Origin of the sequence: Streptomyces sp. NPDC056128 (assembly GCF_042263835.1) — a bacterium.
Lineage (GTDB): Bacteria > Actinomycetota > Actinomycetes > Streptomycetales > Streptomycetaceae > Streptomyces.
The window spans coordinates 232,688-288,266 of sequence record NZ_JBHJVQ010000008.1 but is presented as its reverse complement, the minus strand read 5'-3'; the positions used below and the strand labels follow the sequence as shown (position 1 = coordinate 288,266).

General features: G+C 72.5%; 56 protein-coding genes (2 of these 56 cut by a window edge). 14 read left to right on the top strand and 42 right to left on the bottom strand.

The window, feature by feature from the left end; all coding sequences use genetic code 11:
* Positions 1 to 132, top strand: the final stretch of a protein-coding gene (locus tag ACFC1X_RS19140) for an arsenate reductase ArsC (protein WP_376355125.1). It extends 297 nt beyond the left edge of the window; the window shows 132 of its 429 coding nt (coding positions 298-429); its start codon lies beyond the left edge, outside the window; the stop codon is at positions 130 to 132.
* A 129-nt stretch (positions 133 to 261) separates the two neighbouring features.
* Positions 262 to 747 (top strand): cation:proton antiporter regulatory subunit, encoded by a 486-nt coding sequence (locus ACFC1X_RS19135; protein ID WP_376355123.1) that lies wholly within the window; start codon positions 262 to 264, stop codon positions 745 to 747.
* A 33-nt stretch (positions 748 to 780) separates the two neighbouring features.
* Here the strand turns inward: ACFC1X_RS19135 and ACFC1X_RS19130 are convergent, their stop codons facing one another.
* Positions 781 to 2,052 (bottom strand): cation:proton antiporter, encoded by a 1,272-nt coding sequence (locus tag ACFC1X_RS19130; RefSeq protein ID WP_376355121.1) that lies wholly within the window; start codon positions 2,050 to 2,052, stop codon positions 781 to 783.
* A 147-nt stretch (positions 2,053 to 2,199) separates the two neighbouring features.
* Complete coding sequence (locus ACFC1X_RS19125) at positions 2,200 to 2,481, bottom strand: DUF3040 domain-containing protein (protein ID WP_376355119.1); 282 nt, start codon at positions 2,479 to 2,481, stop codon at positions 2,200 to 2,202.
* A 227-nt stretch (positions 2,482 to 2,708) separates the two neighbouring features.
* On the opposite strand from ACFC1X_RS19125, the gene ACFC1X_RS19120 reads away from it, so the two are divergent.
* On the top strand, positions 2,709 to 2,924 hold the full coding sequence (locus ACFC1X_RS19120; protein ID WP_376355117.1) for a helix-turn-helix domain-containing protein: 216 nt from the start codon (positions 2,709 to 2,711) through the stop codon (positions 2,922 to 2,924).
* Between the two features lie 70 nt (positions 2,925 to 2,994).
* Positions 2,995 to 3,303 (top strand): zinc-ribbon domain-containing protein, encoded by a 309-nt coding sequence (locus tag ACFC1X_RS19115; protein WP_365644034.1) that lies wholly within the window; start codon positions 2,995 to 2,997, stop codon positions 3,301 to 3,303.
* A gap of 46 nt (positions 3,304 to 3,349) precedes the next feature.
* Here the strand turns inward: ACFC1X_RS19115 and ACFC1X_RS19110 are convergent, their stop codons facing one another.
* Positions 3,350 to 4,903, bottom strand: coding sequence for a flotillin family protein (locus ACFC1X_RS19110; protein ID WP_376355115.1), 1,554 nt, complete (start codon positions 4,901 to 4,903; stop codon positions 3,350 to 3,352).
* Between the two features lie 83 nt (positions 4,904 to 4,986).
* On the bottom strand, positions 4,987 to 5,496 hold the full coding sequence (locus ACFC1X_RS19105; RefSeq protein WP_376355114.1) for a hypothetical protein: 510 nt from the start codon (positions 5,494 to 5,496) through the stop codon (positions 4,987 to 4,989).
* 233 nt (positions 5,497 to 5,729) lie between these two features.
* Between ACFC1X_RS19105 and ACFC1X_RS19100 the strand changes: the two genes are divergently transcribed.
* A complete protein-coding gene (locus tag ACFC1X_RS19100; protein WP_376355181.1) occupies positions 5,730 to 7,655 on the top strand; it encodes an NAD-binding protein in 1,926 nt (641 codons plus the stop codon).
* 137 nt (positions 7,656 to 7,792) lie between these two features.
* Here ACFC1X_RS19100 and ACFC1X_RS19095 read toward each other — a convergent pair whose 3' ends face one another.
* Positions 7,793 to 9,652, bottom strand: coding sequence for a S9 family peptidase (locus ACFC1X_RS19095; protein ID WP_376355112.1), 1,860 nt, complete (start codon positions 9,650 to 9,652; stop codon positions 7,793 to 7,795).
* 143 nt (positions 9,653 to 9,795) lie between these two features.
* Here ACFC1X_RS19095 and ACFC1X_RS19090 point away from each other — a divergent pair, with 143 nt between their 5' ends.
* Complete coding sequence (locus ACFC1X_RS19090; protein ID WP_376355110.1) at positions 9,796 to 10,647, top strand: SURF1 family protein; 852 nt, start codon at positions 9,796 to 9,798, stop codon at positions 10,645 to 10,647.
* Between the two features lie 11 nt (positions 10,648 to 10,658).
* On the opposite strand, the gene ACFC1X_RS19085 is transcribed toward ACFC1X_RS19090, so the two are convergent.
* The 12 genes from ACFC1X_RS19085 to ACFC1X_RS19030 form a co-directional block, all read right to left on the bottom strand.
* Entirely contained in the window at positions 10,659 to 11,897 is a 1,239-nt protein-coding gene (locus ACFC1X_RS19085) for a hypothetical protein (protein WP_376355108.1), read from the bottom strand.
* Positions 11,894 to 12,469: a SigE family RNA polymerase sigma factor gene (locus tag ACFC1X_RS19080; protein ID WP_376355179.1), complete on the bottom strand. Its 576-nt coding sequence runs from the start codon at positions 12,467 to 12,469 to the stop codon at positions 11,894 to 11,896. Before ACFC1X_RS19080 ends, ACFC1X_RS19085 begins: the two co-directional genes overlap by 4 nt.
* 494 nt (positions 12,470 to 12,963) lie before the next feature.
* Positions 12,964 to 14,031 carry an aspartate-semialdehyde dehydrogenase gene (locus ACFC1X_RS19075; RefSeq protein WP_376355106.1) on the bottom strand — a complete coding sequence of 356 codons (1,068 nt, stop codon included), beginning with the start codon at positions 14,029 to 14,031 and terminating at the stop codon, positions 12,964 to 12,966.
* Positions 14,031 to 15,308, bottom strand: a complete 1,278-nt coding sequence (locus tag ACFC1X_RS19070; RefSeq protein ID WP_122616778.1) for an aspartate kinase — start codon at positions 15,306 to 15,308, stop codon at positions 14,031 to 14,033. The genes ACFC1X_RS19075 and ACFC1X_RS19070 overlap by 1 nt, the downstream gene beginning before the upstream one ends.
* A gap of 182 nt (positions 15,309 to 15,490) precedes the next feature.
* Positions 15,491 to 17,578 (bottom strand): tetratricopeptide repeat protein, encoded by a 2,088-nt coding sequence (locus ACFC1X_RS19065; protein ID WP_376355104.1) that lies wholly within the window; start codon positions 17,576 to 17,578, stop codon positions 15,491 to 15,493.
* A 54-nt stretch (positions 17,579 to 17,632) separates the two neighbouring features.
* Positions 17,633 to 17,881 carry a DUF397 domain-containing protein gene (locus tag ACFC1X_RS19060; protein WP_376355102.1) on the bottom strand — a complete coding sequence of 83 codons (249 nt, stop codon included), beginning with the start codon at positions 17,879 to 17,881 and terminating at the stop codon, positions 17,633 to 17,635.
* The gene (locus tag ACFC1X_RS19055) at positions 17,878 to 18,690 is read right to left on the bottom strand and encodes a DUF5753 domain-containing protein (RefSeq protein ID WP_376355100.1); all 813 of its coding nucleotides are present in this window, start codon (positions 18,688 to 18,690) and stop codon (positions 17,878 to 17,880) included. Before ACFC1X_RS19055 ends, ACFC1X_RS19060 begins: the two co-directional genes overlap by 4 nt.
* Before the next feature lie 69 nt (positions 18,691 to 18,759).
* On the bottom strand, positions 18,760 to 19,155 hold the full coding sequence (locus ACFC1X_RS19050) for a hypothetical protein (protein ID WP_376355098.1): 396 nt from the start codon (positions 19,153 to 19,155) through the stop codon (positions 18,760 to 18,762).
* Positions 19,152 to 21,545, bottom strand: coding sequence for an AAA family ATPase (locus tag ACFC1X_RS19045; RefSeq protein WP_376355096.1), 2,394 nt, complete (start codon positions 21,543 to 21,545; stop codon positions 19,152 to 19,154). Before ACFC1X_RS19045 ends, ACFC1X_RS19050 begins: the two co-directional genes overlap by 4 nt.
* Positions 21,546 to 21,613: 68 nt before the next feature.
* Entirely contained in the window at positions 21,614 to 22,273 is a 660-nt protein-coding gene (locus ACFC1X_RS19040; protein WP_376355094.1) for a DUF5063 domain-containing protein, read from the bottom strand.
* On the bottom strand, positions 22,266 to 22,865 hold the full coding sequence (recR, locus tag ACFC1X_RS19035; RefSeq protein WP_073726473.1) for a recombination mediator RecR: 600 nt from the start codon (positions 22,863 to 22,865) through the stop codon (positions 22,266 to 22,268). Before recR ends, ACFC1X_RS19040 begins: the two co-directional genes overlap by 8 nt.
* Before the next feature lie 73 nt (positions 22,866 to 22,938).
* Positions 22,939 to 23,283, bottom strand: coding sequence for a YbaB/EbfC family nucleoid-associated protein (locus ACFC1X_RS19030; RefSeq protein ID WP_376355092.1), 345 nt, complete (start codon positions 23,281 to 23,283; stop codon positions 22,939 to 22,941).
* Positions 23,284 to 23,520: 237 nt separating this feature from the next.
* On the opposite strand from ACFC1X_RS19030, the gene ACFC1X_RS19025 reads away from it, so the two are divergent.
* On the top strand, positions 23,521 to 24,285 hold the full coding sequence (locus ACFC1X_RS19025; protein ID WP_376355177.1) for an SLATT domain-containing protein: 765 nt from the start codon (positions 23,521 to 23,523) through the stop codon (positions 24,283 to 24,285).
* A gap of 145 nt (positions 24,286 to 24,430) precedes the next feature.
* Here the strand turns inward: ACFC1X_RS19025 and ACFC1X_RS19020 are convergent, their stop codons facing one another.
* A complete protein-coding gene (locus ACFC1X_RS19020) occupies positions 24,431 to 26,212 on the bottom strand; it encodes a serine/threonine-protein kinase (RefSeq protein WP_376355091.1) in 1,782 nt (593 codons plus the stop codon).
* Between the two features lie 182 nt (positions 26,213 to 26,394).
* On the opposite strand from ACFC1X_RS19020, the gene ACFC1X_RS19015 reads away from it, so the two are divergent.
* From ACFC1X_RS19015 to ACFC1X_RS19005, 3 genes are all read left to right on the top strand, one after another.
* Positions 26,395 to 27,750 carry an aspartate aminotransferase family protein gene (locus tag ACFC1X_RS19015; RefSeq protein ID WP_376355089.1) on the top strand — a complete coding sequence of 452 codons (1,356 nt, stop codon included), beginning with the start codon at positions 26,395 to 26,397 and terminating at the stop codon, positions 27,748 to 27,750.
* 156 nt (positions 27,751 to 27,906) lie between these two features.
* Complete coding sequence (locus tag ACFC1X_RS19010) at positions 27,907 to 28,629, top strand: GntR family transcriptional regulator (protein WP_376355087.1); 723 nt, start codon at positions 27,907 to 27,909, stop codon at positions 28,627 to 28,629.
* A gap of 107 nt (positions 28,630 to 28,736) precedes the next feature.
* Positions 28,737 to 29,387, top strand: coding sequence for a hypothetical protein (locus ACFC1X_RS19005; RefSeq protein ID WP_376355085.1), 651 nt, complete (start codon positions 28,737 to 28,739; stop codon positions 29,385 to 29,387).
* 10 nt (positions 29,388 to 29,397) lie between these two features.
* Here the strand turns inward: ACFC1X_RS19005 and ACFC1X_RS19000 are convergent, their stop codons facing one another.
* From ACFC1X_RS19000 to ACFC1X_RS18980, 5 genes are all read right to left on the bottom strand, one after another.
* Complete coding sequence (locus ACFC1X_RS19000) at positions 29,398 to 29,688, bottom strand: hypothetical protein (RefSeq protein WP_376355083.1); 291 nt, start codon at positions 29,686 to 29,688, stop codon at positions 29,398 to 29,400.
* Between the two features lie 47 nt (positions 29,689 to 29,735).
* Positions 29,736 to 30,617, bottom strand: coding sequence for a sigma-70 family RNA polymerase sigma factor (locus tag ACFC1X_RS18995; protein WP_376355082.1), 882 nt, complete (start codon positions 30,615 to 30,617; stop codon positions 29,736 to 29,738).
* 97 nt (positions 30,618 to 30,714) lie between these two features.
* Complete coding sequence (locus ACFC1X_RS18990; RefSeq protein WP_376355080.1) at positions 30,715 to 30,915, bottom strand: hypothetical protein; 201 nt, start codon at positions 30,913 to 30,915, stop codon at positions 30,715 to 30,717.
* A gap of 59 nt (positions 30,916 to 30,974) precedes the next feature.
* Positions 30,975 to 31,496 carry a DUF3515 family protein gene (locus ACFC1X_RS18985; protein ID WP_376355078.1) on the bottom strand — a complete coding sequence of 174 codons (522 nt, stop codon included), beginning with the start codon at positions 31,494 to 31,496 and terminating at the stop codon, positions 30,975 to 30,977.
* A 66-nt stretch (positions 31,497 to 31,562) separates the two neighbouring features.
* Positions 31,563 to 32,846, bottom strand: coding sequence for an adenylosuccinate synthase (locus ACFC1X_RS18980; protein ID WP_376355076.1), 1,284 nt, complete (start codon positions 32,844 to 32,846; stop codon positions 31,563 to 31,565).
* Between the two features lie 185 nt (positions 32,847 to 33,031).
* Here ACFC1X_RS18980 and ACFC1X_RS18975 point away from each other — a divergent pair, with 185 nt between their 5' ends.
* On the top strand, positions 33,032 to 33,943 hold the full coding sequence (locus ACFC1X_RS18975; protein WP_376355074.1) for a diacylglycerol kinase family protein: 912 nt from the start codon (positions 33,032 to 33,034) through the stop codon (positions 33,941 to 33,943).
* A gap of 124 nt (positions 33,944 to 34,067) precedes the next feature.
* On the opposite strand, the gene ACFC1X_RS18970 is transcribed toward ACFC1X_RS18975, so the two are convergent.
* Positions 34,068 to 34,574, bottom strand: a complete 507-nt coding sequence (locus tag ACFC1X_RS18970; protein ID WP_376355072.1) for a GbsR/MarR family transcriptional regulator — start codon at positions 34,572 to 34,574, stop codon at positions 34,068 to 34,070.
* Positions 34,575 to 34,647: 73 nt separating this feature from the next.
* Here ACFC1X_RS18970 and ACFC1X_RS18965 point away from each other — a divergent pair, with 73 nt between their 5' ends.
* From ACFC1X_RS18965 to ACFC1X_RS18955, 3 genes are all read left to right on the top strand, one after another.
* The gene (locus tag ACFC1X_RS18965) at positions 34,648 to 35,562 is read left to right on the top strand and encodes an ATP-binding cassette domain-containing protein (RefSeq protein ID WP_376355070.1); all 915 of its coding nucleotides are present in this window, start codon (positions 34,648 to 34,650) and stop codon (positions 35,560 to 35,562) included.
* The gene (locus ACFC1X_RS18960) at positions 35,559 to 37,196 is read left to right on the top strand and encodes an ABC transporter permease (protein WP_376355068.1); all 1,638 of its coding nucleotides are present in this window, start codon (positions 35,559 to 35,561) and stop codon (positions 37,194 to 37,196) included. The genes ACFC1X_RS18965 and ACFC1X_RS18960 overlap by 4 nt, the downstream gene beginning before the upstream one ends.
* Positions 37,197 to 37,296: 100 nt before the next feature.
* Entirely contained in the window at positions 37,297 to 37,512 is a 216-nt protein-coding gene (locus ACFC1X_RS18955) for a hypothetical protein (protein WP_376355066.1), read from the top strand.
* Here the strand turns inward: ACFC1X_RS18955 and ACFC1X_RS18950 are convergent.
* The 18 genes from ACFC1X_RS18950 to ACFC1X_RS18865 form a co-directional block, all read right to left on the bottom strand.
* A complete protein-coding gene (locus tag ACFC1X_RS18950; RefSeq protein WP_376355064.1) occupies positions 37,495 to 38,718 on the bottom strand; it encodes a cytochrome P450 in 1,224 nt (407 codons plus the stop codon). The genes ACFC1X_RS18955 and ACFC1X_RS18950 overlap by 18 nt on opposite strands.
* A 72-nt stretch (positions 38,719 to 38,790) precedes the next feature.
* Positions 38,791 to 39,465, bottom strand: coding sequence for a response regulator transcription factor (locus tag ACFC1X_RS18945; RefSeq protein WP_122616757.1), 675 nt, complete (start codon positions 39,463 to 39,465; stop codon positions 38,791 to 38,793).
* Positions 39,462 to 40,892 (bottom strand): sensor histidine kinase, encoded by a 1,431-nt coding sequence (locus tag ACFC1X_RS18940; RefSeq protein ID WP_376355175.1) that lies wholly within the window; start codon positions 40,890 to 40,892, stop codon positions 39,462 to 39,464. The genes ACFC1X_RS18945 and ACFC1X_RS18940 overlap by 4 nt, the downstream gene beginning before the upstream one ends.
* A gap of 26 nt (positions 40,893 to 40,918) precedes the next feature.
* The gene (locus ACFC1X_RS18935; RefSeq protein ID WP_307013939.1) at positions 40,919 to 41,605 is read right to left on the bottom strand and encodes a response regulator transcription factor; all 687 of its coding nucleotides are present in this window, start codon (positions 41,603 to 41,605) and stop codon (positions 40,919 to 40,921) included.
* The gene (locus ACFC1X_RS18930) at positions 41,602 to 42,990 is read right to left on the bottom strand and encodes a sensor histidine kinase (RefSeq protein WP_376355062.1); all 1,389 of its coding nucleotides are present in this window, start codon (positions 42,988 to 42,990) and stop codon (positions 41,602 to 41,604) included. Before ACFC1X_RS18930 ends, ACFC1X_RS18935 begins: the two co-directional genes overlap by 4 nt.
* The gene (locus ACFC1X_RS18925; RefSeq protein ID WP_376355060.1) at positions 42,983 to 44,449 is read right to left on the bottom strand and encodes an acyltransferase; all 1,467 of its coding nucleotides are present in this window, start codon (positions 44,447 to 44,449) and stop codon (positions 42,983 to 42,985) included. The genes ACFC1X_RS18930 and ACFC1X_RS18925 overlap by 8 nt, the downstream gene beginning before the upstream one ends.
* Positions 44,442 to 45,431, bottom strand: coding sequence for an alpha/beta hydrolase (locus tag ACFC1X_RS18920; RefSeq protein ID WP_376355058.1), 990 nt, complete (start codon positions 45,429 to 45,431; stop codon positions 44,442 to 44,444). The genes ACFC1X_RS18925 and ACFC1X_RS18920 overlap by 8 nt, the downstream gene beginning before the upstream one ends.
* 153 nt (positions 45,432 to 45,584) lie before the next feature.
* On the bottom strand, positions 45,585 to 46,484 hold the full coding sequence (locus ACFC1X_RS18915) for an alpha/beta hydrolase (RefSeq protein WP_376355057.1): 900 nt from the start codon (positions 46,482 to 46,484) through the stop codon (positions 45,585 to 45,587).
* Positions 46,485 to 46,758: 274 nt separating this feature from the next.
* Positions 46,759 to 47,991: a kynureninase gene (gene kynU / locus ACFC1X_RS18910; protein ID WP_376355055.1), complete on the bottom strand. Its 1,233-nt coding sequence runs from the start codon at positions 47,989 to 47,991 to the stop codon at positions 46,759 to 46,761.
* The gene (locus tag ACFC1X_RS18905; RefSeq protein ID WP_376355053.1) at positions 47,984 to 48,799 is read right to left on the bottom strand and encodes a tryptophan 2,3-dioxygenase family protein; all 816 of its coding nucleotides are present in this window, start codon (positions 48,797 to 48,799) and stop codon (positions 47,984 to 47,986) included. The genes kynU and ACFC1X_RS18905 overlap by 8 nt, the downstream gene beginning before the upstream one ends.
* A gap of 145 nt (positions 48,800 to 48,944) precedes the next feature.
* Complete coding sequence (locus tag ACFC1X_RS18900) at positions 48,945 to 49,358, bottom strand: DUF3151 domain-containing protein (RefSeq protein ID WP_376355052.1); 414 nt, start codon at positions 49,356 to 49,358, stop codon at positions 48,945 to 48,947.
* A gap of 273 nt (positions 49,359 to 49,631) precedes the next feature.
* Positions 49,632 to 51,086 carry an MFS transporter gene (locus ACFC1X_RS18895; protein WP_376355050.1) on the bottom strand — a complete coding sequence of 485 codons (1,455 nt, stop codon included), beginning with the start codon at positions 51,084 to 51,086 and terminating at the stop codon, positions 49,632 to 49,634.
* A 77-nt stretch (positions 51,087 to 51,163) separates the two neighbouring features.
* A complete protein-coding gene (gene fbaA / locus ACFC1X_RS18890; protein ID WP_376355048.1) occupies positions 51,164 to 52,195 on the bottom strand; it encodes a class II fructose-bisphosphate aldolase in 1,032 nt (343 codons plus the stop codon).
* Positions 52,196 to 52,329: 134 nt separating this feature from the next.
* A complete protein-coding gene (gene pyrE, locus ACFC1X_RS18885) occupies positions 52,330 to 52,878 on the bottom strand; it encodes an orotate phosphoribosyltransferase (RefSeq protein ID WP_376355046.1) in 549 nt (182 codons plus the stop codon).
* Between the two features lie 10 nt (positions 52,879 to 52,888).
* Complete coding sequence (locus tag ACFC1X_RS18880) at positions 52,889 to 53,677, bottom strand: aldose 1-epimerase (protein WP_376355044.1); 789 nt, start codon at positions 53,675 to 53,677, stop codon at positions 52,889 to 52,891.
* A gap of 58 nt (positions 53,678 to 53,735) precedes the next feature.
* Positions 53,736 to 54,578: an SRPBCC domain-containing protein gene (locus ACFC1X_RS18875; protein WP_376355042.1), complete on the bottom strand. Its 843-nt coding sequence runs from the start codon at positions 54,576 to 54,578 to the stop codon at positions 53,736 to 53,738.
* Between the two features lie 52 nt (positions 54,579 to 54,630).
* Positions 54,631 to 55,380: a response regulator gene (locus tag ACFC1X_RS18870; RefSeq protein ID WP_376355040.1), complete on the bottom strand. Its 750-nt coding sequence runs from the start codon at positions 55,378 to 55,380 to the stop codon at positions 54,631 to 54,633.
* A protein-coding gene (locus ACFC1X_RS18865; RefSeq protein WP_376355038.1) for a sensor histidine kinase crosses the window boundary here: on the bottom strand, positions 55,377 to 55,579 show its 3' end. It continues 970 nt past the right edge of the window; only the last 203 of its 1,173 coding nucleotides appear in the window; its start codon lies off the right edge, out of view — the gene reads right to left on this strand; the stop codon is at positions 55,377 to 55,379. The genes ACFC1X_RS18870 and ACFC1X_RS18865 overlap by 4 nt, the downstream gene beginning before the upstream one ends.

Sequence of the window (55,579 nt, the reverse complement as noted above, 5' to 3'; positions counted from 1 at the left end):
CGGTATCTCGACTGGCGGCTCGACGATCCGGCCGGGCGGGGCGTCGACGCCGTACGGCCGATCCGCGACGAGATCGAGCTGCGGGTGCGGGGGCTGATCAGTGAGTTGATCAGTGAGTTGAACAGCGGCTGAACCGCGACCGGCCGGCGACCGACATACGGCCGACCAGCGACCGACATGCGACCGACCAGCCGGTGGCCCAGGGGCCTAGGGTGTCCCGGGTTGCCGGAAGATCCGTCGGGACGGACAGGGGAGTCGGGCGTGGGGGCTGCGCGTACGGGCAGGACGCCGTTGCCGGGGATCGGGGTGCGCTACGACCTCGTCACCCGTGAGCGGCGCCGGTTCTCGGTGGTGGCGGAACGGGACGGGGCGCGGACGCTGAGCGGGTACCGCCAGGACGATCCGGACGACCGCGCCTTCTCGGTGCGGCTGAGCGCGGACGAGGCGGCGGCGGTCGTCGACGCGCTGATGCCGGCCCACCACAGCCCGAGCCTGCTGTCGACGACCGAGCTGGGCCTGGTCGCCGAGCGGATCGTGCTGCCGGCGGCCTCGCACTGGAACGGGCGTCTGCTGGGCGACACCCGCACCCGTACCGACACCGGCGTGTCGATCGTGGCCGTGCTGCGGCGGGCCGAGGCGCTTCCCTCCCCGGGGCCGGGCTTCCGCCTGGCCGGCGGTGACACGCTGATCGTGATCGGCACCCGGGAGGGTGTGGACGCCGCCGCGGCGCTGCTCCTGCGGGGGTGAGCCCAGCCCCCCCCCGCCCTTCCCGGGCCGGGCTCACGCCTTGGCGTGTGCCGACTCCGGGGGCGTCGTCGGCTCCGTGTCCGTGTCCGTGTCCGTGCTCGCGTCCGTGAGCGCGTTCGCGTCCGTGTGCGCGTTCACGTCCGTAGTCCTGGTCTTCGCGGCGATGACTCGGCGGGCCAGCGGCTCCGTGAAGCGGGCCGTGAGGGGGCCGAGTACGACGAGGATGAGGACGTACGCCGTCGCCAGCGGGCCGATGCGGGGCTCGACGCCCACCGCGAGTCCCGCGATGACGATCGAGAACTCGCCCCGGGCGACCAGCGTGCCGCCCGCCCGCCAGCGGCCCCCGCCCCGGATGCCGGCCCTGCGTGCCGCGTACCAGCCGGTGGCGACCTTCGTGAGCGCGGTGACGGCGGCCAGGAGCAGGGCGGGGACCAGGACGGGCGGGATGTCGGCCGGGTCGGTGGACAGGCCGAAGAAGACGAAGAACACGGCGGCGAACAGGTCGCGCAGCGGGGTCAGGAGGCTGCTCGCGCCCTCGGCGACCTCGCCGGACAGGGCGATGCCCACGAGGAAGGCGCCGACCGCCGCCGAGACCTGGAGTTCCTGGGCGAGGCCCGCCACGAGCAGGGTCAGGCCGAGGACCACCAGCAGGAGCATCTCCGCGCTGTCCGAGGAGACCGCGCGGCTGATCAGCCGGCCGTGCCGCAGGGCCAGGTAGAGGACCGCGCCGACAGTGCCCAGGGAGATCAGCAGGGTGACGGTGCCGCCGGCCAGGCTGACGCCCGCGAGCAGGGCCGTGAGGATCGGCAGGTAGACGGCCATCGCGAGATCCTCGATGACGAGGATGCCGAGCACGACGGGGGTCTCGCGGTTGCCGAGCCTGCCCAGGTCGCCGAGGACCTTGGCGATGACGCCGGACGAGGAGATCCAGGTGACCCCGGCGAGGGCCACGGCGGCCACCGGGCCCCAGCCCAGGATCAGGGCCGCCACGGCGCCGGGTACGGCGTTGAGGACGAAGTCGACCGCGCCGGAGGGGTATTGGGTCTTGAGGTTGGTGACCAGTTCGGAGGCGCTGTACTCCAGGCCGAGCAGGAGGAGCAGCAGGATGACGCCGATCTCCGCGCCCGTGGCGACGAACTCCTCGCTGGCCTGGAGGGGCAGGATGCCTCCGTGTCCGAAGGCGAGTCCGGCCAGCAGGTAGAGGGGGATGGGCGAGAAGCCCACCCGGCCCGCGAGGCGGCCCAGGAGCCCCAGGGCGAGGATGATCGCTCCCAGTTCGATCAGCATGGCGGTCGTGTGGTGCACGGGCGTCTGTCCTCCGGTCGGATTCGGATCGGTGGCGGCGTCTGTGCGCCTTCTCGGCCGAGGGCGCGCCGGGACACGACGTGGTCCCGGGGGCCGAGGGGTCCAGAAAGAAGCAGAAAGAAGCAGAAAGAAGCAGAGCCGAACGCGTCAGGCGTCGGACACGCTGTCGCGCTCGTACCGGTGCGGGTCGAACAGCTCACCGGCCACACCTGCGAAGACCAGGCCGGCGGCGATGAGCAGTCCGTGGGCCAGCACCAGGCCGGTGGCCAGCGCGCACAGCGCGGCGGCGAGCAGCAGCCAGGCCCGCCGGTACCGGTACTCGCGGGGGCGGCGCGGGCGGCCGTCGGCGAAGGCCCGCGCGAAGTGGGGATCCTCGCGGTGCAGACGGGACGCGATCTCGCTGAGCTGGTAGTCGTCGGGCACGGGCACGTTGCCCCCCTTCGGCGTCGGTTCGGGCCCGGGGCCGGGGAGTTGACTCCAGCCTCGCCCGCGGCGGATGCCGGGCACCATCGGGATTGGTACCCAAATCCAGCGACGTCGGATGTGTAGGGAAACGTGCAGATCTTGTCGCCTCTATCGAATTTCAATAGATCGCGTTTCAATGGATCTCGTGTCAATGTGCTCGCAGCGCAGGCCGAGGGAAGGAGCGCGGACCCGTGCCGATCGTCGTCGACATCGACGTGATGCTGGCGAGGCGCAAGATGTCCGTGGGCGAACTCGCCGAGCGCGTGGGGATCACCCCCGCCAACCTGGCGGTGCTCAAGAACGGCCGCGCGAAGGCGGTGCGCTTCACGACGCTCGCCGCGCTGTGCGACGTACTCGAGTGCCAGCCCGGGGACCTGCTGCGCTGGGAAGCCGCGGACGGCGGATGACCTCCGTAGTCTGGGAGAAGATCTGCGTGTCCCGCGCGCTCGCGGGGGCCGACCCGGGAAGGACCGCATCGTGATCATCTTCGGCACCAAGGGATACCTCTACCAGCTCGCGATACTGACGCTCGTGTGCGGACAGTGCGGAAATCCCTCCGCGCACACGCTCAGGAAGCGCGTCACGAAGTTCACGCTGTTCTTCGTGCCGCTGTTCCCGTTCTCCACGAAGTACGCGACGCAGTGCACCTTCTGCGGCGCCGAGCAGCAGGTGACCAAGGAGCAGGCGGAGCAGCTCCAGTCGCAGGGTGGCGTGGGCGGCCCCGGCGGCGGGCAGGGCGGGCAGCCGTACGGGGCCGCGCCGCAGCAGCCCTACCAGCAGCCCTGACCTGCGCCATTGGGGGACGGTCGGCGGCCGTCCCCCGCCCGCGCGGTCAGCCCGTGATCTCCACCTTGCCGTTGCGGGAGTCGGGGCGGCCCGGGGCTGCCTCCGGTGCGTCCGGGGCGGCCGCGTCGGTGGAGCCCTTCGCGGTGATGCCCTTCAGCAGGGAGGCCAGGTCGACGCCGGTGGTGGAGCCCAGCAGTTCCATGCCCTGCGCGACGTTGTCGGCGACCGTGCGGGACAGGCGGCTCGCGCCGTCCGTGGAGATGACCGTCATCTTGTCCACGGCCGACAGCGGCTCGGACGCCTTCGCCACCACCTGCGGCAACACCTCGACCAGCATCTGGAGCACCGCGGCGTCGCCGTACCGGTCGAAGGCGTCGGCCTTCTTCTGCATCGCCTCGGCCTCGGCCGCGCCCTTGGCGCCGATCGCGGCGGCCTCCGCGTCGCCCTCCAGCCGCACGGCCTCGGCGATCGCCGCACGCCGGGAGCGCTCGGCCTCACCCTGCTTGAGGCCCTCGATGGCCTCCGCCTCGGCCAGCGCGCCACGCCGCTGCTTCTCGCCCTCACCGGTGAGCCGGGCCCGCTCGGCCTCCGCCTGGGCGGCGGCGATCCCGGCGGAACGCTCGGCCTCGGCCTGCTTCACCCGCGCCACCCGGCGGGCCTCCGCCTCCTGCTCGGCGGCGTACCGCTGGGCGTCGGCCGGCTTGCGGACCTCGGTGTCGAGCTGACGGTCCTTCAGCGCGGCCTGCCGCTCGGCGACCTTCTCCTGCTCGGCGAGGATGTCCTGCTGCCGGGCCGCCTCGGCCAGCGGTCCCGCGGCGTTGGCGCGGGCGGACGCCTGGTCGGTCTCGGCCTTGATCTCGGCCTGCTTCAGGTAGAGCGTGCGCTGCGCGACCGCGATCTCCTCCTCGGCCTTCAGCCGCGCCTGCTCGGCCGCCCGCCGGGCAACGGCCTCGGCGATGTCGGCCTCCTGCTTGGCGCGGGCCGCCTCGGGTCGGCCGAGGTCCTCCAGGTAGGAGCCCTCGGTGGTGATGTCCTGGATCTGGAAGGCGTCCAGGACCAGGCCCTGCCCGGACAGGCTCGCCTCCGCCTCCTCGGCGACCTGGCCCGCGAACGCGGCCCGGTCCCGGATGACGTCCTCGACCGACATCCGGCCGACGATCGCGCGCAGCGCGCCGGACAGCACCTCCTGCGTGAAGCCGACGATGCCGTCCTGCTGCATCAGGAACCGCTGCGCGGCGGCCCGGATCGCGTCCTCCGTGCCGCCGACCTTGACGATCGCGACACCTTCCAGGTTGGCCTTCACGCCGCGCAGCGTCACCGCGCCGCGCACGGCGACCGGGATGTGCCGGGAGGACAGGTCGAGCGCGAACCGCTGCTGCACGAACGGCACGACGAACACGCCACCGCCGACCACGACCTTCTGGCCGCTGTTGTCGGTGAACACCCGGCCCGTCTCCGGGTCGGTGGACTTCTTGCCGCGCCGGCCGGTGACGATGAACGCCTCGCTCGGGCCGGCCACTTTGTAGCGGCTGACCACCACGAGCGCGAGCAGCACCAGGAGTACGACGACTCCCAGCACCGCGATGACGACAGGACTCATGACAACGCCCCCGAATCACACAGAAATTGAGACACAGAACAGAGAAATCGGAAGAGGAAGAGACGGAACAGAGATGGGGATGGTCAGCGGTCCACCGGGCGGACCACGACCGACGTCCCCGTCGGCACCGCCTCGACCCACACCTCGGCGCCCCGCGCCACCGGCACCGCGCTGCGCGCCGCGCACTTCAACGGCTGGCCCGCGAGCCGCAGCAGCACCTCGCCGTAGCCCTCCGCAGGGATGGCGGTCACGACCTTGCCGGACGTGCCGAGCAGGTCGTTCGTGCTGGGCGCGACGGCGGTCTGGTCACGCATCAGCGCGCGGCTGAAGCGGTACGTCAGCCAGGCGGCGCCCACTCCCACGACCGCGCCGGCCGCGGCGGCCCCCGCCGGTCCGGTCCAGCCGGTGCCGAGGGCGATGGCGCCACCGAAGCCGGTCATCGCCACGAATCCGGCGACGACCGGCAGCGACAGCCACCCCTCCAGGACGCCGTCCAGCGCTCCGTCGAGCGCGCCTTCCAGCAGTCCGTCGAAGACCAGCGACAGGGCGAGCAGCACAACCCCCGTGATGCCGATTCCGAGAAACCAGGCCATGTGTGCCGTCCCCCTCCCGCCCGTCGCTGAGCTCCGGTGAGAAGAATCCTCACATCCGGCGCCAGGCCGCGTCATTGCCGTGTTCCGGCAATCTTTACGCGTTCTTGATGCCGCCCTCGGCCTCTTCGGGCCCTCCTGGAACCGTGCCCGGCGCCTGTACTGTCCTTCTTCAAATGGGAACTCATACGGGGAGCGTTCCGAATCAGGTTCCGCAGGGCGACGCGTACGCGCACATGGTGGTGTGCGGTGACGACGGGCTGGCGCACCGGCTCGCCGCCGAACTGCGCGGCGTCTACCGCGAACAGGTCACCCTCGTCGTCCCGCCCTCCGGGCGCCGGGTGCGGCAGCCGGTGGTCGGACGGGCCCGGGCGGCCTCAGCGGCGCTCCTGGACATGGTCAACGCGGCCGTCAACCGGAGCGGCAACGGCGACCAGGGCGGCGCCGGCCGCGAGGGCGCGGGCCGTGAAGGCGCGGGCCGCGAACTGGAGGCCACCGAGCCGACCGAGGACGTGCTCGCGGACGCCGGCGTGGAGCGGGCCGGCGCGCTGGCGCTGGTGTACGACGACGACGAGACCAACATCCGCGCGGCCCTGACCGCCCGTCGGCTCAACCCCCGGCTGCGGCTGGTGCTGCGCCTGTACAACCGGCGCCTGGGCCAGCACATAGAGGATCTCCTCGACCAGAGCGCCGCGCTGGCCACCGGTGACGGGCGGTCCTCCCGGCCGGACAGCACCGTCGAGTCCTCCACGACGGTGCTGTCCGACGCCGACACGGCCGCGCCCGCGCTGGCGGCCACCGCGCTCGTCGGCACCAGCAAGATCGTGGAGACGGACGGCCTGCTGCTGCGCGCGGTGGAACGGAACCCGCCCCTCCCCGGCCAGGTCGCCGACCCCGGCCTGTGCACCCTCGCGCTGCTCTCCGCGACGAGCAACGACCCGGCCGGGGCGGACGGTTCGGAGGACAGCGGGGAGGGTCCGCAGCTGCTGCCCGACGCGGCGGCGGTCCAGGCGGCGACCGGACGCGGGACCGTGGCGCTGGAGCAGGTGTCGTACTCCGGACCGTCGCTGCCCGCCGGACGCGCGAGTGTGCCGCCGTTCGCCGAGCTGTTCTCGCGGCGGCTGCGGTGGTCGCTGGCCGGTCTGGCGGCGTGCGTGGTCGCGCTCGCCGTGACGCTGATGGTGGTCACGGGCGACCATCCGCTGCACGCGACGTACGTGACGCTGCTCGACCTGTTCTCCATCAACGAACCCGCCCACAACGCGGACATCGGGCGCCAGATCCTCCAACTCCTCTCCGGTTTTGTGGGGTTGCTGTTGCTTCCGGTGCTGCTGGCGGCCGTACTCGAGGCCCTGGGGACCTTCCGCACCGCTACGGCCTTGCGGAAGCCGCCGCGCGGAATCGGCGGGCACGTCGTCCTGCTGGGTCTCGGCAAGATCGGCACGCGGGTGCTGACGCGGCTGCGGGAGATGGACATCCCGGTGGTGTGCGTCGAGGCCGATCCCGAGGCGCGGGGGATGGCGACCGCCCGGCGGCTGCGGGTGCCTGTGGTGCTCGGGGATGTGACGCAGGAGGGGGTGCTGGAGGCCGCGAAGATCCATCGTGCGCACTCGCTGCTCGCGCTGACCAGTGTGGACACCACCAACCTGGAGGCGGTGCTCTACGGGCGGTCCGTGCGGTCGGGGCTGCGGGTGGTGCTGCGGCTGTACGACGACGACTTCGCGACCGCCGTGTACCGCACTCTGCGTGCCGCCCATCCCGGGGCGCTCACCCGGAGCCGGAGTGTCACGCATCTGGCGGCGCCGTCCTTCGCCGGGGCGATGGTCGGGCGTCAGATTCTGGGGGCGATTCCCGTGGAGCGGCGGGTGCTGCTGTTCGCGGCGGTGGAGGTGGCGGGGCATCCGCAGCTGGAGGGCCGGACGGTGGGGGAGGCGTTTCGGGCGGGGGCGTGGCGGGTGCTGGCGCTGGAGGTGGCGGACGGGTCCGCCTCCGGCGAAGGTGAGGCGGATGAGGATGGCGAGGTGCCTCGGGAGTCTCGGTTGGTGTGGGATCTGCCCGACACGTATGTCCTCCGGGGGGAGGATCGGGTGGTGTTGGCGGCCACGCGGCGGGGGTTGGCGGAGTTGCTGGGGCGGCGTACGCGGGAGCGGTTCCCTGGGTAGCGGGCGGGCGGCGTGGAGGTGGGCGGGGTCGTGAGGGTTCGGCCCCCGCAGCCCCGCCCAAGGGGCTCCGCCCCCTGGACCCCCGGCCTATGCCCACCCACCACCCGTCTCGGTCGGGAAAGAGGTCAGGTCGAGAACTACGCGCCCTTCGGCAAATACCTCTCCGCGAAGTCCAGTTCCAAGCGGACCTGCTTGATGCGTTCGTCGACCACCAGGGAGCCGTGGCCCGCGTCGTAGCGGTAGATCTCGTGGAGGGCGCCGCGGGACTCCAGGCGCTTGACGTAGTTCTCGACCTGGCGGATCGGGCAGCGCGGGTCGTTGACCCCGGCCGAGATGTAGACGGGGGCCTTGACGTCGTCGACGTAGGTCAGCGGGGAGGACGCCTCGAAGCGCTCGGGGACCTCCTCGGGGGTGCCGCCCAGCAGGGTGCGGTCGAGGGCCTTCAGGCCCTCCATCTCGTCGTGGTACGCGGTGACGTAGTCGGCGACCGGGACGGCGGCGATGCCCAGGGTCCACGCCTCGGGCTGCATGCCGATGCCGAGGAGCGTGAGGTACCCGCCCCAGGAGCCCCCGGTGAGGATGAGGCGGCCGGGGTCGGCGAGGCCGGACGTGACCGCCCACTCGCGCACCGCCGCGATGTCCTCCAGCTCGATGAGCCCCACCCGGTGCTTGAGGGCGTCGGTCCAGGCGCGTCCGTACCCGGTGGAGCCTCGGTAGTTGACGCGGATCACCGCGTATCCGTGGTCCACCCAGGCGGCCGGGCCGGCGGCGAAGGAGTCGCTGTCGTGCCAGGTCGGGCCGCCGTGGATGTCGAAGACCGTCGGGAGCGGGCCGGTCGCGCCCGCGGGCTTCTGGACCAGGGCGTGGATGCGGCCGCCGGGGCCCTCCACCCACACGTCCTCCACCGGGACCGAGCGCGGCGACTTCATGCCGGGCGGGTCCAGGACGACGCGGCCGGTGGTGGAGCGGACGGCCGAGGGCTCGGCGGCCGAGGACCACAGGTACTCCACGGTGCCGTCCGGGCGGGCCGTCGCCCCGGAGACGGTGCCCGCGGGGGTCTCGATCTCGGCCAGCTCGCGCTCGGCGAAGTCGTAGCGGAACAGCTCGCTGCGGGCCTCGAAGCCGTGCACGATCAGCAGGGCGCCGCCGTCCGGGAACCACTCGGCGCTGACGTCGCCCGGCAGCTCCAGGGCGAGGTCGGTCTGCTCCCCCGTCGCCACGTCCCACACCAGCGGCTCCCAGCGGCCCCGGCGCTGGTGCCCGATGAGCAGGCGGGTGTCGCCGTCGACCGGCGCGAAGCCCAGGACCTCCAGGCCCAGCTCCTCCTCGCCGCCCTTCGTGTCGTCCAGCTCGGCTACCGTCGTGCCGTCGGGGCGCAGGACGCGCAGCGCCGAGTGCATGGCGTCGCCGTGCTCGGTGTGCTCGATCGCGATCAGCGTGCCGTCGTGCGAGAGGTCGCCGACGCCCGCGGACTCGCGGTGCCGGTAGATCTCCGCCGGGGCGGCGCCGTCCCCGCGCGCGAGGTGGATGGTCGTACCCTCCTCGTCGGTGGAGCGGCCGACCACCGCCGTACGCCCGTCCCGGCCCAGCGCGAGGCCCGCCGGGTAGGAGGGGTCGAGGCCCGGCACGGCCGCCTGGTCCTCCCCGCCCGCGAAGGGCTGGCGGCGCCAGACGCCGAACTCGTCGCCGTCCTTGTCGTCGAACCACCAGATCCAGTCGCCGTCGGGCGAGAGCACGCCGTCCGTCGTGCCGTTGGGCCGGTCGGTGACCTGGCGCTGGTCACCGGACGAGCGGTCCCAGGCGTACAGCTCGTAGGTCCCCGTCGCGTTCGACACGAACAGGGAGCGGTCCGGGGCGTCCTCGGCCCAGTCGGGAAGGGACACCCTGGGCGCCCGGAACCGCTTCTCCCACTCGGGCATCTGCTCGCCCTGCGTCTGCCGCTCGTCCGACTCTTCCGACGACTCGTCCGACCGAACGGACCCGTTGCTCTCAGTCATGGCCCCATACTGCCTCGCTCTGCCGACAACACGCAGACGGGATCCCCAGCCTGTGGACAACCTCGCCCGTCCACCCGCCGGCCCGCACGTTTTCCACAGCCCCGAAGCAGGGGCGCACCGGCCCGCCCCGTACCGTGGAGGGCGTGTACCGGTTTCTGCTGACGCCCCGATGGTGGGGGATCAACGTCTTCGTCGTCCTGGCCATCCCCTTCTGCATCTTCATGGGTTCCTGGCAGCTGGGCCGCTTCGAGGACCGGGTGCAGGACCACGAGACCGCGGACACCCAGTACGAGGAGGCCCGCCGGGACGCGCCCCGCCCGCTGGACGAGCTGCTGCCGCTGGACAAGTCCACGGTCGGCAAGCAGACCACCGTCACCGGCCGGTACGCCGACCAGCTGCTCGTCCCCGAGCGGAAGCTGGACGACCGGGAGGGCTACTACGTCCTCACGCTGCTGCGCACCGACGACGGCCGCGCGCTGCCGGTCGTACGCGGCTGGCTGCCGGGCGCACCCGACCCGGCGAAGGCCCCGGCCCCGCCCGCCGGCGAGGTCACCGTCACGGGAGCGCTCCAGGCCCCGGAGTCACCGGGCAGCAACGGCGTCAGCGGACGCTCGGGATGGCCCGCCGGGCAGACCGGCTCGATCAGCGCGGCGACGCTGCTGAACCTCGTGCCGTACGACGTGTACGACGCGTGGGCCACGCTGAACAAGGGCGACTCCGGGATGCGGGCCGTGCCCGTCAGCGCGCCGCAGAACAGCGGCCTCGACCTGAAGGCGTTCCAGAACCTCGGCTACACCGCCGAGTGGTTCGCGTTCGTGGGCTTCGTGATCTTCATGTGGTTCCGGCTGCTGCGCCGCGAGGTCGAACTCGCCCGGGACACGGAGCTGGGGCTCACGGTGGAGGAGGCGGAGGACGCCGAGGCCGCGGAGGCCGACGCCGAGAACGCCGGGGAAGAGACCGAGCGGGCGGCGCGGCCCAGCCCGTCCAACGCCTGAGCGGGCGCCCCTTACGACTCCGTGCCCGCCAGCACACCCGTCCAGTACACGGTGCCCACGCACGCGTTGGACACCGTGGCCGTGGCCGAACCGGATCCGCCCTCCGGGGTGTAGGTCACCGACACGCTTCCGTCGGCCGGTGCGTCCTCGTTGAGCAGCTGGGTCGTGGGTCCGGCCTCGGCGCCGCTCGTGGAGGTGCCGCCCGCGGCGGTCGTGTCCCCGGTGGGCGAGGGGTCCGGCGAGGGTCCGCCGGTGCTGCCCCCGGTGGTGCCGCCCGTGGTGGGACAGGTCTCCGAGGGCACCCAGGCGAACTGCACCTCGTACCCGGAGGCCGGCGCCAGGGGCAGTGCCGCGGTCTCCAGGGACGGGTCGGGCAGTCCGGCCGCGGCGTCGCCCGCCACATGCCGTGCGGTGCCGATCCTGGAGGCGTCCGCCGCTCCCTGCGAGGCGGTGACCACGTTGCCGGGGCCGGTGACGGTGCAGCCGTCCGAGGAGACGTTGGTGACCCGGAACGAGCCGTAGACCACGCCCGCGGAGTCGGGCTCGGCGATGCTGGCGACGGCCGGTCCGAGCTGCTTCGGCGTGCACGCCGGAACGTCGGCGGCGACGCTCGGCGAGGGTTCGGTCCCGGGTGCGGAGCCCGTGGCCGCGCCGCTCTCCTTGCCGTCGGGCGTCTCCTTGGGGCCGGTGCGGTCCTTGTCCTCGCCGGGGCCCGCGGAACCGGCGATGCCGCTCTGGCCGCCGGCCGGGTCCTTGCCCTGGGAGGCGCCGCCCTGGGCCTGCGAGGCGTGGCCCGCGACGGACGGGTCGGCGCCCGGGCCGGTGGAGTTGGAGACGTGCACGAGGGCGGGGACCGCGGTGCCGAGGAAGAGGGCGGCGGCGGCCACCCCGACGGCGGCCTGGCGCTTGCGGGCCCGCCGGGCGGGTACCGCGCGGCGCAGGTGTTCCAGGGTGCCGTCGCTCGGCTCGACGTCCTGGACGGCCTGCTGCAGCATCCGGCGCAGCGCCGCCTCGTCGGCGTCGGGCCCGTCCTGCCCTCGCGGGTCGGGGCCCTGGTCGGCGGGGCCGTGGTTCACAGTTCCGTTCCCAGCGTCGTGCGTGTGCTTCTGCTGATCCTGCCCGGCGGTCGCGTCCACCGGGTTCGCCGCGGCCGGTCCGTCCGGCGCGTCCGGCGCGGGCCCCTCCCGGGGAACGGACCCTTCCTGCGGCGCGCCCTCTTCCCGCGGAGCGTGCCCGTTGCCGTCACTCATGCCGGTGCCTCCATGGCCACCCTGAGCGCCGCGATGCCGCGTGAACCGTACGCCTTCACCGAGCCGAGGGATATGCCGAGCGTCTCGGCGACCTGTGCCTCGGTCATGTCGGCGAAGTAGCGCAGGACCAGGACCTCGCGCTGGCGGCGCTGGAGTCCCTTCATCGCCTTGATCAGGGAGTCGCGCTCCAACTGGTCGTAGGCGCCCTCCTCCGCGCTCGCCATGTCCGGCATCGGCTTGGAGAGCAGCTTGAGGCCCAGGATGCGGCGGCGCAGCGCCGAGCGCGACAGGTTGACGACGGTCTGGCGCAGATACGCCAGGGTCTTCTCCGGGTCGCGGACGCGTTTGCGCGCGGAGTGCACGCGGATGAAGGCCTCCTGGACGACGTCCTCACAGGAGGCGGTGTCGTCGAGGAGGAGGGCCGCCAGGCCGAGCAGCGACCGGTAGTGCGCCCGGTACGTCTCGGTGAGGTGGTCGACGGTGGTACCCGCCGCCACCGTGTCGTCGGCGTCGTCGCGCTGGTTCGGTATGCGGGCCGGCCGCGCTGCTGGCATCGGCGCGATCACCGGCATGCCACCGGCCGGACCGGCCACACGGGGACGGACTGACCGGCCGGGGGCCCGCACAGCGGGGCCACGGGTCGATGCGGTGAATTCGAGTACCTCTGCCACGCCTGTTGGACACGCCGACCCCCGTGAGGGTTGTACGTGCCGGGCGTCACGTTCCCGTGTCGGTCCTGTCCGTCGGGCAGCCGCCCGGCTGACGGTGCGTCATACGCCCTCATCGTCCGCTCTTCCCCTATGTCCCATATGAACGAGCGTCCCCACGCCCGTCCTCGGCGTCCCCACGCCGACCCACGCGTCTCCGCGCCCCGAAGGGGTGACCGCAAAGACGCTCCCCGCCTTCCGCACGGTTGCGGAGGGCGGGGAGGAAATCCTCTGACGGCACAGGTGCCGGGTACAAGTAGTCCGGACCAACTTCCGGATCACATCTCGTCCACAGATCCTACAAAGGAAACCCGCAGTGGCCAGGGCTTTTCGCCCCTCTGATGGGGACTGATGGGGGTTCAGGCGAACTCGGCGGCCACCAGCTCCGCGATCTGCGCGGTGTTCAGCGCGGCGCCCTTGCGCAGGTTGTCCCCGCAGACGAAGAGTTCCAGCGCGGTCGGGTCGTCCAGCGCCCGCCGTACCCGCCCCACCCAGGTGGGGTCGGTGCCGACCACGTCGGCGGGGGTGGGGAACTCCCCCGCGGCCGGGTTGTCGAAGAGGACGACGCCGGGCGCGGTGGCCAGGATCTCCCGGGCCCGGTCGACGGTGACCTCGCCCTCGAACCGGGCGTGCACGGTCAGGGAGTGAGTGGTGACCACGGGAACCCGGACACACGTCACCGCCACCGGAAGCTGCGGCAGCCCGAGGATCTTGCGGGACTCGTCCCGCACCTTCATCTCCTCCGACGACCAGCCGTCCTCGCGCAGCGACCCGGCCCACGGTACGACGTTCAGCGCGACCGGCTCCGGGAACGGCCCGGTGTCGTCACCGACGGCCCGCCGCACGTCACCGGGGTGCGTCCCCAGCTCGGTACCGGCCACCAGGGACAGCTGCCGGCGCAGCGTGTCCACGCCGTCCCGGCCCGCGCCGCTGACCGCCTGGTACGAGGAGACGACCAGCTCGCGCAGCCCGAACTCGGCGTGCAGCGCGCCCGTCGCCACGATCATGGAGAGGGTCGTGCAGTTCGGGTTGGCGACGATGCCGCGCGGCCGCATCCGCAGCGCGTGCGGGTTGACCTCGGGCACGACGAGCGGCACGTCCGGGTCCATCCGGAACGCGCCGGAGTTGTCGACCACCACCACGCCCTTGGCGGCGGCGACCGGCGCCCACTCCGCGGCGACCTCGTCGGGTACGTCGAACATGGCGACGTCGACGCCGTCGAAGGCCTCCTCGGTGAGCGCGACGACCTCGACCTCCTCACCGCGCACGGCCAGCTTGCGGCCGGCCGAGCGCGGTGAGGCGATCAGGCGGATGTCGCCCCAGACGTCCGCGTGCTGGGACAGGATCGTGAGCATGACCGTACCGACGGCACCGGTCGCTCCCACGACGGCGAGCGTGGGCCGCCCGTCCCGTGCGGTGTCGGACATCAGCGGCCGGTGCCCCCGTAGACGACTGCCTCATCGCTGTCGGAGTCGAGACCGAAGGCGGAGTGCACGGCGCGCACGGCCTCGTTCACGTCGTCCTTGCGGGTGACGACCGAGATGCGGATCTCGGAGGTCGAGATCAGCTCGATGTTCACCCCGGCGTCGGAGAGCGCCGTGAAGAAGTCGGCGGTGACGCCCGGGTGGCTCTTCATACCGGCGCCGACCAGCGAGATCTTGCCGATCTGGTCGTCGTAGCGCAGCGAGTCGAAGCCGATGCCGGCGCGATTCTTCTCCAGCGCGTCGATGGCCTTGCGGCCCTCGGACTTCGGCAGGGTGAAGGAGATGTCCGTCAGGCCCGTGGAGGCGGCGGACACGTTCTGCACGACCATGTCGATGTTGACCTGGGCGTCCGCGATCGCCCGGAAGATCGCGGCGGCCTCGCCCGGCTTGTCCGGCACGCCGACGACCGTGACCTTGGCCTCCGAGGTGTCGTGTGCGACACCGGAGATGAGGGCCTGCTCCACCTGCTTTTCCCCTTGCTTGATCGGCTCGCTGCTGACCCACGTGCCCTGGAGTCCGCTGAAGCTGGACCGGACGTGGATCGGGATGTTGTACCGGCGGGCGTACTCCACGCAGCGGTGGAGGAGCACCTTGGAACCGCTGGCCGCGAGCTCCAGCATGTCCTCGAAGGAGATCCAGTCGATCTTCTTCGCCTTGCTGACCACGCGCGGGTCGGCGGTGAACACGCCGTCGACGTCGGTGTAGATCTCGCAGACGTCCGCGTCGAGCGCGGCGGCGAGGGCCACGGCCGTCGTGTCGGACCCGCCACGCCCGAGCGTGGTGATGTCCTTGCTGTCCTGGCTGACGCCCTGGAAGCCGGCCACGATGGCGACGTTGCCCTCGTCCACCGAGGTCTTGATGCGCCCCGGGGTCACGTCGATGATCCGGGCCTTGTTGTGGACCGAGTCGGTGATGACTCCGGCCTGGCTGCCGGTGAACGACTGGGCCTCGTGGCCCAGGTTTTTGATCGCCATGGCCAGCAGCGCCATGGAGATACGCTCTCCGGCGGTCAGCAGCATGTCGAGTTCACGCCCGGCAGGGATCGGGGAAACCTGCTCGGCGAGATCGATCAGCTCGTCCGTCGTGTCGCCCATCGCGGAAACGACGGCGACCACCTGGTTGCCGTTCTTCTTCGCTTCCACGATCCGCTTGGCGACGCGCTTGATGCCCTCGGCATCGGCTACGGAGGAGCCTCCGTACTTCTGCACGACAAGGCCCACGTGCGCTCCTCGCTCAATCCGTCTCTTTCCGCACGTACGTATATGTACTGCGGTCGGCTCATTTTACCGAGCGTCCCGGTTTCCCCCCTGCGGTATCGCATGGTGAGACCCGGGTACTCGCTCAGGCTGGCTCATGCCCAACCGGAGACGGGTCACTCGGGAAAGTGCGGCGTGTCACACGTTCACAAGGGGTACTGGTTCACTCTGGGGGTGAGGTCGACGGCGAAGCCGATGCGCAGATCGTGAACAAAGGGCACGTCGCCCACTACGTCCCTCCAGTCGGCCAGAAGAGGGGCGACGAGTTCGCGGCCTCGGGCGGTCTCACCGACCGCGGCGAGGAGGAACACCAGCCTGTTCCGCTTGAGCAGCGTCCTCTGGTCGGTATCGCCGAGCACGCGTCGACTCCATGCGACAACCTCCTCCTGGAGAGCGATCGCGCCTGCGATGTCTCCGGCACCGGCAAGGGCTGCGACGAGTGATGAACGGACGTCGTTTGTGAAGGCACCGTCCTCCCCATCGTGGACAGCCACGCGGGCCAGCAGAGTCTCCAGCTCGTCCAGTGCCACTGTCCCCGTTATAACAGCCTCACCCAGCACCAGGGCGCTTTCAGCCCAGCACTCCAAAGCCACGGGGTGCGTGGCGCCCAAAACCCGATCGGCCTTCCTCGCGTTCGTGCGGGCCAACCTCAGTGCGCGCTTACCTTCCCCGGCCTGTATGAGGTGGACGGCCAGGGACGCCCGAGCCTTGAACGTTTCGGGATGTTTACGTCCATATACACGTCTACTGTCAGAGGCGATCCGTTCGCCGAGAGCGACGGCACGCTCCCAGTCCTCGGTCCGTCGACAGTCAATGGCAAGCATCGCGCATGCTCGGAGCGCAAGCTCGCTGCGAGGACCGCAGACCCGGTCCGCCGCCGTAAGGGCTCGTTGGTTCAAGGCTAGCTGGCGCGGCGTTTTGAAGGCAGGCTGCACCGATCCGCCAAGCAGGAACAACTCGGTCGTCCTCACGGTGTCCTTCTCAGGGTCGGCATAATCGGCGAAGGCGTCCAGGTGCGTCAGCCACAGCCGCTCAGCGGTGCCGTACGAGGTATCCGGGTGGTGGATCCGCAGCACCGCAGCGGCAAGCTCCCTGGTCCCGGCGACCACCTTCGGGTGTCGGTGCGGATCGTCTGCGTCCTCCGTCCGTGCCACGGCCTGCACCAGGCGGTGTACAGAGAGGGTCTCACCGCCGTCGTGCAGAGTGACCAGGCTGTGCGCCGCGAGCTTGCCGATCGCCCCCGCCACCTCCACGGGACTGCCGAAGTGTTCCAGGTAGGCGCGGGGAATGTCTTCCGGTGCCCACCAGGCGATGACGCTGAGGATCACCGACGCCAGCGGCGTGTCCACCAGCCGGTCCAGGGACACGCGCCACACCCGGGCGACGGTGCGTGCCGGGTCCGCGTCCTGTGCCGCCGTCGCGAACAGTTCCTCCGGGTAGGCGGCCAGAAGCTCCCGGTATCCGCCGGCCGATACGCCGGCCTCCGCGCAATAGGCCGCCGCCTGCTCGACGGCGAGCGGCAGGCACCCCAGGTCCTGGCAGAGCCGGGCGACCTCCTCGGGATCGTCGCCGGGGCGGACCCGCTGGAACAGCTCGACCGCCTCCGCCTCCGGCAACACGTCCAGCGACAGCGTCTCGGCGACCCCGTGCCACCCCGTGGCCCGGCGCGTCATGATCAGGTACCGCCCGCCCGTCGCCCGCTCCAGCAGGGGCTGGACGTCGGCAGGCGAGGAGACGTTGTCCAGCACCAGCAGCCAGCCCTCGTGCTCCGCCAGCCACCGCAGCGCCCCCTCGCGCAGCGCCTCCCTGGACAGCGCGTCCCGCAGTCCGGGCTGCAGGGCCACGGCCAGGTCGGCGAGGCCCGTGTCGAGGTCGGCGGCGCTCTCCGCGGTGATCCACCAGACCAGCTCGTACGAGTCCCTGTGCCGTGCCGCCCAGCGCGCGGCGAGGGTGGACTTGCCGATGCCGCCCAGCCCGTGCACGGCATGGACGACGACACCGCCCGCGCTCTCGAACGCCGTGTCGAGCAGGCCCAGCTCCCGTTCCCGGCCGACGAACAGGCCGGTCCGGTCAGGCAGCCGGCCCAGGCCCGCGGGCACCTTGTCCGGCAGTACGAACGCCTCCGGCGGCAAGGAGACCGACCGCTCCACGTACGTACCGCTGGCACCGTCTCCGGTGAACGCCTGACGAATGGAGTTGGCCGCGGCTATCGAACGGTCCCCGGATGCGGTCACGTCCTTCGAACACCCCGTCATACGCCCATGATGGCGCGTGAGACCTCCCGCGCGTCAGGGGCGCTCCGCCTCGACTGCGGCGATGAACGCCGACCAGGCGGGGGGCGAGACCTGGAACTCGGGGCCGGACGGGGCGGACTTGGAGTCGCGGACGTGGATGGCGTCGCAGCGCGCGACCTCGACGCAGTTGCCGCCCTCATTGTCGCTATGGCTCGACTTGAACCATTCCAGCGCGACCTCGACGCAGTTGCCGCCCTCGCTGTCGCTATAGCTCGACTTGAACCACTTCAACTGGTCGTTCACGGCTGACCCACCATCCGCTCGATGAGGCGGGCCGTCTCGTCGGGGTCGAGGGCCCGCGTGCGGATCATGCTTAGCCGCTCGGTAACGCGGCTGACAACACCCGGATCGGCCGAAAGTTCGCTGGCGAACGCGCCCTCCATGAAGGCCAGCCGCTCGTGGTCCAGTCCCTCCAGCAGCACCATTGGCCCCATCAGCGCGTCACTGAACGCCCGCTCGAAGGGAAGTACCTGCAACACCACGTTGCGCAGTCGGGACACCTCCAGTAGGCGTTGCAGTTGTGCCTCGTCCACCAACGGGCTCCGCAAGACCGCCTCGTAGAGCACGAAGCTCAGCCCCACCGGTGGCTTCCGGCCGGTGAGGATCGTCTGGCGCTCCATCCGGGCGGCCACCCGCTCCTCCACCGTCTCCTCGTCCAGGGGCGGGATGCGGTTGTCGATGAGCGCCTTCGCGTAGGTCCGCGTCTGCAACAGGCCCGGCACCAGCGCGACTTCGTACGTCCACAGGCTCGTCGCCTCGCGCTCCCGCTCGATGAAGTCCACCGCCCGCGCGGAGTACCGCTCCCTGCGGACGTACTCCTTCGCCGCGCTCAGCATGCCCTGGGCGCCGCAGAGTTCGTCCGCGATGTCGAGGAGGCGAGGAGACGGCATGCGTACGCCGCGTTCCATGGAGGAGATGGTCTCCGGGGCGTAGTTGGCGGCCGCCGCCAGGGCCTCGCGGCTGACGTTGGCGAGGGTGCGCCAGCGTTTGATCTGGTTGCCGCTGTAGCACCAGGCCGCGGGTGGCTGGGAGTTGTTGTTCGGTACCGGCACAGCGCCCACCTCCGACTGGTCGTCGACTACCGAGCGTAGCTCCGTCGTTGACGGCGTGTGACCATGATGTCAGTTTCCGGTGGAGGCCGAGCCGATGTCACCGCCTGCGGCGATCGATCCCCTGCCGGAGGCGTTCACGCCGCCGTTCGGGGGTGTGGGAGAGGGGGGCGGTGCCGGGGAGGGCGGGGGTGGTGCGGTCGTGCCTCCCGTGGACGCCGTGCCGATGTTGCCGCCCGCGGCGATCGCGCCGTCGCCGGAGGCGGTGGTGGATGCGGTGGCTGGGGTGGATCCGCCGCCGAACTGGGCGAACAGGGCGAGGGCCAGGCCGGCGAGGCCGACCACGGCGCCCGTCACGCTGGCGGCTTGGTCCGCCCGGCCCAGGTCGCTGAAGGCGACCACGACGAGCGTGATCGCACCGGCCCCGCACAGGCCGGCTCCGGTCCACATCACGGGTTTCGAGTTCATTCCGTTCCTTCGTCGGTGCCCTCGGGCTGCTCCAGCGCTTTTGTCAGCGCCTCAGCCATGTTGTCGATCTGTATCCGAAGCATGTCGGCAACGCCGTGCAGGTCACCCGATTCGACGGCGCGGCGAAACCAGGCAATCGTCTCGGCTCCGGTGGCCTCGTCCTTGGCCACCAAGGCAGCCATCATCAGCGTCAGGCGCGCTTGAAAGGCCATCGCGGAGTGGGCACCCACGTACAGTTCGGCATCTCTGGCGGCTTCCCGGGAGTGATGCAGCGCGTCGCCGAACCCCCCGGCATCAATCTGCATCTGCGCCAGTCTGAGCCGCGCGTTGATGGTTTCGCCGTGCTCCCGGCCCAGTACCGCCTCACAGTCCTTGAGCTGGCGCAACGCTGCTGGAAGCGAAGCCTCAGCCCACGCCTGCACCGCATCGGGGTCCAGTTCGTCACGCAGCCGCTCGAACTCTGCCCTGATGGTTTCCGCGCCTGCCTCTCCGCTCAAGCGCATGACGGCGAACCCCGGAATCGCGAGACGCCGGCCGACTTCGCTCATCACTTGGGCCGACATCACACGTACTGTGAGCGTCAGCGGATGTCTCTCGCCCAGGGCCCGGACGCAGTCGTTGAGCAGTTCCTCCGCGAGAGGGGCCAGCACATCCATTCCCCCTTTCGCCGCCACCACCATCATCCTGCCGAACCGTGCTTGCAACGTGTCGCGATGGTCGATCCCCAACACCTGCCCGCGCATCTCCACCGCGAGTTCGACGTTCCGCAACGCGCGCTCCAGGTCGCCGTCGTCCATGTAGGAGGCGGTCAGCTCGTAGCGTGCGGTGATCGCCTCCGGATGCCGTTCCCCGAACACCCGGGTACATCGGGCGACGTGGTCCAGAGCATCCTGCAAGGGCAAGGGGACATGGCCGATCAGCCGGTTGCGCACGGTCAGGGACAGCGGGTGGTCGGGGCCGAGAAGTCGAACGCTTCCCGCCTCGCCACGCCTGAGCAACCGTTTGGCCCGGTCTCGCAGCTCCTGGCTGCTGGCGAACTCACCCGCCTTGCTGAACACCCGGGCCAGATCCATGGTGTCCGCGTCCGGTGCCGAGTACGCCGCGAGTGCTTCGGCATGCGGCAGCAGGGTGCGCCAGAACGGCCAGTTGGAGGGGTCGTCCGCTTCCTCGGGCAGCAGCCGCACGAGGCACTTCGCCGCCGTGTCCCGCGCCCCGGCGACCGCCTCCGCGCGGCGGCGCTGGTCCTCCGGGTCCGGTGTGCGGGAGACGGCCTGGACCAGGCGGTGGACGGAGAGTGTGGTCGTGCCGTGCAGGGTGACCATGCTGTGTGCCGACAGGCGGCCGATCGCGCCGCGTACGGCGGGCGGGGTGCCCAGGCCGTCCAGGAGGGAGCGCGGGATGTCGTCGGACGCGAACCACGAGACGGTCAGGAGGATCGTGACCGCCAGCGGATCGTCGGCCAGGCGGTCCAGGGTCACGTGCCAGACCCGGGCCACGGTGCGCTGCATGTCACCGCCTTGGACGGCGGCCGTGTACATGTCGGCCGGGTACTCGGCCAGCAGGGCCAGGTACTCGTCGGCGGCGGTGCCGGTCTCCAGGCAGTAGGCCGCCGCCTGTTCGACCGCGAGCGGCAGGCAGCCCAGCTCGGAACAGACGGCCGGTATGCCGTCCCCCGCGTCGGGGGCGATCCGGCCGAAGAGGTCGGCGGCCTCGTCGGGTTCCAGCGTGTCCAGGGAGATCCGCTCGGCCACGCCGTGCCAGCCCGTGGATCTTCTGCTGGTGATGAGGAAACGGCCGGCCGGCACGGCGGCCAGCAGGGGTTTCACGTCGGCCGGATCAGCCACGTTGTCGAGGACGAGCAGCCAGTCCTCGTGGGTGGTGAGCCACTGGAGGGCCCACTCGCGGAGCTGTCCCTGCTGCATGTAACCCGCGAGGGCGGGCGCGACGGCGGTCGCCAAGGCGCAGAGCCCCGCGTCCAGCGTGGCCGGGCTGTCGCCGGACATCCACCACACCGGCGAATGCCGGGCGTGCTCCGAGGCCCAGTGGGCCGCCAGCGTGGACTTCCCGACACCGCCCAGCCCGTGCACCACGTGCGCGAGGGGACCGTCCCCGGCTTCGGTCGCCGCCCGCAGGAGGGCCAGCTCACGTGTCCTGCCCACGAACAACCGTGGGCGCTCGGGAAGGTTGGTCAGGCCCCGGGGCGCTTCGACGGACGCGGCGAGCTGGACGCCGTCCGGTGCCACGGCGGCCAGGTGCGTGTGGTGCTCGACGACGTTCTGCGTCCCGATCGCGCCGGGCGCCGTGACCGCCGTACCGATGTCCCGGCCCGCGGCGACCGACTCGTCCCCCGACGCGGCCACGTCCGGCCGCCGATCGATCCCACCACTCATACGTCACATCATGACGTCCCCCAGCCCCAACCGTCAGGGGGCTGCGCAGAGTTGGGTGCGGGCCCCCGCTACTTCACCGGCCGCAGTCCCAGCGGTCCCGCGATCTCCTCCACCATGACCTTGCCGGCCTCCGTTTCCAGGGTGTCGTCGCCGAGGTCCTCGTCGGTGTCCAGGCCGTCGAGGGCGGCCAGGGGCTGGTTGAGGCGGACGTGGGCGACGACCGACTGGAGGGCGCGCAGGGTGGCGGAGGCGGTGGAGCCCCAGTTGGAGAAGTAGGAGAACTGCCACCACCACAGGGCCTCCGTGGTGCGGCCGGCCCGGTAGTGGACCATGCCGTGGCGGAGGTCGGTGATGACGTCGGTGAGGTCGTCGGAGATACGGGCCGGGACCGGGGCCTTGCGCGGCTCGTAGGGGTCGAAGACCTCCGAGTAGACGTCGATGGGGTCGAGGATGCGGGCGAGGTTCTCGCGGAGTTCGTCGACGTCGAGTTCCGGGCCCGGGTCGGGCTCGTAGCGCTCGTCGGGGACGATGTCCTCGTGGGCGCCCAGGCGGCCGCCGGCCAGCATCAGCTGGGAGACCTCCAGGAGGAGGAAGGGGACGGCCGAGTCCGGTTCGTCGCCCTTGGCCACTTCCGTGACCGCGACCAGGAAGCTTTCGATCTGGTCCGCGATCTGGACCGCGAAGTCGTCGGGGTTCTGATTGGTCGCGTGCAGCGTGGCGTCAGACATCTAGGAGTCGTCTCCCCTCGAAGGCGCGGCCGAGAGTCACCTCGTCCGCGTATTCCAGGTCCCCACCCACCGGGAGGCCGCTGGCCAGGCGGGTGACCTTGAGGCCCATGGGTTTGATCATGCGGGCGAGGTACGTGGCCGTGGCCTCGCCCTCCAGATTCGGGTCCGTGGCCAGGATCAGTTCCGTGACGGTGCCGTCGGCGAGGCGGGCCAGCAGTTCACGGATGCGGAGGTCGTCGGGGCCGACCCCGTCGATCGGGCTGATCGCGCCGCCGAGCACGTGGTAGCGCCCGCGGAACTCACGGGTGCGCTCGATGGCGACGACGTCCTTCGGTTCCTCCACGACGCAGATCACGGCGGGGTCGCGCCGGGTGTCGCGGCAGATGTTGCACTGCTCCTCCTGCGCCACGTTCCCGCAGGTCGCGCAGAAGCGGACCTTGGCCTTCACTTCCATGAGGGCCTGGGCGAGCCGTCGTACGTCGGTCGGTTCCGCCTGGAGGACGTGGAAGGCGATCCGCTGCGCGCTCTTGGGACCGACGCCGGGCAGGCGCCCGAGCTCGTCGATGAGGTCCTGGACCACGCCTTCGTACAACGGACTGCCGTCCTTCCTGAGGTTCCTGCACTACGTACGGTAGATGGCTTGTGCCGGTCTGAGAAAGGCGAACTCAGAAAGGCAGGCCGGGGATGCCGCTGCCGCCGCCCATGCCCTGGGCGAGGGGGCCGAGCTTCTCCTGCTGGAGGGTCTGCGCGTTCTCGTTGGCCGCCTGGACCGCGGCGACGACCAGGTCGGCGAGGGTCTCGGTGTCCTCCGGGTCCACCGCCTTCGGGTCGATCACGAGGCCGCGCAGCTCGCCGGAGCCGGTGACCGTCGCCTTCACCAGGCCGCCGCCCGCCTGGCCCTCGACCTCCGTCCGTGCCAGTTCCTCCTGGGCCTGGGCGAGGTCCTGCTGCATCTTCTGGGCCTGCTGGAGCAGCTGCTGCATGTTGGGCTGGCCACCACCGGGGATCACGTTCGACTCCTGTCACTACGGCTCGTCGGCTCGTCGCGGATTTTCCCGTTCGGCACGAGCCTACGTGGTCCGGGCGGCCCTCGCCCCAGCACTCTTTCGAGTGATGTCGCCCGAGTCCTATACCTGATCAAGACCCCCTTCCGGGCGGAAAGGCGCCGGAACCCACGGTTTCGCCACCCATTGGGCGGTAGGAAGGGTTCTGAGCAGGAGCGGACGGTGAGCAGTAGGGAGTGCCGGGTGGGTCAGCCGGAGAGGCAGCCCGAGGGGCCGCCGCAGGACGGGCGGGGCGGGCAGGGGGCGGCCGGGGCGCGGCCGGGCGACCTGGCCGGGCGGGCGTTTCCGCTCGGCGACTGGGCGCTGCCCGCCGACCGGCTGGACGAGCTGTACCGGTGGGTGGAGCGGGGTGCGCTGGACACGGCGGCCTGGTATCTGGCCGACCGGGTGTGGAAGCGGCGGGGCGCCGTGCTGCTGCGGGGCGGGGCGGCGGTGGGGGCGGTCGCCGGGGCGGCGCTGCCGCTGCTCGACATGTCCGGGGTGGTGGTCGGGGTCGCCCCCTGGGGGTACCTCGCGCTGCTGGTCGCGGTGGCCTGCGTGGCCGGGGACCGGTACTTCGGGGTCACGTCCGGGTGGATGCGGGACGTGGCCACGGCGCAGGCGGTGCAGCGGCGGCTCCAGGCGCTCCAGTTCGACTGGGCGTCGGAGAGCGTGCGGGAGGTGCTGGGGCCGGCGGACGGGACGGCCGGCGAGGCGGCCGAGCGGTGCCTGCTGGTCCTGCGGCGGTTCTCGGAGGACGTGACGGAGCTGGTGCGGGCGGAGACGGCGGACTGGATGGTGGACTTCCGGTCCGGGGTGGCGCCGCTGGGGCTGCAGTCGGGGGTGGGGGGCGGGGCGGCGGGCGGCCGGTCCTCGGAGACGGGGGTGGCCGGGCCGGGGCGGTTCTCGGCGCCCGCGAACGGGGCTCGGCCGAACATGCCTCGGCAGCGGCCGCCGGAGCCGCGGTGACGTGTCTTGAGGTGGGGTCGGTGCGGTGAGGTCGGCTGCGTGGTGACCGGCGTCGGGGTGGGCCGGGGGTGGGTGTCGCGGGCCGGCGCTGGCCGGGTGCCGCTGCGCCCACCCGTGCCGCCCCAGCGGCACGACTGCCCGCAGCTCAGTCGGAGCGGGTGTAGGTCAGGGTTTCGCCTGTGGTTGTGTTTGTGCGTTCCAGGGTGCCGTTCGGCAGGAGGGTGACCTCCGTGGGGGCGCCCGGGGTGCAGGTGGTGGCCGGGCCCGTGGTCACCGTGGAGGGGCCGACCGTCACGGGGCCGCCGGGGGCCGGGGTGTCGGTCAGGTCGGCCTCGAAGACGCAGTGGTAGGTGCCGTTGCCCGCGGGGCCGTCGGCGGCGAGGGACAGGACCGTGTCTCCCACCTCGCCCTGCCGGATGGTCAGCGTGCGGGTGTGGACCCCGGAGGCGTTGTCGATGGTGGTGGCCCACGTGCCCAGGTACGCCGTCGGGATCGGGCCCTCCCGGGTCGGCTGGTCCGCGTCGACGGTGGGAGCCGATCCGTCCGTGTTCCGGGACACGGAGGCCGTCGGCGTGGGCGTGGGGTCGCCGTCGGCCCGGTCGTCGCCGCCCCCGCTCATCAGGGCGTAGACCGAGCCGCCGGCGCCGAGCGCGACGACCAGCGCGACGGCGATCAGCAGCGCGGTGGAGCGGCCTCTCCGGGACGGGTCGTGGGGCGGGCCGTACGGCGGTGGGGGCCCGTAGGGCGGGGTCGGGCCGCCGACGCCGTACGGCTGCGGGTGACCGGAGGGCGGCGGCGCGTTCCAGGCCGGGGCCGGGACGGCGTACCCGTGAGCGGGCGGGGGTGTGGGGGGCGGGCTCTGGCCCGCGACGAGGGTGGGGAGGTGGTTCAGCGGGGCTCCCCCGCCTCCGCCGCCGCTGCCCGGCTCGCGCGGTGGCGGGGGTCCCGCCACGGGGGTCTGCGGGGCCGGGGACGTGCCACCCGGCGCCTCCGATGCCCCCGGCGTCTCCGGGTTCTCCGTGTCCAGCAGCCGTACGGCGTGCCGGCCGAGCTGGGCGACCAGGGCGCCGGGCAGCCACGGGTCGCGGGAACGGCCGTCTGTGACCGTGTCCTGCGCGCCCGTGCGCTCCAGGACCTCGGCGAGGACGGGGCGCGCGGCGGGGTCCTTCTTCAGGCAGTCGCGCACCAGGTCGGCGATGCCCTCGGGCACGCCGTCCAGGTCGGGCTCCTCCTGCGCGATGCGGAACATCAGGGCGTGCACGCCGCTGTTGGCGGTGCCGAAGGGCAGCGCGCCGGTGGCGGCGTAGGCGAGGACGGAGCCGAGGCAGAAGACGTCGCAGGCGGGCGTGATCCGGTCGCCGCGCACCTGCTCCGGCGCCATGAAACCGGGCGAGCCGACGAGCGCCCCGGTGCGGGTGAGCCCGCCGTCGGTGACCGTCTGGAGGGCCCGCGCGATCCCGAAGTCGATGACGCGGGGCCCGTCGATGGTGACGAGCACGTTGGACGGCTTGAGGTCGCGGTGGACGATCCCGGCGGCGTGGATGTCCTGGAGGGCGTGCGCGAGACCGGCGCCCAGGATGCGGACCGACCGCTCGGGCAGGGCGCCGTGGTCGTGCCCGACGACCTGCTGGAGGCTGGGGCCCGCGACGTACCCGGTGGCCAGCCACGGCACGGCGGCCTCGGTGTCGGCGTCCAGCACGGGCGCGGTCCAGTGGCCGCCGACCCGGCGGGCGGCCCCGACCTCCTGCCGGAAGCGCTCCCGGAACTCCTCCAGCGCGGCCAGCTCCTCGCGGACCAGTTTCACGGCGACCGTGCGCCCCCGGTCCGAGCGGGCCAGATAGACGTGGCCCATACCGCCCGCGCCCAGCCGCCCCAGCAGCCGGTACGCCCCGATGTGCTGCGGATCCCCGTCCCCCAGCTTGTGCATGTCGCCGCCGCCTTCCCCCCGAACGTGCGCAACAGAGCGAGGATAGTGCGGGCGCCCCCTCCGGGGAGGGGGTCTTGTCCGGGACGGGGTGCCCGCACGTCGACAACCTGTCGTGGAAAGCCCCGGACCGCAGACAGGACGCCGATTCCGTTTCCGCATCGCGGACATCTACGCTCGGCCGCATGACTCCTGAGCCCCACCTCCAGGCCGGCGCCGCCGTGAAGGCCGCGGACCGCGCGCACGTCTTCCACTCCTGGTCCGCCCAGGAGCTCATCGACCCGCTCGCCGTCGCCGGCGCCGAGGGATCGTACTTCTGGGACTACGAGGGCAAGCGCTACCTCGACCTCGCCAGCGGACTCGTCTACACCAACATCGGCTACCAGCACCCCAAGGTCGTCGCCGCGATCCAGGAGCAGGCGGCGAGGATGACGACGTTCGCGCCCGCGTTCGCCGTCGAGGCGCGCTCGGAGGCGGCCCGGCTGATCGCCGAGCGGACGCCCGGCGACCTGGACAAGATCTTCTTCACCAACGGCGGCGCCGACGCCGTGGAGCACGCCGTGCGCATGGCGCGGCTGCACACCGGGCGGCCGAAGGTGCTGTCGGCGTACCGCTCGTACCACGGCGGCACCCAGCAGGCGATCAACCTCACCGGCGACCCGCGCCGCTGGGCCTCCGACAGCGGCACCGCGGGTGTCGTGCACTTCTGGGGCCCCTTCCTGTACCGCTCGCGCTTCTACGCCGAGACCGAGGAGCAGGAGTGCGCGCGGGCGCTGGAGCACCTGGAGACGACGATCGCCTTCGAGGGCCCGGCGTCCGTCGCCGCGATCGTCCTGGAGACGGTCCCGGGCACGGCGGGGATCATGATGCCGCCGGCCGGTTACCTCGCCGGGGTCCGCGAGATCTGCGACAAGTACGGCATCGTCTTCGTGCTGGACGAGGTCATGGCCGGGTTCGGGCGGACCGGTACGTGGTTCGCGGCCGACCTGTACGACGTCGTGCCCGACCTGATGACCTTCGCCAAGGGCGTGAACTCGGGGTACGTGCCGCTGGGCGGTGTCGCCATCTCCGGGAAGATCGCCGAGACGTTCGCCGAGCGCCCCTACCCGGGCGGCCTGACCTACTCCGGGCACCCGCTGGCCTGCGCCGCCGCCGTCGCCACGATCAACGTGATGGCGGAGGAGGGCATCGTCGAGCACGCGGCGCGGCTCGGTGCCGAGGTCGTCGAGCCCGCGCTGCGGGAGCTGGCCGGGCGCCACCCGAGCGTGGGCGAGGTGCGCGGCACCGGCATGTTCTGGGCGCTGGACCTGGTGAAGAACCGGGAGACCCGGGAGCCGCTGGTGCCCTACAACGCGACCGGGCAGGCGGCCACCCCGATGTCCGCGTTCGCCGCCTCCGCCAAGTCCCACGGCGTGTGGCCGTTCGTGAACATGAACCGCACGCACGTGGTGCCGCCGTGCAACATCTCGGAGGCCGAGCTGAAGGAGGGCCTGGCGGTCCTGGACACGGCGCTGTCCGTGGCGGACGAGTACACCGAGTAGCAGAGGGAGTACACCGTGGAGTCCCTGCCCGCTTGCGGGCAGGGAGGGGGCGCCGGCGCGTATGGTGGCGTGCTCGTACACCGTAGACATGTGTGCGAACCCTGCGAGCCCGCCCCGGGCCCGCACGCCCCGCCCGCGACGAGGAGACGCCCGCCCATGCCCGGCCCCAGCGGCACCGGTGCCGTCACGCGCAGCACCCTGCGGCAGCAGATCGCCGACGCGCTCCGCGACGAGGTGCTGGCCGGGCGGCTCCAGCCGGGGCAGGAATTCACCGTCAAGGAGATCGCCGAGCAGTACGGGGTGTCCGCGACGCCCGTGCGCGAGGCCCTGGTCGACCTGTCCGCGCAGGGGCTCCTGGACGCCGACCACCACCGGGGCTTCCGGGTGCACGAGTACTCGGTCGACGACTTCCGCGGCATGGTCGAGGCCCGCAACCTCGTGACCGACGGGATGTTCCTGTCTCTCGCCGGGGACCTGGAGGGCGGCCCGGACCCGGACGACCCGCGCGTCGCCGCCGCCCTCGCCGGAGTGCGGCGCCGGGGCGAGGAGGCACAGCGCGCCGCCGCGGCCGGCGACCTGACCGTCCTCATCGGCTACGACCTGCGGTTCTGGCGCGAGCTGGCCATCCTCTTCGGCAACGCCTACCTCTCCGACTTCCTGCACCGGCTGCGCGTGCAGTCCTGGGTGTGCACGGTGCAGCACCTGCGCCGGCTCAGCGAGCTGCGCGGCGCGCTGTGGTCCGGGCACACCGAGCTGGTCGACGCCCTCGCCCGCCGCGACGTGCCGGGCGCGCGGGCGCTGGTGCACGCGTACAACGCCCACTCGCTCGCGCTGATCGAACGGCTCGCCCGGGACGACCCGGGGACCACCGGGGGATGACCAACGGCTGAGGTGTCGTGGTCCGGCGCCAGATGGGTATGGGACCTGCACACGACACGCACCGACTACCCTTTCCAGACCCGCTGTGCTGTGTGAGGAGCCCTCTTTTGGCCTGTGACCTGTGGCTGGTACCGCTCGTCGACGTCTTGTGCCACACGCCGGACAACCCGTTCGCCGAAGAACTCGCGCAATACGACAAGGTGCTCGCCGAGGCCGGGCTGCCGCCGGTGCCGGTGTACCAGTACATGCCGGGACTCACCGGCGAGGTCGGGCCGGTGGCCGGTTTCGACTACGACGCGCTGCACTTCCTGCGCCGGGCGTACCTGCTCCAAGTGTGCGGGCTGCCGGTGACACCGGTGGACGAACTCGGCGGTGACTACGAGCAGTTGCTGGAGATGTTCGAGTCGACGGCCCAGCAGTCGCACCTGGTCTGGCACTACGACCACGCGGGCGCCTACGTCCCGGTCGACTTCCCGCACCCGCTCGCCAACGACGAACTCCTCGCGGGCGGCGGCCCCTTGGGCTCCTCGCACGCCCTGCTGCGGGAGCTGGAGTCCGTCGCCCCGGCCCTCGGCATCGACCCCGCCAACCCCCCGGCGCCGCCGCAGCCGCCGCTCGCGCCGACGGACCTTGAGGAGCCGGCCGTGCCCGCGCCCTACGACTCCAGTCCCTTCGCCCGGGAGCGCCACGTGTGGCTGGGCCTGCACGCGGCGGCCACACGGAGCCTGGCGCAGGGTTCGATGATCGTCTTCAGCTGATCCCGCGCGGTCACTGGAGCTTGGCGAGGCCCTTCGCGAGATCCTCGCCGTTCATGATCGGGCAGACCTCGACCTCGGCCTTCATCTGCGTGAAGAACGGTTCACCGAGGCGGGGCATGTCCGAGTTGTCCTGCATGTCGAACACCAGCAGGGCCGTCCTGCGGCCACCGAGGGCGCCGAAGTAGGCGGCCTCCGGCTTGACGTGGTCGAGCATCTCCCGCATGACGTCCTGCATCTTGCCGCTGCGGATGAGCTCGTTCGACGTCTCCGTGTCCATCGTCGCCTTGAGCAGCATGCGCATCGCACTCACCTTCTTATGCCGACGCGACGCGTCCAGCCCTTACAACCTCACCCTATGCCCGCGATATCCAGTTCGCTCAGCCGGTCCGGTTCCGCGATCACGTCGATGCCGGTGATGCGGTCGTCGTCCGCGAAGGTGAAGCGGAGGATCACGCCCAGCCGGCCGCGATCGGCGGTCGCGATGCCGGCCAGGCCGTCGACGAGGACGACGGCGGCGGACTGCGCCCTGGCCATCGAGGCCATCGCTCCTCTGGCCACCCGCTCCATGCCGGACATGGTGACGGGCTCAGTCGTCGGGACGACCGCGGCGTCGGCGCGCAGGACGACGTCCGGGTGGAGCAGGGAGACCAGCGCGTCGAAGTCGCCGCCGCGGGTGGCCGCCAGGTAGGCGTCGACCGCGCGGCGCCGGCGGGGCGGGTCGGCGACCGGCGCGGGGACGCCCCGGACCCGGCGGCGGGCGCGGCTGGCCAGCTGGCGGGTGGCCGCGGGGGTCTTGTCGAGCATCTCGGCGATGTCGTCGAAGGGCACGTCGAACATGTCGTGCAGCACGAACGCGAGCCGTTCGGCGGGGCCCAGGGTGTCCAGGACGATCAGCAGCGCGATCCCGACGGAGTCGGCGAGCTGGGCCTCCTCCTCCGGATCGGCCGACCGGGGACCGGACCGGGGGCCGGGGAGCACGTCCTCCAGCGGTTCCTCGCGGCGGCCGGCGCGGGCGCGGAGCATGTTGAGGCAGACCCGGGCGACGACCGTGGTGAGCCAGCCGGAGGGGTTCGCCACGTCGGAGGTGTCCGCGCGGTCGGCGCGCAGCCAGGCGTCCTGGAGGGCGTCGTCGGCCTCACCGAGGGAGCCGAGGATCCGGTATGCGACCGCCCTCAGCCGGGGCCGGTCCAGCTCGAACTGACGTGCGATGTCGTCGGATCGTCCGGGCACCGTACGGCTTCCTTCCGCGTCCCTGCGCCCTCGCGGGCGGGTCATCCCCAGTGAACCACTCCGGCGTGCGCGCTCCCTCGGCGGCCTCTCGGCCTTCTCACCGCACCAGGGTGATCCCCGGCGGCCACAGCACCCCCTCGGCCAGCAGCAGCGAGGGGCCCAGGTGTACGGGGCACACCCGCAGCGGCGTGCGCAGATGCCGGGCGACCTCGAAGCGGGCCGGGTCGCCGCAGTCGCCGGGCCCGGTCCCGCCGCCGTACGGGCCCTGGCAGGAAGCGGCGCTGTAGCGGTCGGTCATGCCCCCGATCCGACACCACCGGCCGGGCCGGCGCCCGGCGGAGGGGGCCGAACGAAGGGCTACAGGACGTCGGCGTCGTCCAGGCCGATGCACTTGCGCTGCTGCGGGATCCACCGCACGGCGGGGTCGAGCGCGGTGAGGATGCCGCCCACCTCCTCGCGCGGGCCGTCGTACGTGAACTCCACGGCCGGTGAGCGGCCGTACGTCCGCAGCACGCTCACGCCGTCGCGCTTGAGCCGGTCCTCGTCCAGGACCCAGTCGACGCCGTCGACGGTGACGCAGAGGTTGATGTTCGGCGGCAGTTCCTCGGCGCCGCACCGGAAGACCGCCTTCTGGCCGCCCCAGGACGCGACCCCGTCGCCCAGGGCCCAGTCGCGGGAGGCGCCGGGTATGTCGTCCGGCAGGCGGGAGACGACCTTGTCGCACTTGGCGTCGTCCGCGTGCGGGGCGGCGGAGACGCGGTGGCTGTCGACGTAGAAGAGCCCGCCGGTCACGGCGACGACGGCCACGGTCAGCCAGATCCACGTCCGGGTGGTGGGCTTTCGGCGCAGGGCGACGGGGAGGGGGTTGCCGATCCGCATGTTCCACTCGCTCCGTCGCCCTACGTCCGCGGACTCCCGCGGTTTCCTACAGCCGCCCACAGTGTCCTACAGGAACGAGTTGACCTCGATCGTCTCGTCCCGGCCCGGGCCCACGCCGATCGCGGAGATCGGGGCGCCGGACATCTCCTCCAGCGCCTTCACGTACGCCTGGGCGTTCTTCGGCAGGTCGGAGAAGGACTTCGCCTTGCTGATGTCCTCGCTCCAGCCCGGCAGCATCTCGTAGACCGGCTTCGCGTGGTGGAAGTCGGACTGCGAGTACGGCAGCTCCTCGACGCGCCTGCCGTCGATCTCGTACGCCACGCAGACCGGGATCTGCTCCCAGCCGGTGAGGACGTCGAGCTTGGTGAGGAAGAAGTCGGTGAGGCCGTTGACGCGGGTGGCGTAGCGGGCGATCACCGCGTCGAACCAGCCGCAGCGGCGGTCGCGGCCCGTGGTGACGCCCCGCTCGCCGCCGATGCGGCGCAGGGCCTCGCCGTCCTCGTCGAACAGCTCGGTCGGGAAGGGACCGGCGCCGACGCGGGTCGTGTACGCCTTGAGGATGCCGATGACCCGGCTGATCTTCGTCGGGCCCACCCCGGCGCCGGTGCAGGCGCCGCCCGCGGTCGGGTTCGACGAGGTGACGAAGGGGTACGTGCCGTGGTCGATGTCGAGCAGCGTGCCCTGGCCGCCCTCGAAGAGGACCACCTTGTCGTCGTCGAGGGCCTGGTTGAGGACCAGGACGGTGTCGGCGACGTACGGGGCGAGCTTGTCCGCGTAGGCCAGCAGCTCCTCTACGACCTGGCCGGTGGCGATCGCCCGGCGGTTGTAGAGCTTGGTGAGCATCTGGTTCTTGACGTCGAGCGCCGCCTCGACCTTCTGGGTGAGGATCGACTCGTCGTAGAGGTCCTGGACGCGGATGCCGACGCGGTTGATCTTGTCGGCGTAGGTCGGGCCGATGCCGCGGCCGGTGGTGCCGATCTTGCGCTTGCCGAGGAAGCGTTCCGTCACCTTGTCGACGGTCACGTTGTACGGCGTGATGATGTGCGCGTTTCCACTGATCAGGAGCTTGGACGTGTCGACGCCGCGCTCGTTCAGCCCGCTCAGCTCGGAGAACAGGACCGACGGGTCGACAACGACACCGTTACCGATGACCGGCGTACAGCCGGGAGACAGGATTCCGGAAGGGAGCAGGTGAAGGGCGTACTTCTGATCGCCCACGACTACCGTGTGGCCGGCGTTGTTGCCGCCCTGGTAGCGCACCACATAGTCGACCGAACCACCGAGCAGGTCCGTCGCCTTTCCCTTGCCTTCGTCACCCCACTGAGCACCGAGCAGCACAAGTGCGGGCACGCGCGTACACCCCTTCCGGGCGGGGCATGTCCAAGGTCGAGGGCGTACGCGGCGGTCTTGAGCCACGTACACCGCGACCGTCGTTGGCCGCCAACCGTCGGACCGGATGCCCCGGAATAGACGAAGCCCCTGGCGCAATAGCGCAAGGGGCTCTTGCACAAAGATGCTACCCGAGGAAGCGAGGCATGGCCGAGGTGGCGACTTCCGCGAGCTCTTCCGCGAACTCTTCCGCTAGGTCCGACCAGCTTCTGGTGGTCGTCGATCCGGTCGCCCGGCGGACCGACGGGGAGTCCGTCAGGATCGCGAAAGACGTGCTCAGCGCGGGTGCGGCCGGTACGAAGGTGTGTCTGCCGGACGGTCCGGAGGAGTTCGCGCGGGCGCTCGGACGGCGTGGTTCGCGGCGGCCCGTGGTGGTCGGTGACGACCGCGCGCTGCTGCGGGCCGTCGGCCTGCTGCACCGGCGGCGGGAGCTGACGGGGTGCGCGCTGTCGGTGGTGCCGGTGGGTTCGGCGCTGGGCCTCGCCCGGTCCCTGGGGCTGCCCACCGGGGCGGTGGCGGCGGCCCGGGCTGTGCTGGACGGCGCGGAACGGCGTCTGGACCTGCTCGTCGACGACAGCGACGGGGTGGTGCTGGGGGCGGTGGGGATTCCGCCGGTCGCCTCCGGCGGTCCTGAGGAATACGGCGAGGACGTGGTGCGGGGGGAGTCCGGGGTGGGGCGCCCTTGGCTGCGGACCTGCCAGTCGCTCGTGCGGACTCTCGCGTCCTCGCGTCCCGCCCGGGCCGCGGTGGTGCCGGGGGTGGGCGGGGCGGCCCGGCTGCGGGTGGAGGTCGACGGGGAGACGCTGGTGGATCTCGATCAGCCGGTCGAGGCGGTGTCCTTGATACCGGGTCCTGCGGGGATGGCAGTGGTGGAGGTGCGTCCACTGCCCGTGGGGGCGGAGTCGGCGCCGGTTCCGCTTACGGGGAGTGGGCGCACGGTGACTGTGTCGGGGGCGCACTTTCGCTATCGCGCGGATGCGGTGGTTTCTGGGCCGGTGCGGACTCGGACGTGGACGGTGCGGGAAGGGGCGTGGGGGTTGACGTTGCCGGTGGGGTAGGCGCCTCGGCTTCGCCTTCGGCGTTCGTTGTTCCCACCCGCACCACCCGTGCGGCAATCGTTGTCGGGTGCGGGTGGCCCCTGTGGGGGGTCCTCGCCGTCGGCGGCTGTCGGTTCGGGGGTGGTCAGGGGGTGCCGAAGACCTTTTCCCGGTGGGTGCGCCAGCGTTCCATCATCGCGGTGATCTCGCCGTCCACGAACTCGAAGAACGCCAGCGTCTCCGACATGCGGCGGCCCGCGGGGGTCTCCGCGCCCAGGCTCGCGACGCCCTCGCGCAGGGCGCTCTCCCAGCGCTTGATGATGGCCTCGCGGTTGGTGAGGGCCTCGTACCACTGGTTGCTGTGCACCCGGTACCGCTCCCGCCGGGAGCCGGGTTCGCGCTCGCGGGAGACCATGCGCTGCTGCGACAGGTAGCGCACGGCGCCGGAGACGGCGGCGGGGCTGACCTGGAGGCATTCGCCCAGTTCGGCCGAGGTCAGCGAGCCCGAGTCGGAGGCCAGCAGCGCGGCGAAGACCCGGGCCGGCATCCGCTGCATCCCCGCCTCGACGAGCTGGGCCGCGAAGCCTTCGACGAACTTCGACACCGCCTCGGGGTCGCGCCCCGCGCCCCCCGTCTCCGCTGCTTCGCTCATTCCTCGATCATCCCTCACATCCTGACGTTTTCTTAACTTCACAGATTTGTGAAACAAGTGTACTTTCCGAATCATGACGAAGGCAATCAGCGTCTCCGGACTCCACAAGTCGTTCGGGCGGACGCACGCGCTGGACGGGCTCGACCTGGAGGTCGAGACGGGCGAGGTGCACGGCTTCCTCGGACCCAACGGCGCCGGCAAGTCCACCACCATCCGCGTCCTGCTCGGCCTGCTGCGCGGCGACTCCGGCGCCGCCCAGGTGCTCGGCCGCGACCCGTGGACCGACGCCGTGGAGGCGCACCGGCGGATCGCCTACGTGCCCGGCGACGTGACCCTGTGGCGCAATCTCTCCGGCGGCGAGGTCATCGACCTCTACGGGCGGCTGCGCGGCGGCCTGGACAAGGCGCGCCGGGCGGAACTGGTCGAGCGGTTCGAGCTGGACCCGACCAAGAAGGGGCGTACGTACTCCAAGGGCAACCGGCAGAAGGTCGCGCTCGTCGCCGCCTTCGCCTCCGACGTCGACCTGCTGATCCTCGACGAACCCACCTCCGGACTCGACCCGTTGATGGAGGAGGTCTTCCAGCGGTGCGTGGCCGAGGAGCGCGAGCGCGGCCGGACGGTGCTGCTCTCCTCCCACATCCTCAGCGAGGTCGAGGAGCTGTGCGACCGCGTCAGCATCATCCGCAAGGGGCGGACCGTGGAGAGCGGCTCGCTCGCCGAACTGCGCCACCTGACCCGCACCAGCGTGAGCGCCGAACTCGCCGGCCCGCCCAACGGGCTGGCCCACCTGCCCGGGGTGCACGACCTCGACGTCCAGGGCCACCGGGTCCGGCTCCAGGTCGACACCGACAAACTGGACGCCGTACTCCGGTCGCTGAGCGAGTCGGGCGTGCGGTCGCTGACGTCGACGCCGCCGACGCTGGAGGAGCTGTTCCTGCGGCACTACCAGGCCGAGGGTGCCGTCGGCGAGGAGGTGGCGGCGCGATGACCGCCACCGCCGCTCTCGGGGTACGGCCGGGCGGCTCGCGCCAACTGGCCGGTACCGGCACACTGCTGCGGTTCGCGCTGCGCCGGGACCGGGTGATGATCCCGGTCTGGGTCGCGGTGAACGCCCTGATGGTCCTGTCCATGCCGGGCACCATCGAGGGCCTGTACGGCACCGCGGCCGAACGCGCCGACCTGGTGCGGCAGATGGAGACCAACTCCTCGCTGCGCGCCATGGTCGGCCCGCTCTTCGACGACAGCCTGGGCGCCCTCACCGCCTGGCGGGTCGGTGTCTACGCCGCCGCGCTCGCCGCCGTGACGAGCCTGCTCGTCGTCGTGCGGCACACCCGTGACGAGGAGGAGAGCGGACGGCAGGAAGTGGTCGCCTCGGGCATGGTCGGCCGCCGCGCCTCGCTGACGGCGGCCCTGCTCACGGCGGCGGTCACGAACACCGCCCTCGCACTGCTCGTGATCGCCGGACTGGCCGGACAGGGGGCGGCCGGAGCGGTGGCCTTCGGGCTGGGCGTCGCGGGTGTCGGGATGCTCTTCGCGACCATGGCGGCGATCGTCGCCCAGCTGACCGAGAGCGCGCGGCTGGCCCGGGGGCTGACGGCCGGGGTGCTGGGCGCGGCCTTCGTGCTGCGCGCCGCCGGTGACTCCGCGACGGATGGGGGTACCTCCCAGGCTTTAGGCACTGGGGGAGGTTCGTCGGTGCTGACGTGGCTGTCGCCGTTGGGGTGGCTGGAGAACCTGCGCCCCTTCGCCGACGAACGGTGGTGGGTGCTGGCGCTGATCGCCGGGGCGGCGGTGGTGCAGGGCGTGGTGGCCTACGGGCTCGCCGGGCGCCGGGACCTCGGCATGAGCTTCCTGCCGACCCGGCCGGGACCGGCCACCGGGCGCCTGGCGACGGCCGGTGCGCTGGCCTGGCGGCTGCAGCGGGGCAGCGTCCTCGGCTGGAGCGTCGGCTTCTTCCTCGCCGGGCTCGTGTACGGCGGGATGACGGAGGGCGCGGTGGACCTGGTCGGGGACAACGAGCAGGCCCGCGGGATCATCGAGCGGATGGGCGGACAGGCCGGGATCACCGACGCGTTCGTGTCGGCGATGGTCGGGATGCTCGGGCTGGTCGCCGCGCTCTACGTCGTGGCGTCGGTACTGCGGCTCAGCGGCGAGGAGACGTCCGGGCGCGCGGAGCCGGTACTCGCGGGCGCCGTGGGGCGGCTGCGGTGGGCCGCGGGACACCTCGTCGTCGCCTTCGGCGGCGCGGCGCTCATCATGCTGCTCGCGGGCGCCGGTTTCGCGGCCGGCTACGGGCGGGACGCCGGGACGATCCTCGGCGCGTGCCTCGTGCAGCTGCCCGCGGTGTGGGTGATCGGCGGGGCGGCGGTGCTGCTGCACGGGGTGCTGCCGCGGGCCGCGGTCGCCGCGTGGGGGATCGCGGGAGCGGTGCTGCTGCTCGGCTGGGTGGGACCGGCGCTGGACGTGCCGCGGGCGATGCTGGACGTCTCGCCGTTCGGGCATCTGCCGAAGCTGCCGGGCGGGGAGATGAGCTGGTCACCGGTGCTGGTGATGCTGCTGATCGCGGGGGTGCTGGTGGCGGCGGGGCTGGCGGGGCTGCGGAGGCGGGACGTGAGTACCTGAGCCGGGGCGGCGAACCGGAGGGCGGGCCGACGGCGTCCTGATCGGCATGAAGCGAGATGCGGTGACGTGTGGTGGGTGTGTGGTCTCGGCGGTGGGGGCCGTGGGGGCCGTGTGGCTGTGGGGGGCGTCCGATCGCACGCAGCGGCATCTGGGCAACAAGTTCGAGAACAACGGGCAGGACTTCGGCGCCGTCCTCGTCGAACTGCCTCTCGTGGTGATCGTCGGCGTGGTCCTGCCCGGGCTGGTGTGGGGGCTGGGCGCCTGGGTGCTCACGCGGCGGGAGCGTGGTCGCGGGCGCTCAGAGGTGCACGGGTAGTCCCGTCAGGCCCCGCATCACGAAGTTCGGCCTCCGCTCCGGCTCCGCCGCAGGGCGCAGCGTCGGGGCGCGCTCCAGCAGGGACGTCATGGACGCCGCGAGTTCGATCCGGGCGAGCGGCGCGCCGATGCAGTAGTGGATGCCGGCGCTGAAGGAGATGTGCGGGTTGTCCCGGCGGGTGAGGTCGAGGCGGTCCGGGTCGGTGAACACCGCCGGGTCGTGGTTGGCGGAGCCGAACAGCATCGCCACCTCCGCGCCGCGCGGGATCGTCGTCCCGTCGATCTCGATCTCGTCCAGCACCCAGCGCTCGAACATCTGGAGCGGGGTGTCGTAGCGCATCAGCTCCTCTACCGCGGTCGGGACGAGGGAGTGGTCGGCGCGCAGGGCCGCCAGCTGGTCCGGGTTCTGGAACAGGGCCAGCCAGCCGTTGGCCGTCGCGTTCACCGTGGCCTCGTGACCGGCGTTCAGGAGCAGCACGCAGGTCGAGATCATCTCCTGCTCGGTGAGGCGGTCGTCGTCCTCGTCGTGGGCCGCGATCAGACCGGAGATGAGGTCCTCGCCGGGTTCCTTGCGGCGGGCCGCGATCAGTCCGCGCAGGTAGTCCGAGAAGTCGAGCGAGGCGCGGACCGCCTTCGCCGCGGTCTCCTCGGACGGGTTCAGCTCGTACATCCCGCAGATGTCCGCGGACCAGGGCCGCAACGGTGCCCGGTCGGCCTCCGGGATGCCCAGCATCTCGGCGATCACCGCGACCGGCAGCGGCTCGGCCACGTCGGTGAGCAGATCGCCGCCGCCCGCCGCCACCACCCCGGCGACCAGGTCGTCCGCCAGCGCGCGCACGTACGGCTTCAGCCGCTCCACCGTGCGCGGCGTGAACGCCTTCGACACCAGGCGCCGGATCCGGGTGTGGTCCGGCGGCTCCAGGTCGAGCATCCCGTGGTCGTTGAGCGTGTGGAAGGGCTCCTGCTCCGGCGGGGGCGGGGTGCGGCCGAACTCCTCGTGCGAGAACCGGTGCTGGTAGGTCCGGCCCAGCCGCCGGTCGCGCAGCAGCGCCGAGACGTCCGCGTGGTGCGGGACCAGCCACTGGTCGCTCGGCTCGTAGTAGTGCACCCGGCCCCGGTCCCTCAGCTCGGCGAAGGCGGGGTAGGGGTCGGCGACGAACGCGGGGTCCCACGGGTCGAAGCGTGCGGGGCTGTCGATGGCGGCCATGGACGGACGCTAGCCGGTGGCATCGGCGCTGACCAGAGGCCGACGGCCCGCCGCTGCCGCGCCCGGCGGGACCTAGCCCGGGGTCACCAGCCGTGCCTCGTAGGCGAACACCGCCGCCTGGGTGCGGTCTCTGAGGCCCAGCTTCACCAGGATGCGGCTGACGTGGGTCTTGATCGTCGACTCGGCGACCACCAGGCGTTCGGCGATCTCCGAGTTCGACAGGCCCTGCGCGATCAGTACCAGGACCTCCGTCTCCCGTTCGGTCAGGTCCCCGTAGGCCGCCTGTGCCGAGGGCATCAGGCGCGGGGCGTCGGAGAGCTTGGAGAACTCGGTGATCAGGCGCTTGGTGATCGAGGGCGCGAGCAGGGCCTCGCCGGCCGCGACCACCCGGACGCCGTCGGCGAGCTGGCGGGCGGAGGCGTCCTTGAGGAGGAAGCCGGAGGCGCCCGCGCGCAGCGCCTGATACACGTACTCGTCGAGGTCGAAGGTGGTCAGCACCAGGACCTTCGACGTGCCGTCGGCGGCGACGATCTCCCGGGTCGCCTCGATGCCGTTCAGCTCCGGCATGCGGATGTCCATCAGGACGACGTCGGGGGCGAGTTCGCGGACCCGGTCGACCGCCTCCCGGCCGTTGACCGCCTCGCCGACGACCTCGATGTCCGGCATCGCGTTGAGCAGGACCGAGAAGCCCTCGCGCACCATCATCTGGTCGTCCGCGATCAGTACCCGGATCGTGCGGCCGGTCATGCGTCACCCTCGCTCGGTGCGGTGACCGGCAGGAACACCGCCACCTCGTAGCCCCCGTCGTCGGTCGGGCCGGCCGTCATCTCGCCGTTCAGCATCGAGACGCGCTCGCGCATGCCGGTGACTCCGTGTCCGGCGCCGGGCGACGGCTTGACCAGGGTGTTCTGCGGGATGGCGGTGTTGACTATGCGCAGGCCCAGGCCGCCCAGGACGTAGGAGACCTCCACGCGGGCCGTCGCGCCGGGCGCGTGCCGCAGGGTGTTGCTCAGCGCCTCCTGCACGATCCGGTACGCCGACAGCTCCACGCCGGGCGGCAGCTCGCGCACCGCGCCGGTCACCGCCTTCTCCACACCAAGGCCGGCCTCGCGGACGTTGGCGAGCAGGGCGTCCAGGTCGGTGAGCGTGGGCTGCGGGGCGTCGGGGGCCTCGTAGTCCTCGGCGCGGACGACACCGAGGACGCGGCGCAGCTCGGTGAGGGCGGCCACCGCGTTCTCCCGGATGGTGGCGAAGGCACGCTCCAGCTCCTCCGGCGGATTCTCCACCCGGTAGGGCGCGGCCTCCGCCTGGATGGCGACCACCGACATGTGGTGGGCGACCACGTCGTGCAGCTCACGGGCGATGTTGGTGCGCTCCTCCAGCAGGGTGCGCCGGGACCGCTCGTGCGCGGTGACCGTCTGCTGGGCGGTCACCTGCTGGCGGGCGTCGCGGCGGATGTGCCAGAGCGAGATCGCGAGCAGGGCGAAGGCGTTGAGCAACAGCAGGGGTGCGGAATTGCCGCCGTACTGGCCCGGGCTCCACAGGGACTCGTTGAAGAAAGCGTAGGCCGCGGTGATGACCCACATCCACACAGCGGTGCGCGGGCGGGTGCGTATCGCCACGATCACCAGCACGGCGGTGTGGCACATGAACGCCCCCGGCAGCCACGGCCAGTCCCCCCAGCTGCTGCCGAGCAGCGCCGCCAGGGGCGTGGCCACCATGGACATCCAGAAGGCGCCGACCGGCCGGACCAGGGTGGCCAGCACCGGGACCGCGCTCACCAGGCCGCTCAGCAGGGTCCACTGACTGCTGTAACCGCCCACCAGGCCGCCGTAGAAGCACAGCAGCGCCGCGCCGGCCACCGCCAGGTACGGAACGCGGGCCGCGTACGGCCGCATCCGTGCGGGCAGGCGGCGGACCCACGGGGCGTCCGGGGCCGTCTTGGACAGCGGGCGGTAGGCGAAGGCGTCGTGGAACAGGTCCTCGCGCAGGCCGCTCAGGGCGTCCTTGGCCAGCCGGTACTCGGGGCTGCGGGTCGCGCTCGCGTCGCCGGGGGGCGTGCTACCCGTCTGGGTCGTCTCGGTCACGTTGCCACGGTAGGCGGCGGCGCGAGGTGCCGTCGTCACCAGTGAGAGGGGTCCTTCGGCATCCGCCTCAGGTACTACGGGGGCCAGGGACGGTCCGCGCGCGTCCATCGGAATCAGTACCCCGAGGGCCGCACGAGGCCCGACTCGTACGCGAACACGGCCGCCTGGGTGCGGTCCCTGAGCCCCAGTTTCACCAGGATGCGGCCCACATGGGTCTTCACCGTCTGCTCGGCGACCACCAGGCGCTGGGCGATCTCCGCGTTCGACAGGCCCTGTGCGATCAGGGCGAGCACCTCCGTCTCCCGCTCGGTCAGCTCACCCACGCGGGCCTTCAGCGGGGCGCGCGGCCGGTCGTCCAGCCGGGAGAACTCCGCGATCAGCCGGCGGGTGATGCCCGGCGCGAGCAAGGCGTCCCCGGACGCCACCACCCGGACCGCCTCGGCGAGCTGGTCGGCGGACGCGTCCTTCAGCAGGAACCCGGAGGCACCGGCCCGCAGCGCCTCGTAGACGTACTCGTCGAGGTCGAAGGTGGTCAGCACCAGCACCCTGATCTCCGGGGTCGCCCCGGTGATCAGGCGGGTGGCCTCGATGCCGCCCAGCTCGGGCATGCGGATGTCCATCAGGACGACGTCCGGGGCCTGTTCGGCGACCTTGGCGACGGCGTCCAGGCCGTCCACCGCCTGCCCGATCACCTCGATGTCCGGCTGGGTGTTGAGCAGCACGGTGAATCCCTGCCGGACCATCTGCTGGTCGTCGGCGATCAGGACACGGATCACGCGCCCGTCGCTGCTGGTCGTCATCGGGTGTCGTCCTCGGGGATGTGGTGGGCGGAGGGTTCTTCGGTGACGGCGGGTTCGTCGCTGACGGCGGTTTCGGCGGCGTCGACCGGCAGGAACGCCGCCACCTGGTAGCCGCCGCCCGGCAGTGCGTGCGCGGTCAGGCTGCCGTCGAGCATCGCCACCCGCTCCCGCATGCCGAGCAGCCCGTGCCCCGCCCCCTGCGACGGCGCCGGGGCCCGCTTCGGGCGGGTGTTGGAGACCTCCACGCGCAGCCCGATCGGGAGGTGCGTGAGGTGGACCCGGGCGGTCGCGCCGGGCGCGTGCCGCAGGACGTTGCTGAGCGCCTCCTGCACGATCCTGTACGCCGACAGCTCCACGCCGGGCGGCAGGGGCCGGCGCGTGCCGCTCGTCGCGGTGGTGACGGTCAGCCCGGCGGCCCTGGTGTTCTCCACCAGCGCGTCGAGCCGGTCGAGGGTGGGCTGCGGGGCGTGCGGCGCGGGATCGCCGCCCTCGGACGCCTCCAGTACGTCGGGGTGCTCGGAGCGCAGCACGCCCAGCACCCGGCGCAGCTCGGTGAGCGCCTCCAGCGCGTTCTGCCGGATGCCCGCGAGGTTCTCCCTCAGCTCGTCCGGCGGGTTCTCGACGAGGAGGGGGGCGACCTGGGCCTGGATGGAGATCACCGACATGTGGTGGGCGACCACGTCGTGCAGCTCGCGCGCGATCCGGCTGCGCTCCTCCAGCAGGGTGCGCCGGGCCCGCTCCTCGGCGGTGAGCGAGGTCTGCTGCGCGAGTTCCGAGCGCGCCTCGCGGCGGCCGCGCAGGGCGATGCCGAGGACGACGACGACCGTGAACAGGATGACGGCGAGCTGACCGGTGGGCTGGTAGTTCCGCGCACCTATCAGTCCCTGGAGGATGTACGTGGCCAGCGCGCTCAGGGCCAGAACCTCCACCGCAACGCGCGTACGAACCCGCAGGGCGAGCAGCAGCAGGACGAATAGATGAGCGATCAGTCCGGCCGAGGTCCAGGGCCACACGAACTGGTAGGCCTCACGTTGCATCAGCACCGCAGAAGCTCCGACCGCTGTGGCCGCCAGCGACAGCCACCACGCGGGGACCGGCCGCCACAGCGCAAGAATCATCGCGGCGGCCTGTCCGAGCGCGATAAGAAAGGCGAACTCCGGGCTGAGCTTGCTGTGATCGTTGAGCTGAGCGGCGTCACCGATCAGCACCCCGACCGCCGCCAGGCACACGATCCCGTGCGGCAGCCAGCGCAGCCACACCGACGGCGGCAGCGGATCCGCCCGCCAGGTCCACAAGTCGTCGTGCAGCACCCTCAGCACGCGCTCGACGCGGCCCCAGGCCGTCCGCCGCTCCCCCCGTCGCTTCACGGGCCCCACCCTAGACATGACGTGCACCCGCCGTCCTCGTCCGGTCGTCCGGGCAGTGGGCCCGGACGATCTTGGAACGGCGCCGGGCGCCACCGCGCTCGCAGGAGCGGAACGCGGCCCAGCAGCCCGCCAGGACCAGCGCGAACACCGGGAGCCAGGCGATCCGGGCCGCGACCCAGTCCAGGCCGTCGGGGCGCGTGTGCAGGCCGGGCAGGCGGCCCAGGAGGAGGCTGCCGGCCGTGGTCGCCATCAGCGCCGTCTGGTGCCAGAGGAAGATCGTCATCGCGGAGAGATTGACCAGGGCGACGGCCGCCCACGCCACCGGCCGCCGCATCGCGCGTCGCAGCCGGTCGCGCGGCAGCAGGGCGAGGCCGCACTGCGCCAGACCGAAGGTGACGGCGGCCAGGGTCGGCGGATTGAGGTTCGACACCGCGGCGCCCGGGACGCCGACCATGGAGGCCGGATAGCCCGCCCAGGCGACGAGCGCCGCGGTCGCCGCCGTACCACCGGTGAGCAGGATCCAGCCGGCGCGGCGGCGGTTCAGGGGGTGTCGCCTGGATCCTGCCGGGGTCGCGGGGCCTGGCACGCACATCTGCCGCGTTGTCGTCGGTTGCCAGGGCTCCGCCCTGTCGCCCTCCTCCGCCTTGCAGCTGCACGCACCAGACCCCGCTCGGGCCGGGCACAAGGCACCGTTGTCTGGAGTCGGCCTGATCCAGGCGACACCCCCTAGTTCGCCGCGGGTCCAGGCGGCGCCGAGGGTGAAGGGGACCAGCCAGCCGGCCGCGAGGTTGAGCCAGCCGAGCCAGGACGGGGCGCCGAAACCGAAGCGCAGCAGGTCGACGTGGAGGACGACGACCAGCGGCCACAGCGGGCTCAGCCGCGTCAGCAGCGGTGTCGCCGCCGTCAGCGCCGCGAAGACCAGCAGGAACCACATCGGGGACAGGGCCAGCTTCACCAGCGTGTGGACGGTGCCGAACTCCGCGCCCGTGAGGAGCAGCAACCCGGCGGTCACCGTCCACAGGCCGAGGACGGCCAGGACCGGTCGGAAGAGCCGGGAGAGGCGGGCGGACAGCCAGCGGCCGTAGGACTCGCCCCGGGCGCGGGCGGACGCGTAGCCACGGGTGGCGACATGGCCGCCGACCAGGAAGAACACGGCGAGGGTCTGGAAGGCCCAGGAGACCGGGGCCAGCCAGGGCATGTCCCGCAGCGGGCTGGCCGCGCGCAGGCTGTTGCCGTCGGCGACCAGGGCCGTCACCAGCCAGTGCCCGAGGACCACCCCGAGGATGGCGAGGGCGCGCAGGGCGTCGACGGCGCGGTCCCTCGACGCGGGCGTGGCGGCGTCGATCCGGCCGGCGGCGCGGAACAGGCTCCGCCGGGCGGCGGCACCCGGCCACCGGGTGGAGGCGTCCTGCGGTGGGCTCGGCCGGGTCTCCGGCCTCTCCAGCGTCGCTCGGACCGCTCGGGTCACGTCAGTCATGGGTCACCTCCGTGGTCTCGCCCAGGGCGATCCGGGCCAGGTTCGTCAGGGAGAGGGAGCCGGGGTCGAAGTAGTCGCTGTGGCCGCCGTCGCCGGCGTCGAAGACCCGGGCGCCGAACTCCGGGGAGACCGGGTCGGTGCCGAAGCCGACGGTGGTGCCGAACAGCCCGGTGCTGAGGTGCGGAACGTGCTCCACCCAGTCGTCGTCGCCCCGCGCCGCCCAGATCCGGGCGCCGGTGCGCAGGCCGGCGGCCGTGTCGGCGCCGGTGCCCGGGCTGCCGAGCAGGGCGATGTCGGAGACGTCGAGGCCGTCGGCGGCGCGGGCGCAGACGACCGAGCCGTAGGAGTGGCAGAGGAGGGTGAGGCGGGTGCCGGGCCCGGTGATCCGGCGCAGGTCGGCGACGAGGGCGCGCAGCTTCGGGGCGGCCCGCTCGGCGCGGCCGGTCGTGGCGACGGTGGTGCTGATCGTGTCCGGCGTCTCGTACCCCAGCCAGGCCACGACCGCGGTGCGGGTCCCGGCGGGCGCCTGCGCGACGAGTTGCCGGTGCAGCGCGACGGCGGCGGCGCGGAACCGGCCGTAGGTGTCGAGGCCGGTGTCGGAGCCCGGGACCAGGACGGCGACGCGGTCGGCGTGCGCCAGGTCGCCGAGTACCTCGGTGGCCAGTCCGGCGCCCCGGCCGTCGAAGGCGAGGAAGCGCCGGGAAGGGTCGGCCATCGCACGGTCGGCCGCGGCGCGGTGACGGTCGCCGTGGTCGGCGGCCATCCGGGACGCCTCCGCGGCGTTGGTCCGGTGGGCGGCGTACGTCTCGGCCAGCGTGGCGGCCGTCGGCGCCGGCGGCTGGGCGGGGGGCGGGGCCGGGATCCGGGGCTGCGCGGCACCGGAGAGCGGGAGGACCACGGCACCGGTGATGAGGGCCGCGCACACGGCGCGGGGCCACCTGCCCGCGTGCCGCCGCCAACGTACCGCCGTACCGGGCCACATGGCCGCTCCCCTCCGGCACGCCCGCCCATCGGGCCCGCCTGCAAGGGAAGTTATGAATCGGACCGGGTAACCCGCGTCCCGCCAGGGAACTCACCTGGCGGGTAGCTCTCAGGTATTACGGGTACGACGTCTGACGCCGGTCCTCGCCGGGTCTCACCACGCCAACTGCGCGATCTCCTCCGCCACCACCGCGCACGCGTCCGCCGCCGGGTCGATCAGCGGGAAGTGGCCGACGTCCTCCAGCAAGGTCACGCCCACCACCTCCCCGGCCTTCGCCGCCGCGTCGGCGTACGCCTCGGCGACCGCCTGCGGCACGTCCACGTCGGCACGGCCCTGGACCAGGGTCGTCGCGATGCCGGTGGGCAGCAGCAGGGCGGGGTCGGCGTAGGGACGGCGTTCGGCGAACCGGTCGCCCCCGCCCAGGAACTGGCGGGCCGCTCCCCCGCACACGTCGAGCTTGTCGGCGACCTCGAAGTCCGCGATCGGCGCGAGCGCGACCACGCCCCGCAGCGGCGCCGGGCGGTCGGTGCGCCAAGGGGCGTCGGCGGGCAGCAGGTGCCGGGCCGCCGCCCACAGGGCGAGGTGACCGCCGGCGGAGTGGCCGGTGAGCACCGTACGGCGCGCGTCGGCCCGCGGGAGGTGCCGCCGCACCAGCCCGGGCAGCGCGTCCAGCGCGGCGGCCACGTCGTCGAGGGTCTCGGGCCACCGCCCCGCCACGGGCCCGCCCGTACCGGCGTCACCGCCCTCCGCACCGCGCCGGTACTCCACACTCGCCACGGCGAAGCCCCGTTGCGCCAGGAACCCGGCGAACGGGCTGACGTGCCGGCGGTCGTACGGCGCCCGCCACGACCCTCCGTGCAGGACCACCACGACGGGAGCGGCGTCGCCCGGCCCCGCGGCGGCACGCGGCGCGTAGAAGTCGATCACCTGGTCGGGGTGGTCGCCGTACCCGGCCGTGCTGTCGGGATCCACCGCCGGGTGCGCGAAGGCCGATTTCTCCTCCGCGGCGTTCCTCGCGGCAGCGGTGCCCGGTTCTGCGGCGGCGTCCGGCATGCTCAACCTCTCGGCGAAGGAACGGTGTTGGCGGACCGGATGAGTGGAAATCGGCCGTTGGCCGGACGTTATCAGGCCGATGACGTGCGCGGACATGGGGATGTGACGCTGGGTGAGGACCAAACGATTCGCCCGGCCCCCACCCTTCACCCGCGGGTGACGTCACCACTCCCGCGCGTCACCCCGGCGTCGCACCCGCGCGTCACCCCGGCGTCGTTCCCGCGCGTCACCCCGGCGTCGTTCCCGCGCGTCACCCCGGCGTCGTTCCCGCGCGTCAGCCCAGCGTCCGCGCCAGCACCCGGGCCGCTCGCTCCACGTCCGCGAAGCCGACGTACAGCGGTGTGAAACCGAAGCGCAGGACGTCCGGCGCGCGGAAGTCGCCGACCACGCCGCCCTCGATCAGCCGCTTCATCACCTCGCCCGCGTCGTCGCAGCGCAGGGCGACCTGGCTGCCGCGCTCCGCGTGCGCGGCCGGGGTCACGGACTCCACCCGGCCGCCGGGGACGTACTCCCCGACGCAGTGCAGGAAGAAGTCCGTCAGCGCCAGCGACTTGGCCCGCACCGCCGCCACCGAGACGCCGTCCTCGTCCCACACGTCCAGCGCCGCGTCCAGGGCGAGCAGGGAGAGGATGTCCGGCGTACCGACCCTGCCGCGCACCGCTCCGGACGCCGGGGCGTACGCGGAGCGCATGCCGAACGGCTCGGCGTGCGAGTTCCAGCCCGGCAGCGGGGAGTCGAAGCGGGGCTGGAGGTCGCGGCGCACGTACAGGTAGGCGGGCGAACCGGGGCCGCCGTTGAGGTACTTGTAGGTGCAGCCGACCGCCAGGTCGACGCCGTGCTCGTCGAGCCCGACCGGCAGCGCGCCCGCGCTGTGGCACAGGTCCCAGACGGCGTACGCCCCGCACGCGTGCACCGCGCGGGTGAGCGCGGGCAGGTCGTGCAGCCGGCCGGTGCGGTAGTCGACGTGGTTGAGCAGGACCGCGGCCGTGCGGGCGCCGAGGGCGGAGGGCACCTCGGCCGGGGTGACGGGGCGCAGCGCGCAGCCCGTCATCCGGGCCGCCGACTCGGCGATGTACCCGTCCGTGGGGAAGGTGGTGGCGTCGACGAGGATCTCGTCCCGGCGCGCACCGCCCCCGTCGCCCGCGTCACCCCCGTCCTCCTGGGCCATGCGCACGGCGGCGACGAGCGCCTTGAAGACGTTCACGCTGGTGGAGTCGCCCACCACGATCTGCCCGGCCGCCGCGCCGACCAGCGGTGCGATCCGGTCGCCGATCCGCTCGGGCGCGGTCCACCAGCCGCTCTCCTCCCAGGAGCGGATGCGCAGCTCGCCCCACTGGCGGCGGACGACGTCGTCCACGCGCGCGGGCACGTGCGCGGGGAGGGCGCCGAGCGAGTTGCCGTCCAGGTACGTCACGTCGTCGAGGACGAACCGGTCGCGCAGCGCGGCCAGCGTGTCGGCGGCGTCGAGGCGCCGCGCCTCACCCGCGAGGTCCATGGGCTCAGACATAGGACCGCGCCGTCCACAGCTCGGGAAACACGTTGCCCCGGGCCCGCTTCTCCAGCCAGGCCACCCCGGCGGAGCCGCCCGTGCCGGTCTTCGAGCCCATCGCGCGGCGGGTGGCGACCAGGTGGTCGTTGCGCCAGCGCCAGACCAGTTCGGCGACGTCGGTGAGGGCCTCGCCGAGGCGGGCCAGCTCGCCGTTCTGGTCGCCCTTGTAGACGGCCGTCCAGGCGGCCTCCACCTCGGGTGCCGCCTCGTACTTCCGGGTGACGTCCCGCTGGAGCACGGCGTCCGGTATGTCGTACCCGCGCCGGTCGAGCAGCCGGACCACCTCGTCGTACATGCTCGGCTCGTGCAGCGCCTTCTCCAGCTCCGCGTGGACGCGCGGGGCGCCGCGGTGCGGGACGAGCATCGAGGCGGACTTGTCGCCGAGCAGGAACTCCATGCGGCGGTACATCGCCGACTGGAATCCGGAGCCCTCGCCGAGGGCGGCCCGGTAGGAGTTGAACTGGGCCGGGGTGAGCTGCCCCAGGGGCGTCCAGGAGGCGTTCAGCGCCTCCAGCTCCCGCACCGAACGCTTGAGCGCGTCGGTCGCCACCGGGATCCGGTCCTCGCGCAGGGCGCGGGCGGCGGTCTCCCATTCGTGGACGATGACGGTGAACCACAGCTCCATGACCTGGGTCGTGACCAGGAAGACCATCTCTCCGGGATCGTCGGAGAGGGTGTGCTGGAGATGGGTGAGCACGTCCGCCTGGACATAGTCCTCGTACGGCGTGCTGCCCTCGAAGTCGAGATTCGGGGCTTCGTGGGACATCGCTGTCTCCTGATGTGCACGGGTAGCGGTCCGCCCTGCCGTTACCGGCACGGGGCCCCGGTCCCCGATGGCATCCTCCGCAATCGTCGCAGGAAACCGCAAGGCCCGCCCGCGCACGGCGGGCGGGCCGGGGGTGTTCCGCGCTCTAGCCGAGCACCTCGGCCGCGGCGGGCGAGGAGTCCTTCAGGAACTGGGCGCAGCGCTCGTACTCCTCCTTCTCGCCGATCGCCTGGGCGGCGCGGGCGAGGGCGTGCAGGGCGCGCAGGAAGCCGCGGTTCGGCTCGTGCTCCCAGGGCACCGGGCCGTGCCCCTTCCAGCCGCTGCGGCGCAGGGCGTCCAGGCCGCGGTGGTAGCCCGTACGGGCGTACGCGTACGACTCCACGACGCTGCCCCGTTCGAACGCCTCGTCGGCCAGGCGGGCCCAGGCGAGGGAGGACGTCGGGTACTTCGCGGCGACGTCGGCGGGGGAGGTGCCGCTCGCCAGCAGTTCGCGGGGCCCGGGGTCGTCGGGGAGGTGGGTCGGGGGCGGTCCCCCGAGGAGGTTCTCGTGAATGGACATGGGACAAGTCTGCGGCATGGGTGTGATGGGGTGCGTTGTCGGTTGCGGGTGCGGTGTCGGCTGCGGGTGCGCTGTGGCTGGTCGCGCAGTTCCCCGCGCCCCTTAGCGGCGCGATCCGGTCGTCGGCACAGGGCGGCACCCGGCGCGGGCGGGCGGGATCCCGTGCGTCCAGGTGCGTTGTCGGCCGCGCGTGCGCTGGGGCTGGTCGCGCAGTTCCCCGCGCCCCTTAGGGGCGTGACCGGGGCGTCGGCACCCGGCCCCAGCGGCGTATCGCTACGTGCTGCGCTCGCCCTCCAGGGGTGGGGTCAGGATTGAGCCGTGGGTGTGGCATTCGGGGCGGCGGCAGTCTGGGGGTGGGCGGCTGATCGTCGTGAACGCGATTGTTGAGCCCGCCACCAGGACGGCCGCGCAGATCAGCATCGCCGGGCCGAAGGCGTCGTCGAAGGCCCGTGCCGACCGGTAGGCCTCCTCGCCCATGCCGGTGAGCAGCGGCAGCGCGGCCACCGCGACGAGCCCGGCCGCGCGGGCCGCGGCGTTGTTGATGCCGCTGGCCAGTCCGGCGCGCGCGGTGTCCACGGCGGCCAGCACGCTCGCCGTCAGCGGCGCGACCAGGGTGACCATGCCGAGGCCGAGGACGAGGAGGGCGGGCAGTACGTCGGTGAGGTAGGAGGCGCCGGGTCCGACGCGCAGCATCAGCACCATCCCGGCCGCGCACAGCAGCGGACCCACGGTGAGCTGGAGCCGGGGGCCGAGCCGCTCGGACAGCTCGCCGGAGCGGGCGGAGAGCAGCAGCATCAGGACGGTGGTCGGCAGCAGCGCCGTACCGGCGGCCAGCGCGGACCAGCCGACCACGACCTGGAGCTGGAGCGCGGCCAGGAAGAAGAAGCCGCCGAAGGCCGCGTACACGCACAGCGTGACCACGTTGATCGCGGTGAACCGGCGGGAGGCGAAGACGTCCAGCGGCAGCATCGGGTCCGTGCGGCGCCCCTCGACCACCACGAAGGCCACCGCCGCGGCCACTCCGGCCACCGCGCTGAGCGCCACCGCCCAGGACGCGGTGCGCGCCTCGATCAGCGCGTACGTGAGCAGCGCGAGGGCCGCCGCGCCGAGGACCGCGCCGAGCACGTCGAAGCGCGCGTGGGCACGCTCGTCCGAGGACTCCGGTACGTGCCGCAGCGCGATCGGCGCGCACAGCAGGGCCAGCGGGACATTGAGCAGGAACACCCAGCGCCAGCCCGGCCCGTCCACCAGCCAGCCCCCGAGGAACGGCCCCACCGCCGCGCCGACGCCCCCGAAGCCCGACCACAGGCCGACCGCGCGGCCCCGGTCGTCGGGGTGGAAGGAGGCCTGGATGAGGGCGAGGGAGCCCGGCGTGAGCAGCGCACCGCCGATGCCCTGGAGGGCGCGGGCGGCGATCAGGACCCCGGCGTTCGGCGCGAGGCCGCACAGCAGGGAGGCGACGGCGAACCACAGCACGCCGATGACGAAGATCCGGCGGCGGCCGAACCGGTCGCCGAGCGCGCCGCCGAGGAGGATCAGCCCGGCCAGCGTGACCATGTAGGCGTTGACGGTCCACTGGAGGGCGGCGAGGTCGGCGTCGAGGTCGCGCCCGATGCGGGGCAGCGCGACGTTGACGACGGTCGAGTCCAGCAGGGCCATGCTGGAGCCGAGGACGGTGGTCAGCAGGATCCACTTGCCTTGCGGTGAGGCCAGCCGGACGTCGGGCATGACCCAGGTATACAGCGAGCCCGGCGCGTTCGGCGCCGGGCTCGCTGCACGTCTCGCGGCCGGGTGACCGCCGGGGACTACTTGATCCGCGTACCGGCGGACCGCAGGTGACCGCAGGCCTCGACGACGCGCGCGGCCATGCCGGCCTCGGCCAGCTTGCCCCAGGTGCGCGGGTCGTAGGTCTTCTTGTTGCCAACCTCGCCGTCGACCTTCAGGACTCCGTCGTAGTTGCGGAACATGTGGTCGGCGACCGGACGCGTGAAGGCGTACTGGGTGTCCGTGTCGAGGTTCATCTTCACCACGCCGTTGTCCAGCGCGGTGGCGATCTCCTCGGCGGTGGAGCCGGAGCCGCCGTGGAAGACGAAGTCGAACGGCTTGGAGCCGGCCGGCTGCCCGTACTTCGCGGCGACGCCCTCGTTCAGCTCCTTGAGCAGGTCGGGGCGGAGCACGACGTTGCCCGGCTTGTAGACGCCGTGCACGTTGCCGAAGGAGGCGGCGAGCAGGTAGCGGCCCTTCTCGCCGAGGCCCAGGGCCTCCGCGGTGCGCAGCGCGTCGTCGACCGTGGTGTAGAGGGAGTCGTTGATCTCGTGCGAGACGCCGTCCTCCTCGCCGCCGGTCGGGGTGATCTCGACCTCCAGGATGATCCTGGCGGCGCGGGCGCGCTCCAGCAGCTCGGTGCCGATGGAGAGGTTGTCGGCCAGGGTCTCCGCGGAGCCGTCCCACATGTGGGACTGGAACAGCGGGTCGCGGCCGGCCTTGACGCGCTCCTCGGAGACGGCGATCAGGGGGCGGACGTACCCGTCGAGCTTGTCCTTCGGGCAGTGGTCGGTGTGCAGCGCGATGTTCACGTCGTACTTCGCGGCCACGATGTGCGCGAACTCGGCGAGGGCCACGGCGCCCGTCACCATGTCCTTGCTGTGCTGGCCGCCCAGGAACTCGGCACCGCCGGTGGAGATCTGGACGATCCCGTCGCTCTCCGCCTCGGCGAAACCGCGCAGGGCCGCGTGCAGCGTCTGGGAGGAGGTCACGTTGATGGCCGGGTAGGCGAACTTTCCTGCCTTCGCCCGGTCCAGCATCTCGTTGTAGACCTCGGGAGTTGCGATGGGCATCTGTCCGCTCCTTGTATGTGCGGGTGGGCTCGGCTGCTGCTTATGGCCCTGACCTAGGACTGGGGGGCGACGTCATCGTCGGCCCCATCCTTCCAGACGGACCGGGAATACCCGAGTGGGCCCGGGAGTGGGCCTCAGTCCAGGTCCAGCTCGTCCTTGTCGTACGCGTACAGGTACGGCACCCCCGCGCCGTCCTGGATCTTCTCGGCGGCGCCCGTCGCGCGGTCGACGATGGTGGCGACGGCGACCACCTCGGCACCGGCCGCGCGCACGGCCTCGACGGCGGTGAGCGGGGAGCCGCCGGTGGTGGAGGTGTCCTCGACGACCAGGACGCGGCGGCCCGCGATGTCCGGGCCCTCCACCTGGCGCTGCAGCCCGTGCGCCTTGGCCGCCTTGCGGACCACGAACGCGTCCAGCCTGCGGCCCCGCGCGGCGGCGGCGTGCAGCATGCTCGCGGCGACCGGGTCGGCGCCCATGGTCAGCCCGCCCACCGCGTCGAACTCCAGGTCGTCGGTCAGCTCGAGCAGCACCTGCCCGACCAGCGGCGCGGCCTCGCCGTCCAGGGTGATGCGGCGCAGGTCGACGTAGTAGTCGGCCTCAAGACCCGAGGAGAGGGTCACCTTGCCGTGCACCACGGCCTTGTCCTTGATCTGCTGCAGCAGCGCCGCACGTACGTCCGTCATGTACGCCAGCTTAAAGGCGCCGCCAGGCCCAGGTCGTCGTGGCCTCCAGCGGCTCCAGGGGCGTGACCAGGCGGGGGAGGGTGTTCAGGCCGTTGGGCGGCCCGGTCTGCGGCTCCACGCAGACGGCGGCCTCCTGCTCGTCGTAGACCACGACCCACTGCTCGCGGCTGGTCACCTTCAGCTCCAGCCGCTCCGGCCAGGTCAGGGTGACGTCGACGCCGTCCGGCATGCCGAAGCAGTCGTCCCAGGGGCCCGGCTTCGGGTCGGCACGGTCGCCGGTCGGCAGGTGGTCGTCGCCGCGCTCCTCCTGCCAGGCGGGGTCGAAGCCGATCGCGACGGCCGCCCCGTCGAGGGTGCGGTTGAACCACGGGTGCCAGCCGACCTGCGCCGGGAAGGACGAGTCGTACGTCTCCACGGCCATCGTCAGCGTCAGCGCGTCCTCGGTGAGGGCGATCACCTGGGTGACGCGGCCGGTGTAGGGCCAGGGGTCGGCCAGGTCGTACGTGATGACCGCCTCGTCCGCGGTGACGCGGGCGGTGCGCCAGGCGGCGTCCCGCGCGGTGCCGTGGATGGCGTGCGGCGGGGAGTTGAGCGGCATCTGATGGACGGCCGCGCCGTCCCGGAAGCGGCCGTCGCGGATGCGGCCGCACCAGGGGACCATCGGGAAGCAGCCGTAGCGCTCGCCCTGGCGGAGCAGTTCCGTGCCGCCGACGCGGAGTCCGCCGATCCGGCCGCCGTTGCCCGGCAGCACGGTCGCCTCCGCGTCACCCGCGGTCAGCGTGATGGGTTCGTTACTCACGCCACGACCCTACTGGGGCGATCAAGGGCGCCCCGTTACGCGGGGTCCGGGAGGACGTTCAGCGGCGCTTGCGCAGGGCGCGGCCCACGACGATCGCCCCGGCCACGACCACGGCCGCGGCGGGGGCGGCCCAGCGCAGGGGGGCACCGGCGACGCCCGCCTGGGGTGCGGGGACGGGGGCGTACCGGCCGCGCGGCGGGGCGTGGTCCACCTCCTCGGCGCTGCGGCCGATCATCGTGCGGCGCGCGTGGGCTGCCTCGGCGGGGGGTTCGACCACGTCGGGGGCGGGGGTCTCCGGGGCGGCAGGGGTGGCTGGGGTCTGCGGGGCGGCGGCTCGGCCCTCGTCCGCGCCGTCCGTGTCCTCCGCCTCGTCCGCGTCGCCCGCGCCGTCCGCCTCGTCCGCGCCGTCCGCGTCCTCCGTGTCGAGGGAGGGCGGCGGGACCTCGGTGTCGAAGACGGAGGCTGGCGCCTGCTCCTCGGCCGCCGCCGTGCCCAGGTTCTCCGCGAACCGGGTCAGCAGGCGGGTCGTGGCCGAGGTCACCGACTCCTCGGGCAGCTCCGTGACCCGCCCGTCCGCGGTGGCCGTCCCGGCGAGGACGAGCGTGGCGCCGCCCTCGGCGTCCCGGACGGAGAGGGTCAGCGCGACCGTGGCCGCCCCGGTGCCGCGCGACTCGGTGGCGTCGCCCTCGACGGCGTACGTGCCGTCCGGGCGCGCGGACAGACGCAGCGAGCCCCGGTAGGTGATGGAGTGGCTGCCGATACGCACCTTCAGCCGGCCCGCGACGGGCTCGGCGCCGGCGTCCTGCTGGAGCCCCGGAACCGCCCGGGCGACCCGGACGGGGTCGGCCAGCACGTCCCTGAGCCGCTCGGCCGGAACCGGAACGAACACCTCATGCTCCATGTCACGGCACCCTACCCAGCGGGCGCCCGGAGCACCCCCCGTCGGCACAAAGTCACCCGGCGTCCCCCGCGCTCCCCGGCGTCACCAGACCCGTCTCGTAGGCCACCACGACCGCCTGGGCCCGGCTGCTCAGGCGCAGCTTGGACATCGTGCGGTTGAGGTGGGTCTTCACCGTGGCCTCGCTGATGAACAGGCGGTCGGCGGCCTCGGCGTTGCTCAGTCCGCGGCCCACCAGGCCCAGGACCTCCGCCTCGCGCGAGGTCAGCGTCGCCAGCCCGGGCGGCGGAGCGGCGTCCGGCGGGTCCGTGCGGGCCGGGTCCGACATCCGCGTGAACGCCTCGACCAGGCGCCGGGTGACCGCGGGGGCGAACAGGGAGTCGCCGCCGTGCACCGCGGCGACCGCGGCCAGCAGCCGTTCGGGGCCCGCGTCCTTGAGCAGGAAGCCGGAGGCGCCGGCGCGCAGGGCGCCGTACACGTACTCGTCGAGGTCGAAGGTGGTCAGGACGAGGACGCGGGGCGCGGGGTCCGTCGCCTCGGCGAGGATCCGCTCGGTGGCCTGGATGCCGGTCATGCCGGGCATGCGGATGTCCATCAGGACGACGTCCGGCCGGGTGCGCGCGGCCAGTGCCACCGCCTGCGCGCCGTCGGCCGCCTCGCCGACGACCTCCATGCCGGGGGCGGCGCGCAGCAGTGCGGCGAGGCCGCTGCGGACGAGGAACTGGTCGTCGACGACGAGCAGCCGCACCGGACGGTTTCCCGGCCCGTCGGTCGTCTCGTCCCTCGGGTGCTCTGGGTCGGTCATTCCCTGACGGTGTCTCCCCGGCGTGCGGTCCGTACCGGCGTCGGCAGGGTCAGGAGCACGCCGAATCCCCCCTCGCCGCGCGGGCCGACGACGATCGTCCCGCCGTAGAGCTTGGCCCGCTCCCGCATCCCGATCAAGCCGTGGCCGCCGCGCTCGGCGATTGTGTCCGAATCCGCCCCCTCCCGCGGCCCGTCGGCAC

Coding starts and splice junctions, on each gene's coding strand:
- ACFC1X_RS19010 (WP_376355087.1), top strand. CDS start 27,907: ATGCCCGGCCCCAGCGGCACCGGTGCCGTCACGCGCAGCACCCTGCGG.
- ACFC1X_RS18875 (WP_376355042.1), bottom strand. CDS start 54,578: ATGGAGCATGAGGTGTTCGTTCCGGTTCCGGCCGAGCGGCTCAGGGAC.
- ACFC1X_RS18920 (WP_376355058.1), bottom strand. CDS start 45,431: ATGTGGCCCGGTACGGCGGTACGTTGGCGGCGGCACGCGGGCAGGTGG.
- ACFC1X_RS18965 (WP_376355070.1), top strand. CDS start 34,648: ATGACGAAGGCAATCAGCGTCTCCGGACTCCACAAGTCGTTCGGGCGG.
- ACFC1X_RS18975 (WP_376355074.1), top strand. CDS start 33,032: ATGGCCGAGGTGGCGACTTCCGCGAGCTCTTCCGCGAACTCTTCCGCT.
- ACFC1X_RS18960 (WP_376355068.1), top strand. CDS start 35,559: ATGACCGCCACCGCCGCTCTCGGGGTACGGCCGGGCGGCTCGCGCCAA.
- ACFC1X_RS18900 (WP_376355052.1), bottom strand. CDS start 49,358: ATGTCCATTCACGAGAACCTCCTCGGGGGACCGCCCCCGACCCACCTC.
- ACFC1X_RS19050 (WP_376355098.1), bottom strand. CDS start 19,155: ATGAACTCGAAACCCGTGATGTGGACCGGAGCCGGCCTGTGCGGGGCC.
- ACFC1X_RS19080 (WP_376355179.1), bottom strand. CDS start 12,469: ATGCCGGTGATCGCGCCGATGCCAGCAGCGCGGCCGGCCCGCATACCG.
- ACFC1X_RS19095 (WP_376355112.1), bottom strand. CDS start 9,652: ATGACTGAGAGCAACGGGTCCGTTCGGTCGGACGAGTCGTCGGAAGAG.
- ACFC1X_RS19045 (WP_376355096.1), bottom strand. CDS start 21,545: ATGAGTGGTGGGATCGATCGGCGGCCGGACGTGGCCGCGTCGGGGGAC.
- ACFC1X_RS18915 (WP_376355057.1), bottom strand. CDS start 46,484: ATGCCGGACGCCGCCGCAGAACCGGGCACCGCTGCCGCGAGGAACGCC.
- ACFC1X_RS19020 (WP_376355091.1), bottom strand. CDS start 26,212: ATGCACAAGCTGGGGGACGGGGATCCGCAGCACATCGGGGCGTACCGG.
- pyrE (WP_376355046.1), bottom strand. CDS start 52,878: ATGACGGACGTACGTGCGGCGCTGCTGCAGCAGATCAAGGACAAGGCC.
- ACFC1X_RS19100 (WP_376355181.1), top strand. CDS start 5,730: ATGGTGGTGTGCGGTGACGACGGGCTGGCGCACCGGCTCGCCGCCGAA.
- ACFC1X_RS18870 (WP_376355040.1), bottom strand. CDS start 55,380: ATGACCGACCCAGAGCACCCGAGGGACGAGACGACCGACGGGCCGGGA.
- ACFC1X_RS19105 (WP_376355114.1), bottom strand. CDS start 5,496: ATGGCCTGGTTTCTCGGAATCGGCATCACGGGGGTTGTGCTGCTCGCC.
- ACFC1X_RS18990 (WP_376355080.1), bottom strand. CDS start 30,915: ATGACCGACCGCTACAGCGCCGCTTCCTGCCAGGGCCCGTACGGCGGC.
- kynU (WP_376355055.1), bottom strand. CDS start 47,991: ATGTCTGAGCCCATGGACCTCGCGGGTGAGGCGCGGCGCCTCGACGCC.
- ACFC1X_RS18950 (WP_376355064.1), bottom strand. CDS start 38,718: ATGGCCGCCATCGACAGCCCCGCACGCTTCGACCCGTGGGACCCCGCG.
- ACFC1X_RS18895 (WP_376355050.1), bottom strand. CDS start 51,086: ATGCCCGACGTCCGGCTGGCCTCACCGCAAGGCAAGTGGATCCTGCTG.
- ACFC1X_RS18905 (WP_376355053.1), bottom strand. CDS start 48,799: ATGTCCCACGAAGCCCCGAATCTCGACTTCGAGGGCAGCACGCCGTAC.
- ACFC1X_RS18930 (WP_376355062.1), bottom strand. CDS start 42,990: ATGTCTAGGGTGGGGCCCGTGAAGCGACGGGGGGAGCGGCGGACGGCC.
- ACFC1X_RS18945 (WP_122616757.1), bottom strand. CDS start 39,465: ATGACCGGCCGCACGATCCGGGTACTGATCGCGGACGACCAGATGATG.
- ACFC1X_RS19075 (WP_376355106.1), bottom strand. CDS start 14,031: ATGTCCGACACCGCACGGGACGGGCGGCCCACGCTCGCCGTCGTGGGA.
- ACFC1X_RS19015 (WP_376355089.1), top strand. CDS start 26,395: ATGACTCCTGAGCCCCACCTCCAGGCCGGCGCCGCCGTGAAGGCCGCG.
- ACFC1X_RS18935 (WP_307013939.1), bottom strand. CDS start 41,605: ATGACGACCAGCAGCGACGGGCGCGTGATCCGTGTCCTGATCGCCGAC.
- ACFC1X_RS19040 (WP_376355094.1), bottom strand. CDS start 22,273: ATGTCTGACGCCACGCTGCACGCGACCAATCAGAACCCCGACGACTTC.
- ACFC1X_RS18925 (WP_376355060.1), bottom strand. CDS start 44,449: ATGACTGACGTGACCCGAGCGGTCCGAGCGACGCTGGAGAGGCCGGAG.
- fbaA (WP_376355048.1), bottom strand. CDS start 52,195: ATGCCCATCGCAACTCCCGAGGTCTACAACGAGATGCTGGACCGGGCG.
- ACFC1X_RS19110 (WP_376355115.1), bottom strand. CDS start 4,903: ATGAGTCCTGTCGTCATCGCGGTGCTGGGAGTCGTCGTACTCCTGGTG.
- ACFC1X_RS18985 (WP_376355078.1), bottom strand. CDS start 31,496: ATGCGGATCGGCAACCCCCTCCCCGTCGCCCTGCGCCGAAAGCCCACC.
- ACFC1X_RS19085 (WP_376355108.1), bottom strand. CDS start 11,897: ATGAGTGACGGCAACGGGCACGCTCCGCGGGAAGAGGGCGCGCCGCAG.
- ACFC1X_RS18970 (WP_376355072.1), bottom strand. CDS start 34,574: ATGAGCGAAGCAGCGGAGACGGGGGGCGCGGGGCGCGACCCCGAGGCG.
- ACFC1X_RS19000 (WP_376355083.1), bottom strand. CDS start 29,688: ATGCGCATGCTGCTCAAGGCGACGATGGACACGGAGACGTCGAACGAG.